General features: G+C 35.0%; 45 protein-coding genes and 1 tRNA gene. 28 read left to right on the top strand and 18 right to left on the bottom strand.

The window, feature by feature from the left end; translation table 11 throughout:
* The first annotated feature begins 283 nt into the window (after positions 1 to 283).
* From GN105_RS00270 to accC, 11 genes are all read left to right on the top strand, one after another.
* Positions 284 to 1,327, top strand: a complete 1,044-nt coding sequence (locus GN105_RS00270) for a DUF4302 domain-containing protein (protein WP_155283466.1) — start codon at positions 284 to 286, stop codon at positions 1,325 to 1,327.
* Between the two features lie 453 nt (positions 1,328 to 1,780).
* Positions 1,781 to 2,077, top strand: a complete 297-nt coding sequence (locus tag GN105_RS00265; RefSeq protein WP_155283465.1) for a GIY-YIG nuclease family protein — start codon at positions 1,781 to 1,783, stop codon at positions 2,075 to 2,077.
* Positions 2,078 to 2,524: 447 nt separating this feature from the next.
* Positions 2,525 to 3,118: a hypothetical protein gene (locus tag GN105_RS00260; protein WP_155283464.1), complete on the top strand. Its 594-nt coding sequence runs from the start codon at positions 2,525 to 2,527 to the stop codon at positions 3,116 to 3,118.
* A 29-nt stretch (positions 3,119 to 3,147) separates the two neighbouring features.
* The gene (locus GN105_RS00255) at positions 3,148 to 4,077 is read left to right on the top strand and encodes a hypothetical protein (RefSeq protein ID WP_155283463.1); all 930 of its coding nucleotides are present in this window, start codon (positions 3,148 to 3,150) and stop codon (positions 4,075 to 4,077) included.
* A gap of 18 nt (positions 4,078 to 4,095) precedes the next feature.
* Complete coding sequence (locus GN105_RS00250; protein WP_155283462.1) at positions 4,096 to 4,476, top strand: hypothetical protein; 381 nt, start codon at positions 4,096 to 4,098, stop codon at positions 4,474 to 4,476.
* A 50-nt stretch (positions 4,477 to 4,526) separates the two neighbouring features.
* A complete protein-coding gene (locus GN105_RS00245) occupies positions 4,527 to 5,696 on the top strand; it encodes a DUF4856 domain-containing protein (RefSeq protein ID WP_155283461.1) in 1,170 nt (389 codons plus the stop codon).
* Between the two features lie 109 nt (positions 5,697 to 5,805).
* The gene (locus GN105_RS00240; RefSeq protein ID WP_155283460.1) at positions 5,806 to 6,891 is read left to right on the top strand and encodes a fibronectin type III domain-containing protein; all 1,086 of its coding nucleotides are present in this window, start codon (positions 5,806 to 5,808) and stop codon (positions 6,889 to 6,891) included.
* Between the two features lie 24 nt (positions 6,892 to 6,915).
* A complete protein-coding gene (locus GN105_RS00235; protein ID WP_155283459.1) occupies positions 6,916 to 7,848 on the top strand; it encodes a hypothetical protein in 933 nt (310 codons plus the stop codon).
* A 432-nt stretch (positions 7,849 to 8,280) separates the two neighbouring features.
* Positions 8,281 to 9,270: a beta-ketoacyl-ACP synthase III gene (locus GN105_RS00230; protein WP_155283458.1), complete on the top strand. Its 990-nt coding sequence runs from the start codon at positions 8,281 to 8,283 to the stop codon at positions 9,268 to 9,270.
* 47 nt (positions 9,271 to 9,317) lie between these two features.
* Positions 9,318 to 9,815 carry an acetyl-CoA carboxylase biotin carboxyl carrier protein gene (accB, locus tag GN105_RS00225; protein ID WP_155283457.1) on the top strand — a complete coding sequence of 166 codons (498 nt, stop codon included), beginning with the start codon at positions 9,318 to 9,320 and terminating at the stop codon, positions 9,813 to 9,815.
* Positions 9,816 to 9,885: 70 nt separating this feature from the next.
* Positions 9,886 to 11,238, top strand: coding sequence for an acetyl-CoA carboxylase biotin carboxylase subunit (gene accC, locus GN105_RS00220; protein ID WP_155283456.1), 1,353 nt, complete (start codon positions 9,886 to 9,888; stop codon positions 11,236 to 11,238).
* Positions 11,239 to 11,281: 43 nt separating this feature from the next.
* On the opposite strand, the gene GN105_RS00215 is transcribed toward accC, so the two are convergent.
* The 6 genes from GN105_RS00215 to GN105_RS00190 all read right to left on the bottom strand — a co-directional run bounded on the left by GN105_RS00215 (position 11,282) and on the right by GN105_RS00190 (position 21,904).
* The gene (locus GN105_RS00215) at positions 11,282 to 14,194 is read right to left on the bottom strand and encodes a serine hydrolase domain-containing protein (RefSeq protein WP_155283455.1); all 2,913 of its coding nucleotides are present in this window, start codon (positions 14,192 to 14,194) and stop codon (positions 11,282 to 11,284) included.
* A 48-nt stretch (positions 14,195 to 14,242) separates the two neighbouring features.
* On the bottom strand, positions 14,243 to 16,285 hold the full coding sequence (locus GN105_RS00210; RefSeq protein WP_155283454.1) for a transporter-like protein: 2,043 nt from the start codon (positions 16,283 to 16,285) through the stop codon (positions 14,243 to 14,245).
* 243 nt (positions 16,286 to 16,528) lie between these two features.
* Positions 16,529 to 17,716 carry a PNGase F N-terminal domain-containing protein gene (locus GN105_RS00205; protein WP_155283453.1) on the bottom strand — a complete coding sequence of 396 codons (1,188 nt, stop codon included), beginning with the start codon at positions 17,714 to 17,716 and terminating at the stop codon, positions 16,529 to 16,531.
* Between the two features lie 233 nt (positions 17,717 to 17,949).
* On the bottom strand, positions 17,950 to 18,444 hold the full coding sequence (locus tag GN105_RS00200) for a DUF4112 domain-containing protein (protein WP_155283452.1): 495 nt from the start codon (positions 18,442 to 18,444) through the stop codon (positions 17,950 to 17,952).
* A 13-nt stretch (positions 18,445 to 18,457) separates the two neighbouring features.
* A complete protein-coding gene (gene lon, locus GN105_RS00195; protein WP_155283581.1) occupies positions 18,458 to 20,905 on the bottom strand; it encodes an endopeptidase La in 2,448 nt (815 codons plus the stop codon).
* A 201-nt stretch (positions 20,906 to 21,106) separates the two neighbouring features.
* Entirely contained in the window at positions 21,107 to 21,904 is a 798-nt protein-coding gene (locus GN105_RS00190; protein ID WP_155283451.1) for a Mur ligase domain-containing protein, read from the bottom strand.
* A gap of 190 nt (positions 21,905 to 22,094) precedes the next feature.
* Between GN105_RS00190 and lysA the strand changes: the two genes are divergently transcribed.
* Positions 22,095 to 23,303 carry a diaminopimelate decarboxylase gene (lysA, locus tag GN105_RS00185; protein WP_155283450.1) on the top strand — a complete coding sequence of 403 codons (1,209 nt, stop codon included), beginning with the start codon at positions 22,095 to 22,097 and terminating at the stop codon, positions 23,301 to 23,303.
* A 142-nt stretch (positions 23,304 to 23,445) separates the two neighbouring features.
* Here lysA and GN105_RS00180 read toward each other — a convergent pair whose 3' ends face one another.
* Entirely contained in the window at positions 23,446 to 24,576 is a 1,131-nt protein-coding gene (locus GN105_RS00180; protein ID WP_155283449.1) for a pentapeptide repeat-containing protein, read from the bottom strand.
* A 243-nt stretch (positions 24,577 to 24,819) separates the two neighbouring features.
* Positions 24,820 to 25,314 carry a hypothetical protein gene (locus GN105_RS00175; protein ID WP_155283448.1) on the bottom strand — a complete coding sequence of 165 codons (495 nt, stop codon included), beginning with the start codon at positions 25,312 to 25,314 and terminating at the stop codon, positions 24,820 to 24,822.
* A 656-nt stretch (positions 25,315 to 25,970) separates the two neighbouring features.
* On the opposite strand from GN105_RS00175, the gene GN105_RS00170 reads away from it, so the two are divergent.
* Positions 25,971 to 27,122 carry a cysteine desulfurase family protein gene (locus GN105_RS00170; RefSeq protein WP_155283447.1) on the top strand — a complete coding sequence of 384 codons (1,152 nt, stop codon included), beginning with the start codon at positions 25,971 to 25,973 and terminating at the stop codon, positions 27,120 to 27,122.
* 244 nt (positions 27,123 to 27,366) lie between these two features.
* Here GN105_RS00170 and GN105_RS00165 read toward each other — a convergent pair whose 3' ends face one another.
* Complete coding sequence (locus tag GN105_RS00165) at positions 27,367 to 28,605, bottom strand: MFS transporter (protein WP_155283446.1); 1,239 nt, start codon at positions 28,603 to 28,605, stop codon at positions 27,367 to 27,369.
* A gap of 340 nt (positions 28,606 to 28,945) precedes the next feature.
* Here GN105_RS00165 and pfkA point away from each other — a divergent pair, with 340 nt between their 5' ends.
* From pfkA to GN105_RS00115, 10 genes are all read left to right on the top strand, one after another.
* A complete protein-coding gene (gene pfkA, locus GN105_RS00160; RefSeq protein ID WP_155283445.1) occupies positions 28,946 to 29,935 on the top strand; it encodes a 6-phosphofructokinase in 990 nt (329 codons plus the stop codon).
* A 75-nt stretch (positions 29,936 to 30,010) separates the two neighbouring features.
* Positions 30,011 to 31,012 carry a type I glyceraldehyde-3-phosphate dehydrogenase gene (gap, locus tag GN105_RS00155; RefSeq protein WP_155283444.1) on the top strand — a complete coding sequence of 334 codons (1,002 nt, stop codon included), beginning with the start codon at positions 30,011 to 30,013 and terminating at the stop codon, positions 31,010 to 31,012.
* Between the two features lie 78 nt (positions 31,013 to 31,090).
* The gene (locus GN105_RS00150; protein WP_155283443.1) at positions 31,091 to 31,942 is read left to right on the top strand and encodes an N-acetylglucosamine kinase; all 852 of its coding nucleotides are present in this window, start codon (positions 31,091 to 31,093) and stop codon (positions 31,940 to 31,942) included.
* A 130-nt stretch (positions 31,943 to 32,072) separates the two neighbouring features.
* Positions 32,073 to 32,837: a C40 family peptidase gene (locus tag GN105_RS00145; RefSeq protein ID WP_155283442.1), complete on the top strand. Its 765-nt coding sequence runs from the start codon at positions 32,073 to 32,075 to the stop codon at positions 32,835 to 32,837.
* 12 nt (positions 32,838 to 32,849) lie between these two features.
* The gene (gene arsC, locus GN105_RS00140; protein WP_155283441.1) at positions 32,850 to 33,200 is read left to right on the top strand and encodes an arsenate reductase (glutaredoxin); all 351 of its coding nucleotides are present in this window, start codon (positions 32,850 to 32,852) and stop codon (positions 33,198 to 33,200) included.
* 63 nt (positions 33,201 to 33,263) lie between these two features.
* Complete coding sequence (locus GN105_RS00135; RefSeq protein WP_155283440.1) at positions 33,264 to 34,103, top strand: outer membrane beta-barrel protein; 840 nt, start codon at positions 33,264 to 33,266, stop codon at positions 34,101 to 34,103.
* 112 nt (positions 34,104 to 34,215) lie between these two features.
* Positions 34,216 to 34,917: a 4-hydroxy-tetrahydrodipicolinate reductase gene (gene dapB / locus GN105_RS00130; RefSeq protein ID WP_155283439.1), complete on the top strand. Its 702-nt coding sequence runs from the start codon at positions 34,216 to 34,218 to the stop codon at positions 34,915 to 34,917.
* Between the two features lie 46 nt (positions 34,918 to 34,963).
* The gene (locus GN105_RS00125; protein ID WP_155283438.1) at positions 34,964 to 35,788 is read left to right on the top strand and encodes an HAD family hydrolase; all 825 of its coding nucleotides are present in this window, start codon (positions 34,964 to 34,966) and stop codon (positions 35,786 to 35,788) included.
* Positions 35,789 to 35,835: 47 nt separating this feature from the next.
* On the top strand, positions 35,836 to 37,086 hold the full coding sequence (locus tag GN105_RS00120; protein WP_155283437.1) for an ABC transporter permease: 1,251 nt from the start codon (positions 35,836 to 35,838) through the stop codon (positions 37,084 to 37,086).
* A complete protein-coding gene (locus GN105_RS00115) occupies positions 37,079 to 37,468 on the top strand; it encodes a thiol-disulfide oxidoreductase DCC family protein (protein ID WP_155283436.1) in 390 nt (129 codons plus the stop codon). Before GN105_RS00120 ends, GN105_RS00115 begins: the two co-directional genes overlap by 8 nt.
* A gap of 98 nt (positions 37,469 to 37,566) precedes the next feature.
* Here the strand turns inward: GN105_RS00115 and GN105_RS00110 are convergent, their stop codons facing one another.
* The 3 genes from GN105_RS00110 to GN105_RS00100 all read right to left on the bottom strand — a co-directional run bounded on the left by GN105_RS00110 (position 37,567) and on the right by GN105_RS00100 (position 40,698).
* On the bottom strand, positions 37,567 to 37,920 hold the full coding sequence (locus GN105_RS00110) for a heavy-metal-associated domain-containing protein (RefSeq protein ID WP_095896771.1): 354 nt from the start codon (positions 37,918 to 37,920) through the stop codon (positions 37,567 to 37,569).
* Between the two features lie 4 nt (positions 37,921 to 37,924).
* A complete protein-coding gene (locus GN105_RS00105) occupies positions 37,925 to 40,192 on the bottom strand; it encodes a TonB-dependent receptor (RefSeq protein ID WP_155283435.1) in 2,268 nt (755 codons plus the stop codon).
* Between the two features lie 92 nt (positions 40,193 to 40,284).
* Positions 40,285 to 40,698 carry an HYC_CC_PP family protein gene (locus GN105_RS00100; RefSeq protein WP_155283434.1) on the bottom strand — a complete coding sequence of 138 codons (414 nt, stop codon included), beginning with the start codon at positions 40,696 to 40,698 and terminating at the stop codon, positions 40,285 to 40,287.
* A 165-nt stretch (positions 40,699 to 40,863) separates the two neighbouring features.
* Here GN105_RS00100 and GN105_RS00095 point away from each other — a divergent pair, with 165 nt between their 5' ends.
* The 3 genes from GN105_RS00095 to GN105_RS00085 are packed head-to-tail and all read left to right on the top strand — an operon-like array spanning position 40,864 to position 44,396.
* Positions 40,864 to 42,057, top strand: a complete 1,194-nt coding sequence (locus GN105_RS00095) for an alanine dehydrogenase (RefSeq protein ID WP_155283433.1) — start codon at positions 40,864 to 40,866, stop codon at positions 42,055 to 42,057.
* Between the two features lie 60 nt (positions 42,058 to 42,117).
* Complete coding sequence (locus GN105_RS00090) at positions 42,118 to 42,471, top strand: DUF4258 domain-containing protein (RefSeq protein ID WP_155283432.1); 354 nt, start codon at positions 42,118 to 42,120, stop codon at positions 42,469 to 42,471.
* A 26-nt stretch (positions 42,472 to 42,497) separates the two neighbouring features.
* A complete protein-coding gene (locus tag GN105_RS00085) occupies positions 42,498 to 44,396 on the top strand; it encodes a RecQ family ATP-dependent DNA helicase (RefSeq protein WP_155283431.1) in 1,899 nt (632 codons plus the stop codon).
* A 47-nt stretch (positions 44,397 to 44,443) separates the two neighbouring features.
* On the opposite strand, the gene GN105_RS00080 is transcribed toward GN105_RS00085, so the two are convergent.
* The 5 genes from GN105_RS00080 to GN105_RS00060 all read right to left on the bottom strand — a co-directional run bounded on the left by GN105_RS00080 (position 44,444) and on the right by GN105_RS00060 (position 47,942).
* Positions 44,444 to 44,516, bottom strand: a tRNA-Gly gene (locus tag GN105_RS00080).
* Positions 44,517 to 44,649: 133 nt separating this feature from the next.
* Complete coding sequence (locus GN105_RS00075) at positions 44,650 to 45,864, bottom strand: bifunctional folylpolyglutamate synthase/dihydrofolate synthase (protein WP_155283430.1); 1,215 nt, start codon at positions 45,862 to 45,864, stop codon at positions 44,650 to 44,652.
* A gap of 106 nt (positions 45,865 to 45,970) precedes the next feature.
* Positions 45,971 to 46,822 (bottom strand): energy transducer TonB, encoded by an 852-nt coding sequence (locus tag GN105_RS00070; protein ID WP_155283429.1) that lies wholly within the window; start codon positions 46,820 to 46,822, stop codon positions 45,971 to 45,973.
* 6 nt (positions 46,823 to 46,828) lie between these two features.
* Entirely contained in the window at positions 46,829 to 47,215 is a 387-nt protein-coding gene (locus GN105_RS00065; RefSeq protein WP_155283428.1) for an ExbD/TolR family protein, read from the bottom strand.
* Between the two features lie 28 nt (positions 47,216 to 47,243).
* Complete coding sequence (locus GN105_RS00060) at positions 47,244 to 47,942, bottom strand: MotA/TolQ/ExbB proton channel family protein (RefSeq protein WP_155283427.1); 699 nt, start codon at positions 47,940 to 47,942, stop codon at positions 47,244 to 47,246.
* Positions 47,943 to 48,168: 226 nt separating this feature from the next.
* On the opposite strand from GN105_RS00060, the gene GN105_RS00055 reads away from it, so the two are divergent.
* Both GN105_RS00055 and gpmA read left to right on the top strand, forming a co-directional pair.
* Positions 48,169 to 49,911 (top strand): ABC transporter ATP-binding protein, encoded by a 1,743-nt coding sequence (locus GN105_RS00055; protein WP_155283426.1) that lies wholly within the window; start codon positions 48,169 to 48,171, stop codon positions 49,909 to 49,911.
* 84 nt (positions 49,912 to 49,995) lie between these two features.
* Entirely contained in the window at positions 49,996 to 50,742 is a 747-nt protein-coding gene (gene gpmA / locus GN105_RS00050) for a 2,3-diphosphoglycerate-dependent phosphoglycerate mutase (RefSeq protein WP_155283425.1), read from the top strand.
* Between the two features lie 306 nt (positions 50,743 to 51,048).
* Here the strand turns inward: gpmA and GN105_RS00045 are convergent, their stop codons facing one another.
* Entirely contained in the window at positions 51,049 to 51,915 is an 867-nt protein-coding gene (locus GN105_RS00045) for a hypothetical protein (protein ID WP_155283424.1), read from the bottom strand.
* Positions 51,916 to 52,029: the final 114 nt, after the last annotated feature.

Below are 52,029 nucleotides of genomic sequence, written 5' to 3'. Positions count from 1 at the left end.
GTCGGTACGGAGTAAAAAGGCGACCGTATGGAATAAAAAATAAATAGTATGACGTTTTTTGAGGATTTGAAAATGGAAGGTGATGTAAAAAGTATGATGCCCTTAAAAAAAGAAGTGTTTTTGTCAGGCTGAGCGTAGTCGAAGCCTTATCATTACAGGGCTTCAATGCACATACTCAGCTCCAAGTCTTCGCTGACTTTGCTCAGCCTGACAATCAAAACCAGCATCATACTTTTTATAACACAACCTGAAAATGTTTATTGAATTTTAAAGTTAAGTTTTAATGAAAAGATATTTATTTTTGATAGTTTTGGTGGGAATGATTTCCTGTAAGAAAGAGGAGCCTTCGGAAGTATCGCCTTCTGACAGAAATTTGCAGAACATCAAGGCGTTACGTAAAGAACTGACCGAAGCTCCGTATGGTTGGAAGGTGCTTTATTTTCCGAAAACCGATTCGCTGTTGTTTGCTAACAAAGATGAAATTTTGGAAAAAGACCCCTTGTTTCGTGAGCGTTACGGCTATGGCGGATTTTATTTCCTAATGAAATTTGATGATAAAGGAACCGTGCAAATGCGTGCCGATTATGACAGTAAATCAATGGTGGAAACCAAAGAAAGTGAGTTTGAAATCAAGCAAAACACCTTTACACAGCTTAGTTTCACCACCTTTAATTACATTCATCACTTGGTAAACGACCGATTTTCAGGAAACTCTGATTTTATGTACGCAGGAAGAGATTTTGAAAATAATTTGGTTTTCAAAACAGCTTCGTACATTGAACCAGCTCGGGAGTATGTCGTTTTTGAAAAATTGAAGTCGCCAATTGATTGGGAAGATACTCGCAATACAACCGATAATGCACTTACGGAATCTTACAAAAACCGAAAGATTTTCGAACAGATGAAAAATCCGCAGGTGGTAATCCGCAAAGGAAGTCGTATTTTCTTTCAAAGCGATATGATTGTTCGTAGTACACGTGGAACGCCTCAGTATAACCAATTTCTGAGAGAAATCATCGAAAAGCGGTACTATTTGTTTCGTTTCAATAAAAAACCAGACCTTGTAAATCCGCGAATAGCCAAGGAAAGCACCGGATTGGGTTCGGGATACGTGGGAACGGAGCAGGGGCTGACCTTCCGCACGGGGCTTCGTTATACGGAGAAGTATATTTTTCGCGATTTTGAACGTCGGGGTGATAAATTTGTATGCGAATTGGTGAAAGTGTATGACGCGATTCTTAAACGGGAAATGTATGTGAGCAAACATCTTTATCCCGATGGCGAACCCACCTATTTTGTGGCGGAAATTACCGATGAAGAAATGTAAGAATTGCGAAAATTGGTAGAATAAAAGTAAAGCAGAATGTAACTCGTCAGTTCGAGTGATTTGCGAAGCGTAGCGTAGCAAATCGTATCGAGAACTTTTTAAGATATAAGAAATCGCTTCTCGATACAAATTTTATCTCTATTACATTGCGATAAAATTCACTCGAAGTGACGGAAGTAAGAGTATAGAATAATTAGTTAAATACATTGTTGATTCAAATAAAGAAATACATTTATGGAGAATGTATAAAAAAAGTAAAGCAGAATGTAGCTTGTCAGTTCGAGTGATTTGCGAAGTGTAACGTAGCAAATCGTATCGAGAACTTTTGGAAGTGTAATTACTTCTCGATACAAATTTTATCTTCATTGCATTGCTATAAAATTCACTCGAAGTGATGGAGAGTAGGTATAAATGATGTTGGTTTAAGAACTTTTAAAATTGGTAAAATAAAATATGGAGTCGTTTGTGTACATTTTATTATGTTCGGATAAAACTTTTTATACGGGAGTTACTTCCAATTTGGGTGAAAGGTTAAAAGAGCATCAATCGGGTAAGTATCCTAATTCGTACACGGCAAGCAGATTACCCGTAGAATTGGTTTACTATGCAACTTTTACGGATATAAATCAAGCTATTGAATTTGAAAAGAAAATTAAGAAATGGTCACAAAAGAAAAAACAAGCATTGATAGAAGGAAATTATGAAGATTTACCTAATTTAGCTAAGAAAAAATTTAATAAAGAAAATTAGGTTTTGTATTGACAGAGTGATAGAATTGAGCTTGTCAGTTCGAGTGATTTGCGAAGCGAAGCCGTAGCAAATCGTATCGAGAACTTTTTAGGATATAGGAAATCGCTTCTCGATACAAATTTTATCTCCATTGCATTGCGATAAAATTCACTCGAAGTGACGGAAGTAAGAGTATAGAATAATTAGTTAAATACATTGTTGATTCAAAGAAAGAAATACATTTATGGAGAATGTATAAAAAAAGTAAAGCAGAATGTAACTCGTCAGTTCGAGTGATTTGCGAAGTATAACGTAGCAAATCGTATCGAGAACTTTTTAGGATATAAGAAATCACTTCTCGATACAAATTTTATCGCAATGCAATGGAGATAAAATTCACTCGAAGTGACGGAGTTGAAATCTAAAATTAAACTGAATATCACATCAAAAAAAGAAATTTTTAGATAAATGAAAAATGTAAAATACATATTGTTTGCAGGTTTACTCGGATTTTTTTCCTGTAATGTAAAGGACAGCGACCCTGCGGAGGAAGATTACGAAAAGCTATTTCCGTTTAAACCCATCGAAAAGCCCGAAAACGTCTATGAAGATATGAGAATACGTACGTGCGACCCCGATGAGGCTTTACAGAATTATCGTTATCCGGGGGTAACGCTTGATAATCAGCGTGAATATGAAATCACTCTCAGATGCAGGTATCGAGAGGAACGAAACGCTACAAAATCCCGTTATGTGGTGCGGTTCATTACGGCGGATAAAAAGATACAAACCGTTGGAAGCGATGCTTCTGATAACTCGTTGAATTTCATTATGGAAAAGGACAAGGAATTTGTGTTCACGTATAAGGTAAAATCCGGTTTCCCGATGTATCTTTCTGTAAATGGAGTTGGCGACAGAGGTTCGGGAGTGAATGCAAGTATCACGGCGGTTTCCGATGACGGCTTGGTGGTAGTTCCTGCTCTTGGTACAAAGCAAAACCAAAATAGCGAAGGTCCTAACAAAATTCCGCAACCTTATTGCGAGTATATTATTTTGCCGTAGTTTCTTAATTTAAGTTCGACACAAGAAATATGAAAATACTTTGGGAAATGACATTTAAAAACAGCATCGTTGGCATTTTACAACCAACCGCCGATCCTTTTTCACCTGATGAGTTCTACTTGGCAGACGGCTGGACTTCGATGTATAGCTCAATGCGACTGCGTAGAGTTTCTTTTAGTTCAGGTAAAGAAACGGCGAATGTGTTGATAAGGAGTATGATACGTTGTCTGTATTTTTCATCAGATGGCAAGTTTATTTTTGCAATAACAGATAATAAAATACTGAAAATCAATCGAGAATTCCTGAAAATAGAAGAAAAATTTGATAAAGGCATACCCAAATACACCTCTTTTATGCAAGGAGATGATACAGGGAATTTGGTGATGATGAATTATGCTGGTAAAACGATTTCAGTATTTAATTTTTTGGAAAACAAAATGTTACAAAAGAAAGTTACTAAAAAAGATTGGTGCTGTAACATCATTAAAGAAAATGCGGAGAATTATTTGATTTTCAGTTCAAAAAATGGAGTTGTACAACGCTATAATTTACCGAAAAATAGCTTGGAAACTGTGTTGGAAACCCAAACTTTTCACAACGGTATAAAGGATAAAAGGGGCAATTTTTATTTTCAGTTGGGGCAATTTAAAGCAGGTGCAATGAGTACTGATACGCTCAGACCTTTGAGTCAAATTTTAATTGTTTCAGAGGAAAAACAGCAAAAAACACATCATTTTGAACATTATTTCACTGAAATAATGCTTTCACAAGATGAAAAATCATTATTTTTGATAGGAGAAAACAAAATTTGGCAGTTTTCTTTGCAAAAAGAAAAGATTGTTAATGAATTTGTTTCCCCAAAACATACATCTATCCTTCATTTTTTTGAAGAGAAGCAAATGATTTTGGCAGTTGAACATCAATCTGAGGATAAAAAACTATTGGGAGTTCTTATATGAGTTTTAAATAGAAAAAATATGGCTTATACGATAGATAAAAAAATGGTGATAAATTATCCGCCAGAAGAAATTAGAAATTTTAGAATTGAAAGTTATGAATATATTGATAATCTGCATTTTTTGGTTTCTCCATCTGAGTTTTTGGAAGATGCAGAAAGTTATGTTTCAGTAGTGAAAGAATTATTTTTGGAAGCAGGCTGGGAAGGCGATGGTGAGATAAAATTATTGTGGATTCCGCCTTTTTGCTTTGAAACGGATGTAACAATGTGGGAATATCCTCAAGGCGAAGTCGTTTGGCACACCAAACAAAAAAACGATGGCACTTCGTGGTTGGCAATGCCTCAAAAACTAATTTTGTTTATGGCAAAAGCTAAGTCGCCATTTCAAAATGAAATATAAATCAAAATATGATTCACTTAAAAAGAAGGAAAGAGTAAAAACAAAATGAAATGCAAAGATATACGTTATTTACAATGCTTTTAATGCTTGTTGCCTGTAACAAAGGCGAAACGGTGGAATCGGCATATTTGGAACCGCTTCCGCCCGAATACAAATACAGCTTCTCCCGCAATGGAAGTAGCAGTGTGGATTTATTGGAATGCAATTTGCTTAAAGAACCGTTAGATGTATTGTACAACAGCTATTTGAAAGAAGCGAGGATAATGAATCAGGCAGATTATCAGGTAGCTTTCAGGTACTATAACGATGGGGTTTACAGCCATTTAAAGCCTAATGAAGAAGTTGCCAAATCGGAATTGCATCGAGCCAATCGGGAAGCGATTCAAAAAGATTTGACCGATTTTATCAAAACTTCCGCCCGAATTGGAGGGTATGGCACAGAGAGTCCTTCCGACACTCGGCGACAGGCACTACGACAAGGGCGAACAGGTTATATAGGCAACAACATTGGTGATGTGAATTTGGCTTTTGCCGACGAAAAAGGAATCGTGGTGGCAGAGGCATTCAGATATGCAATTTTTGGAGCAATTTATTTGGACAAGGCGTTGAATTATCATCTTGACGAAAGTTTTCTTAACAATGAAACGCTTCGAAAAAAACACGAAGATGTTGTGCTTCCGCCCGGACGAAATTACACCGAATTGGAGCATCATTGGGATTTGGCGTACGGATATTATACTTTCTTACGTCCGCTGGTACGTGCCGAAGGTATTCCTTTGCTCAAAAACAGTGAAGTGCGTATTTTTAACGCATTTGTGCAAGGACGCATCGAATTGGAACGATACCGCTACGAGGATATGAAGCAACATCTTCACATCATTCGGGAGGAACTCTCACGAGCTATTGCCATACGTACGATGAACATACTAATTGGAGAAAATACCCTTGCCAACTTAGATGAAAGAGGCGGATACGCATTTCCTTTTATTTCAAGAGCTTATGGGCTTGTTTATGCTTTGCAATTTGCCCGAAATCCGCAAGGAGGACCTTATTATTCTCGGGAGCAAATACAACATCTTTTGCAACAATTTCTACTCGGAAACGGATTATGGGATAAAGACCGTCTTTTCTCCAATGCTCAAACGCAAGGCTCTTTAAAGTACATTGCCGAGCAGGTAGGAAAACCTTTTGGTATTTCGATAGAACAAATAAAAAGGTAAAAAATTAAGGATAGTTCGTCAGTTCGAGTGTTTTTCTGTAGCGATAGCGGAAGAAAAATGTATCGAGAAGTAACAAGCAACAGCAATCAGAAAATACAATAAATAAAATATGAAACGAATACTTGTAACATTGCTTTTGGGACTTTCGTGGATTGCCCAAGCACAGCAAAATTTAATCCCTAACGGTGGGTTTGAAGAATATATCTCTGATGATAAACCTAAAAATTGGAGTTTTTCGTGGGGGTCATTTTTTAGAAATGATAAATACGGTTATGAACAGGCACGTTCGGGGAAATATTGTCCTAAGTTGTATGCCAATGCAAGTCAATTTTACGTGATTGATAACAATTACAAATCGGCGGCTATTGATGTTCAAGAAGGAGCAACTTATTTGCTGACGTATTGGTATAAAGGAACAATGACTCGTGAAAATATGGAACTTGTAATAAGTTGGTATGGTAGTGCCAATGACTCAAATCCCATAAAAAGAGATTCTGAAGGGAAAGTAACTCCCAATGCTACAGAATGGAAAAAACGAGAGGTGGAACTTACTGTACCTATTGGAGTTACCAAAATGGGAGTAGCTTTTGTAATGAGTCGTTCTAGTGAGAGTGGCTACATTTTGATTGATGATGTATCATTAGTGTACAAAAACGATTCAGGCGGAGGAAATACACAGTTATCCGTTCCAACTCGTTTTCAGGTTCAGACTTTCCAACGGGAAGCCTTGCTTTCGTGGGATAAGGAAGCTAACCCCGGATTACAATGGGAAGTTGTGGTGGGTACACAAGCTCCGCAACGTACTGCAACCAATTCGTTTTTAGTGCGAGATTTGGAGCCGAAAACCAATTATACTTTCAAAGTAAGAGCCGTAAAAGGAGGAAGTACTTCCGAGTATACTAATAATATTACGGGAACAACTCAATCAATGCGGTACGATATCAATGACGTAAGACGTGTTCCGCATCTGCGTACGCTCAATGATGATGGTACTTGTCCGCAGACTATCGATTTGTTTTACAATGATTTGGCTGATACTTCTGCCCAAATTACTTATTTTGTAAACGGAAAAAAAGTACAACCCAACGGACACCAATTTAGCTTTCCGCAGAAAGGGAAGCAGAAATTAAAAATCATCATAGTTGAGGCTGCTGACCGCCAATGGGAAATAGAATATGATTTGGAAGTTAAATAATAAATGAAATAAAATCAGTTAGTTATGAAATATATAATCAAATCCATTATAAGTATTGCCATTTTGGGGCTTTTTGCTTCGTGCGAGAAAGAAAATCAAAATGCAATTCCCGAAATAAAAATCGGACAGGACGAGCAGTCGCTCAGTGAGGTTTCGGTCAATAAACAAACCACGCGATATATTTTGCTTTCGGGTGGAAATGAAAAGTTTGCCGTGAATATTGAAAATTCCAGAGTGGCACAAGCCTCGGTACATCAAGATACGCTCAAAATCAAGGGATTGTTTGAGGGAGAAACTTTTGCAACGGTAATTTCACACGACAAAAAGGCTCATTTGAAAATCAATGTGATTCCTCCTGATATAAGTATTAGTCAGGAAATAGTACAAATTTATCCTAACGAAGAAAGCAAGTTTGTGAGCATAGACGGTGGAGGCGACGAACCTACATTGGAAGTGGATGACCCTGACGGAATTTTGCTCTATAAATGGAATGGAAGCACAAAAATTTTGGAGATGTTCGCCCGTTACGAGGGAGAGGCAATTGTTCGGATTTCTGCACAAGGGGTTGAAACCAAGCAGTTAAAAGTAATTGCCAAATCCGGTGGAGATTCGCAAATTTTTGGCTACTACGACAATACAAGACGAACGATTTCCCGCCAAATTACTCCCAAAATGGTAGTCAAACGCAAAGGAGTGGGAGTTTGGATGGCAACGGGAGTTAATCCATATGGAAAAGTACAAACGCAATCCCATACCATACAACGAGCCTTGAAGATAGCTTCTGTTGGAAATTTGGTTCAGGGAGAACACGCTGAAATTCAGGCAGAAATTTATCCGGAAGGAGAGCATTTTCTCGGGATTTCAAACGGAACAAATCGCCTTTATGTTGAAGAAATTCGGGCAGAAAGTCTTGTCCTTCGCGGGAAAGGATTTAAATTGGTAATTCCGAAAGAGTAACATCACACAGAACAATTGACAAATACAAAAGTTATGGTTGAGCTAATTGGTCAATGTTGATGCATTTTATTCGATAAATAGATTTTTCTATTTTGAAATTGTTTTTAAAGAAAGAAAACCTTGCAGATATGTTTTGTGAGGTTTTCTTTTTTGAGTCGTTTAAGTTATGGATTTTGAAATTAAATTGATTATTTGTTAGCAAATGATATGTTTTTTTCATAACTTTGCGGGTCGTTTGGTGCTGAGAAATCAGTTATTATAAACAAGAATTTACTATATTTTTTTGAGCAAAATTCTTGAGAAAAGATTGTTTTTAGAAGAATACGTTTAATAAAAAGAGGTGTTTTTTAGAAAACTAAATAATAATTGCGTATTTTTGCCCGACTTTATACAGTACTTTTTGAATAAGTATCATACAATTTTTACATTATTATGACAAAAATAACTGCTGCAATAACAGCAATAGGAGGTTATGTGCCTGATTTTGTATTGACAAATGCAATGTTAGAGACAATGGTAGATACCAATGATGAATGGATTTATACACGCACTGGTATTAAAGAAAGAAGAATTCTAAAAGAAGAAGCTCAGGGAACATCATATTTGGCGATTAAGGCAGCTCAAGATCTTATCAATAAAAAAGGATTAGATCCCAAGGAAATAGATTTGGTAATTCTTGCTACGGCAACACCCGATATGCCAGTGGCATTGACAGGACCTTACGTAGCATCTGAAATTGGAGCTACAAATGCATTTTCTTTTGATTTACAGGCAGCCTGCTCAAGTTTTTTGTATGGGGTTTCCGTAGCGTCAAAATACATAGAATCAGGAAAATATAAAAAAGTTCTTCTAATAGGTGCAGATAAAATGTCATCTATTATTGATTATACCGACCGAGCTACCTGTATCATATTCGGAGATGGTGCCGGAGCTGCACTCTTTGAGCCTAATTATGAGGGCTTAGGCATTCAAGACGAACTTTTAAGAAGCGATGGGATAGGGAGAAACTATTTGCACATAAAAGCGGGTGGTTCGGTATACCCTATAACTGAACAAGATATTAAAGATAAAAAACACTTTGTATATCAAGACGGAAGAACGGTTTTTAAGTATGCCGTTTCAGGAATGTCAGGTGTTGCTGCCGAAATTTTGGAGCGTAATAAACTAACAAAAGAAGACGTTCAATGGTTAACACCACACCAAGCAAATAAACGAATCATTGATGCTACAGCAGAACGAATTGGTTTGACGGAAGATAAAGTTATGGTAAATATTCACAAATACGGAAACACAACGTCGGCTACCATTCCTTTGGCTTTAAAAGATTATGAAAATCAGCTCAAAAAAGGTGATAATATTATTTTAGCTGCTTTCGGAGGCGGATTTACTTGGGGAGCAATATATCTGAAATGGGCTTACTAATTTTTAACAATTAAATATATTACGATAACAACCTAATAACGAATATTATGGATTTAAGAGACATTCAAAATTTGATTAAATTTGTTGCAAAGTCAGGGGCAAGTGAAGTGAAGCTTGAAATGGAAGATATCAAAATCACCATAAAAACAAATCCGGAAGAAAGTGGCAGAGAGCAAGTGTTTGTTCAGCAGATGCCTATGACAACAATGCCTCAATTGCCTGTACAACAAGCAGTAACAGTGCCTCAAACGGTAGTGTCTGAAACATCAGATTCAAAACCTGCAACAACAAATGATGATAGTAAGTATGTAACTATTAAATCTCCTATGATTGGAACTTTTTACAGACGTCCTGCACCAGACAAGCCTTTATTTGTTGAGGTAGGTACCACTGTTAAAAAAGGTGATGTGATTTGTATTATCGAAGCGATGAAATTATTTAATGAGATAGAATCAGAAATCTCTGGTAAAATTGTGAAAGTTTTGGTAGATGATTCATCTCCGGTTGAGTTTGACCAGCCTCTTTTCTTAGTTGAACCAGCTTAGAAATCACATTTTTTGATTTGAATTAGTATTATATACTAGATTTATTTAGAATTTATAATTAAACAGACCTATGTTTAAAAAAATATTAATAGCCAACCGAGGTGAAATCGCTTTGCGTATCATTCGTACGTGTCGCGAAATGGGAATTAAGTCTGTGGCAGTATATTCAACAGCCGATGCGGATAGTTTGCACGTTCGTTTCGCTGATGAAGCTGTTTGTATAGGACCTCCAGCAAGTAAAGATTCATATTTGAAAATCTGTAATATAATTGCTGCAGCTGAAATAACCAATGCTGATGCAATCCATCCGGGATATGGATTTTTATCTGAAAATGCTAAATTTTCAAAAATTTGTGCCGAACACGACATAAAATTCATTGGTGCTTCTCCTGAAATGATTGAAAAAATGGGAGATAAGGCAACAGCTAAGGCTACAATGAAAGCTGCGGGAGTGCCTACGGTGCCGGGTTCGGACGGATTAATCGAGTCACTTGAGCACGCCAAAAAGGTAGCAAAAGAGATGGGATATCCTGTGATGCTTAAAGCAACCGCAGGAGGAGGCGGACGCGGAATGCGTGCAGTTTGGAAAGAGGAAGACCTTGAAAAAGCATTAGAAAGTGCAAAACAAGAATCTGCTGCCGCTTTTGGAAATGACGGTATGTATATGGAAAAGCTTATTGAAGAACCAAGACATATTGAAATTCAGATAGTTGGAGATCAGTATGGGAAAGCTTGCCATCTTTCCGAGAGAGATTGCTCAATTCAGCGTCGTCACCAAAAATTAACAGAGGAAACACCATCTCCATTTATGACAGAAGAGTTGCGTAAACGAATGGGAGAGGCGGCAGTAAAAGCAGCTGAATATATCAAATATGAAGGTGCTGGAACTGTAGAATTTTTGGTAGATAAGCACCGTAATTTCTACTTTATGGAGATGAATACACGTATTCAGGTTGAGCACCCCATTACAGAGCAAGTTATTGATTATGACTTAATTCGTGAGCAGATTTTGGTGGCTGCGGGAGTGCCTATTTCCGGAAGAAATTATACTCCGAAATTACACTCCATAGAATGTCGTATTAATGCGGAAGATCCTTATAATGATTTTCGTCCGTCGCCGGGAAAAATCACAACATTCCACGCACCGGGTGGACACGGAGTACGTTTGGATACACACGTGTACGACGGATACACAATTCCGCCTAATTATGATTCAATGATTGCAAAGCTTATTACCACGGCTCAAACTCGTGAAGAAGCAATAGCAAAAATGAAACGAGCTTTGGATGAATTTGTAGTTGAAGGTATAAAGACTACGATTCCATTCCATTTACAGTTGATGGATGACCCTGATTATTTGGCTGGTAATTACACGACTAAATTTATGGAATCTTTTAAAATGAATCCGCCACAAGAATCGTAAATAATATAAAAAATCCCTGAATATCAGGGATTTTTTTATGTCTTTAGTTAGTTATGATTGAATTATAAACAATTCGCTGAATTTTAGGGCGAATGCTTTCTTTTATTAATAAGTTATTTTCAGCAGTAGGAAAAGTTCTATTTGATAAAAAAACTATAACTATTTCATTTTCAGGGTCAGCCCAAGCATATGTTCCCGTAAATCCCGTATGACCAAAACTTGACATTGGCACACATCCACAGGTGGGACCTTCTCCATCAATTTGCGGTTTGTCAAATCCCAATCCTCTACGGTTGTTTTCATTGCAAAACATACACGTATTGAATAAGTTAACAATTTGTGGTTGTAAATACCATTGTCCGCCGTAGTATCCTTTTTGTAAAAACATTTGCATCATTTTCGCTACATCATCTGCATTACCGAAAAGCCCAGCGTGTCCGCCCACACCGCCAAGCATAGCCGCTCCCTGATCGTGGACGTAACCGCGTATTTCTTGTTTTCGAAAGTAATTATCAACCTCTGAAGGAGCAATATTTCCCAAAGGAAAATGTTGCAACGGAAAATAAGTAAGGTGATATGCTCCTATACTTCGGTAAAAATCTTTTTGAATTGCTTCTGAAAGGGAGGTGTTTGACCTTTTTTCTATATATTTCTTAAAATAATAGTAAGGCAAATCACTATATAGATATTTCTTTTTTTTAATTAGGTCACAATTGTCAATTTGTTGATAGATAAAATTAATGTATTCATTTTTTATGAAAAGATTTTTTGCTACCTGAATTGAAAAATCGTCATTTTTTATATTACTGTAAACTTCTTTCAGAGGTCTTTTTTGAGTATCAAGTGTTTTCAGATAGAAAGGAATCCACGAAGGAAATTGAGCGTAATGAGCCAAAACGTTCATCATTTTCAAGTTTCCTTTATTCGTATTTTTTAATTCAGGAAGTAAATCTGAAAATGAGGAGTTTATGTTGAATCCTTCTTGTGCGTATATTTTCATCAGTTCGGGTAGAGTAACCAAAATTTTGGTAAGAGAGGCAAGGTCATAAATGGAATTGTCCTTCACCGGATTTTTCTCATTATAGTCAAGCGTTCCGAAATTTTTTCGATATACGATTTTTCCCTGTTTTGCCACCAAAATTTGCATTCCCGGGGCCATTCGCTTATTGAGAACGATTTGGGCAATACTGTCAATAGAGTTTAATTTTTTTGAACTCAACCCCACACTTTCAGGCAATCCGTAGGATAAACGCCCAATTTTTGGCGTGCTAACAGACGTATTTACAGGAAGTTCAGGATGTGCCGAAACGGGTAAAACACCTTTCCCTTCGATGGCTCCGAAAATAAGCTGAGCGGTTTTTTCTTGAGCAACTTTGTGATTTTGATAGGAAATCACTACACTTTCAATATTTGCCAAACTTTTCACATCAAGTAGGGCATAAGGACGGGTAAAGACGGAAAGAATAACTTTCTTTTTTTTGGCAATTTCTTCTAACTGAACAATTTCTTCTTTTGTGAATTTGTATGCGTCCCACGGAGTTTTGTTTGGTTTGTGTAAACCTATGATAATCGTTTGGTATGGTTCAATGCTTTTTAGTAATTGTTCTGTGGATTTGGGTTCGATAATTGCCACATCAGCATATTTTCGCAGATTTGTGTAAAATGTCCAACCGGCATCATTGCCAAATTTAATATAAGCGATTTTTTGTTTGTCTAATTCCTTTATAGGTAGTAGCTTATCATCATTTTTAGCTACGGTCAAAGCATTCTCAAAAATTTCTTCCAAAAGTAAATCATCCTCAAGGGTATGTAATTTTTGGTAAATATTTTCTGTTTTTAATGGTTCAAATTTTTGTAAACCTACCTTGTATTTTGCCATCAATATTTTTTTCACGGAATATGCCAAACGTTCCTCCGTAATTTTGTTGTCTTGATACGCTTTTTTTATAGCTTGGAAGCCTTTAACGAGATTTTCGGGCATCAGTAAAATGTCATTTCCGGCCATAAATGCTGCCACTTCCACCTCACCCACAGGCAAATACTCCGATACGCCTTTCATACCCAAAGCATCGGTATAAACCAAACCTTCAAAACCCATTTTACTTTTTAAAATATCCGTGATTATGTGATGGGAGAGGGAAGAAGGAAGCCCTGCTTTTGATTCCAGCGAAGGAATGTTCAAATGTCCTATCATTACGCTTGCTACTCCATTGTCAATCAGTTGTTTGAATGGATACATTTCTATCTGATTCAGCCTTTCCGAAGAAAAATTAATTAATGGAAGTGTTTTGTGAGAATCTTTGGAAGTATCTCCGTGTCCCGGAAAGTGTTTTGCACTTCCCAACACACCGGCAGATTGCATTCCCTTGGCAAATGCAATTCCTTTGGCTGCCACATTTTCTTTGTCTTCTCCGAAAGAACGATTTCCAATAATGGGATTGGCAGGATTCGTATTGATGTCAATATCCGGAGCAAAATTAAACTGCATACCAAGTTGTTTGCAATGTTCACCTATGCGAAATCCGGCACGTTCAATGAGTTTGTTGTCCTTTACGGCTCCCATTGTCATATTCCAAGGATAAGCAAAAGTAGAATCCAAACGCATTGCCAAGCCCCATTCTGCATCCATAGCCATAAATAAAGGTATTTTTGACAGTGCTTGATATTCATTTGTTAGTTTTGCTTGACGTTTTGGTCCTCCTTTTGAAAAAATGATACCTCCTATATGATATTTTTTGATTAATTCTTTGATATATTCTGTGTTTTTTGTACCGATTTGGCTCGAAAAGACAGAAACCATAAATAATTGCCCTATTTTTTCATCTAAGGACATATTTTTGTAGGTGTTTTCCACCCATTTTTGTTGCTCCTTTTCGTCTTTTGCTACTAAGGGGTTTATTTTCTGAGCAGAAATATTTTGAAAGATAAGAAATAATACTAAAATTTTGTATTTCATTGCTTTATGAGTATGCTTTAATTTATTTAGATAAAAATTTTTGATTTTCTATTTTTGGTTCTCTGTTTCTCCATTTCCTATCGGAATAAAGAAAGCCATCGGATTTTGTTTGAAACGCACCCAAACGGATTTTGCCAAGTTTTTTAACTCAAAAAAAGGAACTTCACGCGAGCGTAAGGCAATGAATAGGGATAGCGAAAAACTTACGATGAAATTTCCGAATCCTATGATGAAGATGCCTAAAATTGTCCAAATGAGAATATTCAAAGTAACATTGAAGCCTACTCCAAATAGTCCTAAAGCCAAACTTCCACTTGCAAAAGTAATGTGACGAATATCCAAATCTAAGCCTAAAAACGTGCCAATGACTCCTGTACACCCCATAAAGAATCCGAACCAAATATTGGAGATGATACCAGGCCATTTTTTCTGCATCCAGCCCGAAATTCTAACCATACGCTCTTTCCCTAAAACACTTTTCAAAACAGGGTGTTCTGAAAGTCGATAGTAAAAATTGTTAAAGTTATTAACACTTGCCACATTCCCTGCGATAATTCCCGAAAGGAACAAAAATATTCCTGCAATACACGAATGAAGGAAAACGGGTGTTTGCCGTATGTCTAACTCTGCCAGTAATTTATGGCTTTTTGATTCTGCTAAATTGTACCCGCCTGTCAGATAAAAAAGTCCCCAAATAAGCAGTAAGCTCACGGGAAAAGCTGCCAAAACATTTCCGGCAAAGGCAATGAATTGAGAGCGGAAAAGTCTTGTGAACAACTCCGAAAATTCAGAATATTGTTTTTCTTTTTTCTTTTTGTCGTTGGTATTCAAGTTTTCCAATGTTTTGGCAATTGTTGAAGCCGTCATAGCAGGCTGTTTGGTCGCTAAGGTAGCTCCAGCCAAGTAAATAACAACAAAACCGATAGCATAGTTCAAGCTGTAATTCAACGCATAAATGAATTCGCTTGTATCTAATTTTGAAAGGAACAGTTTTGCCAGACACATAAAACCAACAATCACACCTCCCCAGAAAGCCGTTTTAAACATACTGAAATATTCCCTGCTTCCGGAAGTAATGTAATGTTCGCCCGTTTTTCCGGTGTAGTTTGTTATTTCGTAAGTGATGTTATAAACGCTGTCATCTATCAGTTTGCGAATGTTATTTTTCTTGGCATTTGTTTTTACCAAACTTAAATAAAACTGAATCGTTTTTGTTTTTTTTTCTTCTTCATTGCTGATAAACAAGAAATTGTAAAGTTTTCGGATTCGTCGTATTTGTTGACGAATAAGCAAAAGTGTTTGATTTACACTGAAAGAAATTCCATATTTTGAAGTGTTGTTAACAGCTTGTTCCACAAAGTTTTCACATTGTTCTGACAATATGTTTAGTTGTTTGTAGTCCAGTTTGTGTTCTTCCATATCCAAATACGCTTTGTTTGCCATTTCCATATTTCGGTGTATGGCGTTGAGTTCATCATCAATAGCAATGAAAGGACTTTCAAGTGATGAATATTCCGGAACCATACGCATTACATCGGTTTGAAGAGCAAATCCACCCATTCGTTGCGAAAGAATCATCATTGATAGTAGAATTTCTTTGGAAGTGGCTTTATCCTTTGAATCCTCATAAAAAGTTGGTAATGAAAGTATATCAAAAAGAGTGTGCCAATTTTCCATCGGGACGGATTGTAACCAAACGGAATCGGAAGATTTATAAAATATCTGATTTAGAACATATTGTATGCTGTCGTGCGAAGGCTGATCGGGAATAAGCTGATGTGAAAGCCTTCGGCGAAGTTCCTTGAAAAACGAAACACTACTGAGTAAGCCTGCATCGGTTAAAAGATTGATTTTCTTTTTATTTGAGAAAGTGGCGTATAATTTTTGCTTCAAAAAATCTCCTTTGTTTTTATCGTTGCGTATTTCGGAAAGTAATTCTTCAATTCTGACAACAGGAGTTTTCTTGGTGTATTTTGCACGATGATAGTAAACCAAGTCAAATATGAAATCAATATCCTCATATTCAGTTGTGGACATATATTTTTCAAAAATTTCACTTATTGATTTGTAATTTCGTTTTATCGTTAGCATATTCGGAATTCGTTTTTGCCGGCAAATATAACAAAAAGTACAAAGTAATGGTGCGGATACAAGTAGAAAAAATTGATAATCTTTTAATTAAGCACGATGGAAACAAACTTAGTGCCGTGAGAGAATGATGGGTTTGTTGTTTTTGAATGAAAATCAATATTTTGGCAAAAAACATAAAAAATACGAAAGACTGTGATGAAATTTTCTAAAAAATAACTTTACCACAGCCTTTCGGATAAAAAATTATTTGTCGGAAACTAAATAGCTCGAAACCAACCAATGATTTTGCTGGTCGCCTGTATTAGATGTCGCTGGAATTACAATTTCTAAAGTATGATTACCTTTTTTCAGGTTGCCAATTTTTGCAGTTTTGGGCATAACTGAAGAACCTGGACACCAATTGGAGCGGGATAAATCAGAGGAAGCCAAACGCTCTTCAACAACTTTCTTTACACGTTCCCGATTTTCATTGTAAGCCATTGCCGTATCTTGTTTTGTCCAAACTCCAGAAGACGGATTAAAACGACGGAAAGAAGCACAATCATCACGCCAAGGAATAAAATCAATCACCTTTTTTGAGTCAAAATAAACAGAATTGTTGATTTTTATGAATTCATCACCCCCTGAATGTCCTCCGTGTCCTGTAGTTATGTAGTAAAGTTCGGCATTTTTGACGTCTTTTGCTAAATTTACAGTATGTTTTAGACTTGTTTTTGCAAAAAGATCAGGAATTTTCTGTCCGTTTACGTAATAAATTGTATTAATCAAAGGAGTTACCACTTTTTTTGGACGAGGTCTGCCTGAATATGTTAAAGATACATCAGCAAGATACCCTTTATCTGTCCAAGTGTCAATCCAAATTCCGATATAGAAAGTTCCTGTGAGCAGTGATTCCAATTGAGAAACATCTTGCGTCCAAACCACTTTGTCCTCCCATTTCGGAACAGAAACAGGGCGGTAGTAACGCATATTCGGATATTTTGATTCGTCACTGTAATGTCCCACGCCAAAAGGTGTCATAAAGCGAAGAACTTCAATAGGCAAATCATATGTTGAAGTTGATTTAATTCCTTGATAGTCATTGTTATGTCCGCTTTCCGAAGGAAGTTTTTTAGTTCCTTGTGCTACATTAATGACATTTATCAAATTTTCATTTTTGAAAACGAAACACGAACCTGATTTATCCCAAGTGTCTCCGTTAGAGCGAATTGTAACAGAAACCGAAACGTCTGTACCTTTACGATATTGCGGAACAGTTACTTTCTTAACAAGTAATCGTCCTTGTTGCAGGCGGATAATTCCTGAGGAAGTTTCTCCTTTGTCAGCAAAGTTAATAAGTGCATTTTCAAAAACTTTAACAGTTGTCGCCTCTTGAGCGTAAGAAGAAAAGGCAAAACACAAAGTTAATAAGCTAAAAATAAATCTTTTCATATAAAAATATAATTAATTAATCACAAATGAGCGTCAAAATTACGAAAAAATGAATTCTTATCGAAAAAATTACTTTTTTATTTTTTAAATGAATGTTTGTATGTTATAAAAAAACTGGCAATTTCAAAGCATTACTCTTAATTCAGTAGTGAAAATTTTTTGGAAAGAGATTGTATTTTGCTCGTTGAAAAAGCATAAAAAAGCCGAATATTTTTAAATATTCGGCTTTTTTATTAATTTAAAATCCATTTGTATAGTCCTGAAAAAGTGGTTATTATAAGCCATATCAGCAAACAGATTAATATTAGTACAGCAACAACTCCGATGGTTGTCCATAACGCTCGTTTATTGACCTGTTGAATGATTTTTTTATCATCGTTTACAAAGCCAACAATCAGTTCAAAATTATTTTTATAAGAACGATGCACAAAATCAAGCACTGTCCCTGCATACGGAATCAATCCTACAAGTATGTCTATCAGTGAATTAAGCAAGATAGCCATAGTTAGTCGGTAGGATTTTATCTTGACAACTGCCACATACAGAAACGAATAGCTAAAAAACTGAGTTACAATATCTCCAACAATGGGAATTAAACCAATAATTCCGTCGAGATAATAATCATCCATCCATTTTTTTGTATTTTTGATAATTTGATAATGGACGCTTTTTTCTATTTCCAGTTTTTTTAATTCTTTTCGTGTTTTATGCTTTTCTTCTAAATTCAAATTATTATTTCTGTTATTTATCGAAATTCTTTTTGTTTTTTACGTCCTTGTCGGTAAGTGCAATTTTTATTACTTCATCCATTTCGGTAACATAGTGGAATGTAAGCCCTTTCAGATATTCTTCCTTGATTTCCAAAATATCTTTTTCATTTTCTTTACAGAGGATAATTTCCTTTATTCCGGCTCGTTTTCCTGCCAAAATTTTCTCTTTAATTCCCCCAACAGGAAGAACTTTACCCCGAAGAGTAATTTCTCCGGTCATTGCCAAATGTTTTTTGACACGTTTTTGAGTGAACAGAGACATTAGTGAGGTAAGCATTGTAATTCCCGCACTTGGTCCATCTTTTGGAGTAGCTCCTTCAGGAACGTGAATGTGAATGTTGTAATTCTCAAATAGTTTAGAATCAAGATTGTAAAAATCTGAATTTGCTTTAATATACTCCAAGGCAATGGTTGCAGATTCTTTCATTACTTGTCCTAAATTCCCTGTTATATTAAGCGTTCCTTTTCCTTTTGATAAAGTGGATTCAATGAAAAGAATATCTCCACCAACGCTCGTCCAAGCCAATCCTGTAACTACGCCGGCAACACCATTATCTTCATATTTATCCCGTTCCATTCGGGCGGGACCCAAAATTTTGGTTATATCATCAGGAGAAATTTTCACGTTATAATCCTCTTCCAAAGCGATGGATTTAGCTCTATTTCTAACTACTTTTGCTATTTGTTTTTCAAGTCCTCGAACTCCTGATTCACGTGTGTAACCTTCTACGATACGCTCTATTTCTTTTTTACCTAATTGAATATCAGATGATTTTAATCCGTGTTCTTCAATTTGTTTTGGAAGCAAGTGTCTTTTGGTTATTTCAATTTTTTCCTCGATTGTATATCCCGTTACATTGATGATTTCCATACGGTCACGAAGTGCCGGTTGGATGCTCCCTAAATCATTGGCTGTTGCAACAAACATCACTTTTGATAGGTCATAGCCCATTTCAAGGAAATTGTCGTAAAATTCCTTATTCTGTTCAGGGTCAAGAACTTCTAACATAGCTGAAGAAGGATCGCCCGAATGATGATTCCCTAATTTATCTATTTCATCTAACACAAAAACAGGATTTGACGTTTTTGCTTTTTTGAGAAGTTGCAAGATACGCCCCGGCATCGCCCCGATGTAAGTTTTTCTATGTCCGCGTATTTCTGCCTCGTCACGTAAACCACCGAGCGACATACGCACGTATTCTCGGTTTAATGCTTTGGCGATAGACTTTCCTAATGAAGTTTTCCCAACACCCGGCGGTCCGTAAAAACATAAAATAGGCGATTTCATATCGTTACGTAGCTTCAAAACGGCTAAATATTCTATGATTCGGCGTTTGACTTCTTCCAATCCGTAATGGTCTTGGTCAAGAATTCGTTGGGCTCGTTTCAGGTCGAAATTATCTTTTGAGAATTCATTCCAAGGAAGTTCCAAAATGACTTCCAGATAATTACGCTGAATTCCATAATCGGGACTTTGCGGATTTGTTCTTTGTAATTTACTTAATTCTTTTTCAAAATGTTCCCCGATTTTGGCATCCCATTTTTTTATTTTTGCTTTTGCTCTAAGTTCATCTATTTCAGCTTCGTACGAAACTCCTCCCAACTCTTCTTGAATTGTTCGCATTTGCTGTTGCAAGAAATAATCACGTTGTTGCTTATCCAAATCAAAACGTACTTTTGATTGAATATCATTGCGAAGCGTTAATCGTTGAAGTTCTACATTCAGATATTTTAGAACTGCTAAAGCTCTGTCTTTTAGATTGTTTATTTGTAATATTTCTTGTTTTTCTTCAACAGAAGCATTCATATTTGACGAAACAAAGTTTATCAAAAACGAATTACTTTCGATATTTTTGATGGCAAAAGTAGCTTCTGACGGCAAATTAGGATTTTCACGGATGATTTGAATAGCCAAATCTTTTATGGAATCAATAATTGCGTTAAATTCCTTATCTTCCTGCAAAGGTTTTGCTTCAGTTACTTCTTTGATCGTAGCTGTTATGTAAGGTTTTTCTTCTAAAATGGTATCTATTTCGAAGCGTTTTTTTCCTTGTATGATGATAGTTACGTTTCCGTCAGGCATTTTCAGAACTCGTAAAATACGAGCCACCGTACCCAAGTGGTAAATATCGTTACCTTTCGGAAATTCTATATTTTCGTTGATTTGGGCAACTACCCCGATAGTTTTTGAACCTTCGTTGGCTTCATTAATTAGCCGAACGGAAGCATCTCGCCCTGCGGTGATTGGAATTACAACTCCGGGAAATAAAACCATATTTCGCAAAGGCAAAATAGGCAAGGATTGAGGCAAAGATTCATTTTGTATTTCTTCCTCATCTTCGGGCGTCATTAGTGGGATGAATTCTGCATCACTATCTAAGGATTCTGGCGAAAAACTGTCAAAATTTCCTATAATCATTTCTATACTATTTATACGTGCCATTATGTCAGAAGTAATTAAAAATTTCTGACAAATGAAAATTATTTTATATTAATACATATCTGTATATCAGTATATTATTTATTTTTATACACTGATATGCACATATCTCTTGCAATTGTTATGCCAATGATGAAAACAAAAAATGTAACTTTTTTAGTTTGGTTGGGGAAAAAGAAATCAGTTGAAGGAAACCATAGCTTCATAGAAATCAACTTCGTCTATGCCCATATTTTGGCAGACCCATTTTGCTCCTTCTACGTTTATAACTTCTTGTGATTGAATATTTTTTAATAGAAGTTGACCCTCATCGGTTAGTAAGAATATTGATTTCCCGTCTGTTTCATAACAAGGAGTTTTGTATTCCAGCTTACGAATCGGGTTTTCGCAAGTTTCAACTATGTTTTTCAGTAAAGAATCTTCCTCATTGTAGATTAAAATTCCGCCTTTGGTGAGGCTGTCAATGAAACTGCTGTATTTTTCAGAATTTTCTTCTGAAGAAATTCCTGTAATCAGAGCTACCGTAGGCTGATAGGAAAGAAATTTTGCCTGAAAATTATTATTTGATATGGAATTTTCATCGCCTTCAATCAATACGAATTCAGTATTGTCAATAACTTGAAATTGTTTTCCATTTATCGGATTTTCAATGAAATAACTAACAGGAATATCGTGAAAATTCATCGTATGTAGCACCATTGCAAGAACGTTTTCCTTTCCTTTGCTTCCTGTTATTACTACGCGGGTTTTATTTTTGAAATATTCGTGAATAAATTCAGGATAGAAGATGGTTTTTAATCCTAAATTGCTGGCTTTTAGTACATCTGGGTGAGTTTCTGAAATTTCTGTGCTTACAACTACAAGGTCAATTTCAGTTGTTATTTCTTCATTTTTTGATGTAACTATCTCTGTTTTTGAAAGTTCAGACATTAAGTTCTGTAATACAATATCTTCACTGAATATAAAATGTACTCGCATTTCCAATGGTTATAAAGAATAAAAAAATATCCGCAAAAGTAATCTTTTATAATCTATTTTACAAAACAGAAAGTTGTTATAAAATAAACATTTTGTTTAAAAAATATGTTATTTCTAATTTTCTATTTGTTTTTCAAAAAGATAGCCTACTTTTGTGTTTCAATATTCTTCAAATAAAAAGGAAAAAGATATGAAAGCGAAAGATTTACTTGCAATAGCCGATGAATTTGGTTGCCCTGTGTATGTTTATGATGCAAATAAAATTGTATCGCAATATGAGCGATTGTCTTCGGCTTTTAAAAATGTACCGAAATTACAAATAAACTATGCTGTAAAGGCATTATCTAACATTTCTGTTCTGAAATTGTTAAAAAACTTGGGCAGTGGGCTGGATACAGTGTCCATTCAGGAGGTAAAATTAGGATTATTGGCGGGTTTTGCTCCCGAACAGATTATTTTTACGCCTAATGGAGTGTCATTGGAGGAAATTGAGGAGGCTTCGGCATTGGGAGTTCAGGTAAACATAGATAATCTTTCCTTTTTGGAACAATTTGGAAGCAAATACCCACATATTCCTATCTGCGTGCGAATTAATCCGCACGTAATGGCAGGCGGAAATGCCAATATTTCGGTCGGACATATTGATAGCAAATTCGGAATTAGCATACACCAAATTCCGCATATTTTGCGAATCGTTGAAAATACCAAAATGAAAATAAACGGAATCCATATCCACACGGGAAGCGATATTTTGGATATTGACGTATTCCTTTATGCTGCCGAAATTCTGTTTGAAACTGCAATGCACTTCAAGGATTTGGATTTTATTGACTTCGGGAGCGGATTTAAAGTACCTTATAAAGAGGGAGATATACAAACGAACATCGAAGAATTTGGCGAAAGGCTCTCTGCACGATTTTTGAAGTTCTGCAAAGAATATGGCAAGGACTTAACTTTGGCTTTTGAACCTGGAAAATTCTTGGTAAGCGAGGCAGGATTTTTCTTAGCGAAAGTAAATGTTGTAAAACAAACCACATCAACCGTTTTTGCGGGAGTGGATACAGGCTTCAACCATTTAATACGCCCGATGCTTTACGGAGCAACTCACCAAATTGAAAATATTTCAAACCCTGAGGGAAGAAAACGTTTTTATTCGGTGGTGGGATACATCTGTGAGACAGATACTTTTGCTTCAAACCGACAAATTGCCGAAATTTCAGAAGGAGATATTCTCTGCTTTAAAAATGCGGGGGCTTATTGCCACACTATGGCAAGCAATTACAATTCAAGATTGCGTCCGGCAGAAGTACTTTGGTACAATGACAAAGCACATCTTATCCGAAAAGCAGAAACTTTTGATGATTTGGTAAAAAATCAAATCTTGTTAGATGTTTTATAAACCTCATACCCGAAAGAAATTACCTTTTTGCCAAATATAATCGGTTAAAATTGAAAATAAGCTAATCACAAACTACATCAAACAAAAAATCTCTGTAATTAATACAGAGATTTTTTTATTAATACTACCTAAAAGCTATTTTTTAGGAAGATTTACCATATTTGCGGAAGGCTTGAATAGTTTGATAATAACCATACCCTATAAAAATACGACCTATAAATAAAGAGAGATAGGCAAAACCATTTAATTCTACACCAAAAGGTTCTATATCTTTCCAACGAGTTACATTTATTACCTCTAAAAAATGTTTTAGGAAGTTATCCCAAGCATCAAGATTACAAATATCCCATTCAAGAGAATTGTGGAGAGAAATTAAAATAAAAATATAGAATATAAATGCTACTATAACCGTAAAAAGCAACCCTCTTGACCAACTTGTACCGTAATTATTAGATTTTTTGTTAAGGAGCAACATAATTCTATCTTTATGCCAAAAAGATTTTTCTTTTAATTCTTTCTCATAAACTGCCATCTCTCTTTTATAAAATTCAAGTCCCTCTATACGATTATCTTCTTTATAAAAAGAATTTTTAATGATACGATAGGTCTCTCGTATTTTAGCATATACTGATGGTTCTACTTTTTCATTACTAAAATCATTAATATAATTAGTATATTGACTAATGTTTTCATCTCCTTCTATCTTAATATTCCAAAAATGGAGATTGCAATGAAAATTACTACGTGATATATCTAAACTTTTTTCAAATTTTGCACTTTCAAAACTGATAAATGTATCTTTCGCGACCTTATTATACTTAAATTGTGTTTCTCCTTTAAAAGATACATTTGAAAAAATAGCTCTGTCCATAAAATCAACTTGAAGAAATTGAACATCATTATGAAAAGTTGATTTATAAAAATCTACCAAATTTTCAAATCTTGTATTTTCAAATGATACATTTTCAAACTCACAATTATGAAATGTGATTTTAGCCTTAAATACAGCATTTTTTAGATTTAATTTTTTAAATTTCGTACCAGAAAAATCAATTTCTCCTTCACAAATGCAATCAGAAAAATCTAATTCTTCTTCAACAATAAATCCAGATAAATCAACAATTGTATTGGGAGTATATGGAATAGAATATTTACCTTTAATATATAAAGTTTTTTCACGATATGTATCTTTAAAGATATTTAATTCTCTTATATCTTTTATTTTTCTTGTAGCATTTGCTATTTTACTAGATTCTGTATATACTTCTAACATATTAATTATTATTTGTATTTCTCAAAAATTATCTTTTATCTACTTAAAACTATCTTTTAGTTACTTTTAATCCCCTAAAACCTACTTTTAATCTAAAAAAAGGTACTTTTAATTAGCTTTTTCATAATTAAAAGTACCTTTAACCTCCTAAAAACTACCTGATAGCGAGTTATAAACTGCTTTAACCTTATTAAAACTATCCTTTAGCTCATTATAACTCCCTTTAGGCTGGTTTTTACTCCTTTATTGCGGGGCAGATTCATCTTTATCTTTCTTTCTCATTGATGGTCGCCCGGCGAATCGTGTTTTTAGGTCATCATAAATGGTTTGAGCGTTAGGAGCATTGATCTGTGCCATTGCTTTTACGCCTTTGTAAAATGTAATTCCGTTGTAATGAAGATCACTACCCAACAAAAGCGTAGTATCATCTACTCTGTTGGTTATGGCTTGCAATCGGCGAAGTAGCGGAAGCAAGGCTTGTCGTGCTTTGTAATCACGATTGAATTCCTCAACGTTAATATGTTGCAGTACCAAATCAGGATATTGCCCCATAAAAATTTTTACCCGCGAAATCCAATCTTCTGTTTTGTTCCCCACGCGAGCGTGTTCCATACGCTCTTCAGGTGTGAGACTGATAAACTTATCTTTTACAATCTCTTCCAATTGTGAAAGCAGATTATCCATCTTGTCAAGCTCTTCTTGACTAAATTCAATGCTAATATAGTTATCTTTTGCCATATCGTTATAAATTTAAAAATTAAACACTATTTATTAAGGATAGTTTTATATGCCCCGAAGATACAAAAAATAGTTTTAAATTAAAAATAATTAAGAAAATAATTTTCAGAATTAAGTATTTTTTTTAAAATAATCGCCCTGCAGATAGAAAAAAGTAGCTGTTAAATGAATTTTATTAGGATAAATATGTAACCAACTTAAAATAGTTTGTTATTATGATTCCTCCTTTAAAAGGGGGTAGGGGGATGTTTTTTTTAATATAACATCCTCCGTCCTTCGGACACCTCCTTCAAAGGAGGATTTTAAAACTCGATAATTCAAAGTAAATGGAATATAATTGAAGTTATTTCGATTGTCTTTTTTGTCAAGCTGAATATATAACCAACTTGAAATAGTTTGTTATTATGATTCCCCCTTTTGAAGGGGGTAGGGGGATGTTTCTTTTAATATAACATCCTCCGTCCTTCGGACACCTCCTTCAAAGGAGGATTTTAAAACTCGACAATTCAAAGTAAATTGAATATAATTGAAGCCTAAATTTATAATGATAATATAGACTTCGACTACGATCAGTCTGACAAAAAGACTGGTTTTTAGTACTTTCCTATTTTTTAATAAATCAAATTACTATCTTTGCAGTAAAATAAAGCTCTTAAATGAACCTCAAGGATAGAATATATTTCGATAATGCTTCAACAACTCAGCCATTTGCTGAGGTTTTGGAAGTTTTAAGCCAAACACTTTCAGATATTTACGGAAATCCGTCATCAACACATAGTTTTGGGCGTTCTGCAAAGTCATTGATTGAAAGTGCGAGAAAGAATATTGCCAAAGAATTGCAAGTTCAAGCATCGGAAATTATATTTACATCAGGCGGAACGGAGGCTAATAATCTCATTTTGCGAGGTTGCGTTCGTGATTTGGGAGTACAAACCATTATTACATCGCCCATTGAGCATCACGCGGTGCTGCATACCACAGAATTATTAAAAACAGAATACCATATTGATATTCATTATGTTCGTTTAACGGAAGAAGGTGATGTTGATTTAAAACATTTGGAAGAGCTTTTGCAAAAAACAAGCCGACAGAAGGTTTTAGTCAGCTTAATGCACGTTAATAATGAAATAGGGAATATTCTTCCGCTGAAAAAGGTTTCTGAACTTTGCAAATTGTACGGAGCTTATTTTCATTCGGATATGGTACAGTCTGTCGGGCATTTTCGATTGAATTTAAACGAACTTTCGGTAGATTTTATGGCGGCTTCGGCTCATAAATTTCACGGAATTAAAGGCGTTGGGTTTGCTTATATCCAAAAGGGAATTGACCTAAATGGATTCATATTCGGAGGAGAGCAGGAGCGGGGAATGCGAGGAGGTACGGAACCTTTACATAACATCGTAGCAATGGAAAAGGCTTTTGTTCAGTCGTATAAAAACTTGGAAGAAAATACGTTATATCTATCCGAATTGAAGCAATATTTTATTAAAAGGATAAAAGAAGTATTTCCCGACGCATTGTTTAACGGAAAATCTGCTGATTTAAGACAAAGCACGCATACAATTATAAACGTGGGATTTCCTTCTTTAAAACAGAAGAATGATACATTGTTGTTTTACCTTGATTTAAAGGGCATAGCCTGTTCCAAAGGGAGTGCCTGTCAAAGCGGAAGTACGCAAAATTCGCACGTTCTGACGGCTTTTCTCCCTGAAGACCGACTAAAGATACCTTCACTTAGATTTTCATTCTCTCAATTCAATACAAAACAAGAAATAGATACCCTTGTAGATGTATTAAGCACGTTATAGCTAACTTAAAATAATTTGTTGCTACAATTCCCCCTTTTGAAGGGGGTAGGGGGATGTTACGTTTAACATAACATCTTCCGCCTTCCCCAATATCCCTCTTTCGTGGGCTTTTTTCTTCAAAGGAGGATTTTAAAACTTAACAATCTGAAGTGAATTAGGTATATAAGCTAGTTATATGTAGGGGAAAATAAAAAACCGATAACCTTAAGTTATCGGTTTTTCGTTTGCAGATATAAAAATCGAACTATTTTTTACCAACTTTGTGTCCTGCCATACCATAATATAATATAAACACGAAACAAGGAAGACAAAGCCAGTAAGCGTTTTGCATTCCGTAACTATCTTTCAGCCACCCGAAAATAAGCGGAAGCACAGCTCCACCGGCAATCGCCATAGTTAAAAGAGAAGCTCCCGTTTTGGTGAATTTACCCAATCCGTCCATTGCCAAAGGCCAGATGGCAGGCCACATTAGCGAGCAACCCAAAGCCATAAATGAAATAAAGTAGATTGAATATTCAGCAGGAGCAAGCCCAACGGCTATTGTGCCGAAAATAGCCAGCAAAGAGCAGATTTTAAGTGCCGCTGATTGTGAAATATATTTCGGGATGAATAAAGCACCGCAGATGTACCCGATAATCATTCCGATAGAAGGAATAAATGCAGCTACTTTCCCGATTTCAAGCCCGAATAACGAAGCTATTTTTACTCCGTGTTCTTCAATATCTTTTGCATAATCCACCATTGTTGCCAATGAGATGGTTTCGACTCCCACATAGAAGAATAAAGCCAAAACACCTAAAAGTAAATACGGAAAATCAGTGATTGAATTCTTTCCGTTGCTGTCGGTAAGTGTACTTTCAGCAGAATCTTCGTCTTCCCCGGCTGCTTTTACCTCAGGAAGCGGAGCCATAAGCGAAACAACCCCCAACGCAAGGAACACCCCCACGATGATATAGAAAGGCAATTGAAGGTCAGCAGGAGTTACATCCTCAATACTTTTTCCAATAACGAAGGCTAAAAACAAAGGAGCGATAGGCCAAGCTAATTTGTTGCAGATACCCATTATACTGATGCGTTTTGCGGCACTTTCAATAGGACCTAAAATGGTTGTGTAAGGATTCACCGATGCTTGCAGATAGGCGTTGGCAGCTCCACTTACAAAAGAAGCAACCAAAAAGATGTAAAAATTAGTTGCCGTAGCAAAAATCCCGAAAGCAATAGCAAAAAGCAAGAATGAAAAAGCCATTGTTTTTTTATACCCGATTTTTTTTATCAGCATCGAAGCCGGATACCCGAAAATCAAAAACGGAATGAAAGTTGCAGCCAAAAGCATATAACTTCCTGCAGATGAAATATCTAAAGTTCCTTTTAAAACAGGAATTAGATACGAATTAATCCCCAAAGCAAATCCAATGGAGAAGAACATCAGCCCGATGAACGCCAACGGAACTATAAAACTTTTTGAAGAATTGTTTGTTTGCATATTAAATTATTTTAATCGGTTATGAACAATATTTAAAATTCAGCTGCCTAAATTAATACTTTTTTGTCAATAGGAAAAGTAATTCCGTATAAAAATATGTTTTAAACCAAATGCATAAATATAAGTTATTGATAATAAAAAAGTTTCTGATTTTTGCAATTTGTATTTTTCATTTTAGAAAGAAAGAAATCAAAATACAATTTAATAAGACTCTTAACTCCTTAATTGTGTTGTGATTACTGAGATGTCATATTCATTCGGATTAAAAAAGTAAAAAAAGTGGAGCTATTTCAAAAAAAAATTGTAATTTTACCTCGCAAAAAAAATAATGTGTATATAAATGTCAGAAAAAAAGATTAAGAAAATAGCTGTTTTAACCTCCGGAGGAGATGCTCCCGGGATGAATGCTGCTATTCGTGCGGTGGTTCGTACGTGTGCTTATCATAACATAGCAGTTTTAGGAGTGTATCGTGGTTATCAAGGAATGATTGAAGCCGATTTTGTGGAACTCAACGCTCGAAGTGTACGCGATACTATCAATAAAGGAGGAACTTTCTTAAAATCGGCACGTTCTAAGGATTTCAGAAGTAAAGAAGGTCGCCAAAAAGCCTACGAAAATCTTAAAAAAAATGATGTAGATGCCCTTGTGGTTATCGGTGGAGATGGTTCATTTACAGGAGCGTTGCTCTTCAATGAGGAACACAATTTCCCCGTAATGGGAATTCCGGGAACTATCGACAACGACATATACGGAACCAGCCATACGTTGGGCTACGACACGGCTCTGAATACAGCCGTTGAGGCTATCGACAAAATTCGTGATACAGCAAGCTCACACAACCGTATGTTTTTCATTGAGGTAATGGGACGCGATGCAGGCTTTATCGCTTTAAATACAGGAATTGGCGGAGGAGCCGAGCGTATTTTAATTCCAGAGGAAGACACTCCCATTGAGGAATTGTTACAAGATATTGAAGAAGGGCACGCCAAAGGAAAAACTTCCAACATTATTGTGGTTGCCGAAGGTGATAAAACAGGAAAAAACATTTTTGAACTAAAAGACTACGTAGAGAAAAAACATCCTGAATATGATATTCGGGTGGCAATTTTGGGGCATATGCAACGTGGGGGAGCTCCGTCGTGCTATGACCGCGTACTTGCCAGCCGTATGGGCGTGAAAGCCGTTGAAACACTTTTGGAAGGAAAATCAAATTATATGGTGGGCATTAACAACGATAAAATTGATTTGACTCCTCTTGAAAAAGCTATCAAAGGCGAAAGCAAATTGGATATGGAACTGGTTCGCGTAGCAGAAATTATGAGCGTGTAGCTTTTGTTTCTGTTTTAATTCTGTATAATAAAACTTGAATAAAAAATAATTTAATAACAAATAAAAAAATAGTTTATGTCAACATTAAAAATTGGAATCAACGGATTCGGACGTATCGGACGTCTTGTTTTTAGAGCGGTTTATGAAAGACCAAACGTAGAAATCGTAGGAATCAATGACCTTCAGGATGTAGAATACATCGCTTATCTTTTGAAATATGACTCAGTTCACGGAACTTTCAAAGGAAATGTAGAGGTAAAAGACGGCAACTTGGTTGTTGATGGAAAAGTAGTTCGTATTACGGCTGAAAAAGACCCAGCTAACCTTAAATGGAACGAAATCGGAGCGACCGTAGTGGCTGAGTGTACAGGTATTTTCACTACATTGGAAAAAGCTCAAGCTCACATCAATGCAGGTGCTAAAAAAGTAGTTATTTCTGCTCCGTCAGCTGATGCTCCAATGTTCGTAATGGGAGTTAACCACAAATCAGTAAAACCAACTGACAACATCGTATCGAACGCTTCTTGTACTACAAACTGTTTGGCACCAATTGCAAAAGTTATCAACGATGCTTTCGGAATTGAAGAGGCTTTGATGACAACAGTTCACGCTACAACTGCAACGCAATTAACGGTTGATGGTCCTTCTAAAAAAGACTGGAGAGGTGGTCGTTCAGCACTTATTAACATTATCCCTTCATCAACAGGTGCTGCTAAAGCGGTAGGAAAAGTTATCCCTGAATTGAACGGAAAATTAACAGGTATGGCATTCCGTGTACCTACAGCTGACGTTTCAGTAGTGGATTTGACAGTTCGTACTAAAAAACCAACTTCATTGGCTGAAATCAACGCTGCTATGAAAAAAGCATCAGAAGGCGAACTAAAAGGAATTTTAGGATATACTAACGAACTGGTTGTATCTCAAGACTTTGTAGGTTGTAAAAATACCTCAATCTATGATGAAAAAGCAGGTATTGCATTGAGCGACACTTTCTTCAAAGTAGTTTCTTGGTACGATAACGAAGCTGGATATTCTAACAAATTGGTTGATTTGGCAGAACACGTTGCTTCTTTGTAATAATAAATGCTAAGGCTGACCGAAAGAATCGGGACAGCCTTAATTTTTTAGTTGTCTGATAATATAAAATTGTAAAATATGATTTTAATTGTTGATAGTGGAGCAACAAAGGCAGACTGGACAGCCTTAAACTCACAAGGAGAAAAACTATTCCTTACGCAAACATTGGGGCTTAATCCGGAAGTGATTGATCAGGAGGTTTTTGTGGAACGTGTAACAACCAATAAAGAACTTTCTGACCATAAGAATGACGTTTCGGAAATCTATTTCTACGGTGCCGGTTGCGGGACTGAGCGTATGTGGAATTTTGTGGAACGTATGCTCAAATCTATCTTTAAAAATGCAAAAGTAGACGTTAAGGAAGATACTTTTGCTGCGGTTTACGCTACCACAAATCCTGTCGATAAAGCCATTGTTTGTATTCTGGGTACGGGAGCTAACTGCTCTTATTGGAACGGAGAAAAACTGGTTCAGGCGGTGGATTCATTAGGTTATATTTTGATGGACGAATCCAGTGGAAATTTCTATGGAAAGCGTTTAATAACCGACTATTTCTTTAACAAAATGCCGAAAGATTTGGCTCAAACTTTTGAAAAACAGTATGATTTGAATTCCGATGTGATAAAAAATCATTTGTATAAATTGCCAAATCCTAACAGCTATTTAGCGACATTCGCAAAATTTATCGTTGAAAATAAAAACCACGAATATTGCAGAAATATCATCAAAAACGGAATGCAATTATTCGTAGATCACTGGATTTCACAATACGAAGCCAGATATGAAGTTCCGATTAACTTCGTGGGAAGTATTGCTTTCTACCTGCAAGATATTCTCAAAGAAGTACTTACGGAAAATAATTTGAAATTAGGAACTGTTCTGCGAAAACCAATCGATGGACTGGTGGCTTTTCACGTTAAAAACAGATAATTTTCTAAGAATTCAGAAAATAGGTAATTGTTTCCAAAAAATGTACAAATTGCCTGATTTTTAAAAATTTCAAACGAAAAATAAGGAATTATATTGATTTATGTTCCTTATTTTTTATTTTTGCAACATAATGAATATGAAAATATTATACACACCTTACGGAATATGTCATTTGAGTGTTGTTCCCATTCGAGTGGAACCTTCTGATGTTGCACAGATGACAACTCAATTATTGTTTGGAGATTTATTACAAGTGATTGAAAAACAGGAGGAATGGAGTTTTATTCGAATGATTTTTGATGGAACGGAAGGATGGGTTTTGAATAGCCAATTTATGGAAATATCTGATAAAGAGTACAGAAAAGCTCTTAAAAAAAAGATACGTTATGCCCACAATTTTGTAACAAAATTATCAATAAAAAATAGCGAAAATTCTTTTCTGCAAATTCCAAAGGGGGCTGATTTCACTCATAATTTTCTTCTAAAAGTAGGCATAAGGAACCAAAAACCAAAACATTCGGGCGTTGTGGCAACAGCTTTGGAATATTTGAACGTGCCTTATTTGTGGGGAGGAAAAACTCCTTTCGGAATAGATGCTTCGGGTCTTGTACAGATGGTTTATAAACTTAACGGAATTTCACTTTTGAGAGAAGTTTCGCGACAAGCGACACAGGGAGAGTTAGTTAGCTTTATTGAAGAGACCATTCCGGGCGATTTGGCATTTTTTGATGATGATGAAGGAAATATCATACACGTGGGGATTTTGTTGGGAAATAATCAAATTATTCATTCTTATGGAAAAGTTCGCATTGATAAATTAGATCATATAGGAATATTTAATTCTGAAATTAGAAATTATACACATAAACTGCGTTTAATGCGTAGAATATTTTAAAATACTATAAAAATGATAAAAATATATCACAATCCAAGATGTTCAAAGTCTCGTTGCGGTTTGGATTTACTTAACGAATCAAAAAGAGAATATGAAGTTGTAGATTATATGAAAAATCCTCCAAAAAAAGAAGAAATAATTGATATTTTATCAAAATTGAATATTTCTCCATTAGATTTGGTTCGAAAAAATGAAACTATTTGGAAAGAGAACTTTAAGCATAAAAATTTAACTGATGAGGAAATTATTCAAGCGATGGTTGATTTTCCTCAACTTATTGAAAGACCAATAGTTATTGTGGGAGATAAAGCTGTTATTGGCAGACCTGCCGAAAAAATTAGTGAGCTTTTAAGTATTTTTTAAGAAATCTGTTTGGAGATTTTGTTTTTTTTTATACGTTTGCAAAAACGTATAAACATTTAAATAATGAAGAGAAATTTTTTATTGGCTGTAGCCGCGATTTTTGGAGCAACAGTTTATGGGCAAACTTATGTTTCGGTAAGTGGAGGCTACGGATTTGAAGCCCACAAAAAGAAAGTTGGAGAAGAGGTAGCGTTGACTGGAGTTTCATCGGATTTGGAAGGAAGTTTTGGAGCAGGTTTCCAAACACAGTTGAGAGGAGGATACTTTTTTAACAAGAGATGGGGAGCAGAATTAGCAGTAGGTTATTTACACGGAAAAGAGGTTAAAACTTCAAAAACTCCTGTTTCTGAGTCAATTTCTAAATCAAGTGTATTTGGAGCGTCATTATCGGCAGTGTTCAATGTAACTGAAAATATTTATTTGCGTGCTGGAGGTGTTACGAAAGTGGGTGGTTCTTCAGAAATTAATACAAATATAAATTTAACGCCATTTTCAATGCCAGCCAAAGCAACCGTAACTTCAAAAACAAGCGGAAAAATGCCTTTTGGATTTATTGGAGGATTGGGGTATCGATTCAAACTTACCGAAAAACTTTCTTTCTTTGTTGAGGGTGAGTACATAAATATAAGCGTTGCTCCTGATAAGTTGAAATTAGATAATTTCAATGGAACATTCGGAGGTAAAAATGTTTCATCAAAGGAATTTTTAGGAAATGTAAATACTACATTGGAAAGATTATCAGCCTCTCCATCTCCACAACATAAAGCACTTGTAGAAAAAGCCAAACCTTTAGTAACTAAGCTTTCCACTTTGTTGCAAGAAGATGAAGTATCTGTGGCAAATCAAGATAAATCGCCTTATTCATCAATAGGATTCAATTTTGGTTTCACTTTCCATTTTTAGGATTTAAAATATATTTTTCAAAAAGAGGTTTTTCTTAAAAAGAACCTCTTTTTTTGATTTTTATAGCTAAGTAATGTATATTTGTAGCTCAATTTCAAAAAATAATTCACAGATGAAAATAGCCTTACTCGGATATGGAAAAATGGGGAAAACCATTGAAAAAATAGCAACGAAACGAGGTCACGAAATAGTTTTAAAGGTAGATAATTCACAAACATCTTATGATATTTCTGTTGCAGATGTCGCGATTGAATTTAGTACGCCTGATAGTGCTTTTAGCAATATTGTAAGTTGTATTAAAAGTCAAGTTCCTGTAATTTCGGGAACTACGGGTTGGCTAAAAGATTATGATAAAGCAGTAGAAATTTGTAAGGAACATCAAAGTGCATTTTTGTATGCTTCTAATTTTAGTGTGGGGGTAAATGTATTTTTTGCTTTGAATAAGACGTTAGCTAAGCTGATGGCTCCACTAAAAAATTATGAAGTTTCGATAGAAGAAATCCATCATACCCAGAAGTTAGATGCTCCAAGTGGCACGGCAATTACCTTAGCAGAAGGAATTATTGCAAATTCAGACAAAACAGCTTGGAAACTGGGACAAGCAGGGACAACTGAAATACCTATTGAGTCAAAACGTATTGAAAATGTGCCTGGTACTCATATCATAACCTATGAAAGTCAAGTAGATACCATTGAAATTAAACACACAGCTCACAGCCGTGAAGGCTTTGCTTTGGGAGCTGTTTTGGCAGCCGAGTGGATTTTGAACAAAAAAGGTGTATTTTCAATGACAGATGTTTTGGGAATAGATTGATTTTTAGATAATTATTTTGTTATTATAAAGAGATTTAAGATTAATAATGGATTGTAAAATTATTTTTTCAGATGTAGATGGAACGCTTTTGAATGGTGAGAGAACTCTTTCAGAGATGACAATTTCAGAAGTAAAAAAAGTAAAGGAAAAAATTCCTTTTGTGTTGGTTTCTTCACGTATGCCCAAGCAAATGAGTTACTTACAAAAAATGTTGGACACTCTTCATTTGCCGGTTGTAGCATATAACGGAGCTTTAGTTTTGGACGAGGGAAAAGTTTTGCACTCAACAGAGATAAATCTTGAATTAATTGAAAAAATAGTATCGTATAACGAACAGAAATTCAATAATAAAATTCATATAAGCTTGTATCACAATGATTTGTGGTATGCTCCAGAATATGATTTTTGGGCAATGCGTGAGGAAAACAATACGAAAGCAAAACCTGAAATTCTGCCAAATAGAGAAGTTCTTGCTGAGTGGAAAAAACAAAATATTGGGGCTCATAAATTGATGCTAATGGGCGACCAAGCTTTAATTGAACAAATGTTTGCTTATTTGAATCAAAATTTCTCTGAAAAATTGCATATTTACCGAGCTAAAGATACATATATTGAAGTCGCAGACGTAAAAGTATCAAAATTGACCGGAATTAACGTACTTTTGAATCAAAAATACAATTATAGTTTGAAAGAAGCGATGGCTTTTGGCGATAATTATAATGATATGGAAATGATTCAAGGGGTTGGTTATGGAATTGCTGTCGCAAATGCTCGTGAAGAAGTGAAACGAATAGCTTATGGACTTACATTTCACCATAAAGAAGACGGTGTGGCAAAGTACTTATTTTCTTTCTTCAAAGGAATTTTGTAATTATATTTTAGATTTTTATTCTATTTTTGAAAAATAAAACTCACGCAATGTCAATCCGATTTGTTGTAATCCGAGAGAATATAAAAATTGCAATTGAATCTATCAAGGGTCAGTTGCTACGTACTATATTGACTGTGTTGATTATAGCTATCGGAATTACAGCTTTGGTTGGAATTTTAAGTGTGATTACCGCTTTACGCAATACGCTTGAAGGCAATTTTTCGCAAATGGGAGCTAACACGTTCTCAATTTCTCGTTACGAATACACTCAACGAGCACAAGGTAGCGGTGTTAAAGAGAAGGTTAATCCCCTGATAACTTACCAAGAGGCATCAACATTTAAAAAAGAACTGAACAATCCTTTTGCCAAAACAAGCATTTCTGTTTTTTCTGCCTCAGGTGTTGAAGTTAAGTATGAAAATCAAAAAACCGACCCGCAAGTAAATGTACTTGGTATTGATGAAAATTACGTAACCAATTCAGGATTAGAACTTGAAGCTGGTCGAGATTTCAATATTTTAGACATTCAAAACAATATCAATGTTTGCATTATAGGGGCAGATTTTCAAAAAACTCTCTTGAAAGATATTAACCCTATCGGGAAGGTAATTTCAGTTCGTGGGCATAAATTCACAATCGTTGGTGTTTTGAAATCAAAAGGTTCTACTTTTGGAAATTATGAAGATTTACAAGTGTTTCTTCCGCTGGGAATTGCACGTTCTACTTTTCTTACCCAAACACCTAATTATCAGATAAAAGTACGAGTGAGTGACCAAGGAAAGATAGACGCGGTTATGGATGATGCAATCCTGATAATGCGTAACATCCGAAGTTTGAGACCTTTAGATAAAAATAATTTTGGAATAGAGCGTAGTGATGATTTGTTGCATCGCATTGCAAATATTACGGGAGGAATTGCCATTGCAGGTTTTGTAATTGGGTTAATAACTATTTTGGGCTCTTCGATTGCACTTTTAAATATTATGTTAGTTTCTGTAACTGAGCGAACTAAAGAAATCGGAATACGAAAAGCTTTAGGAGCTCACAGAAAGGCGATTACGATGCAATTTTTTACCGAAACGATAATTATCGCCCAATTGGGAGCTATTTCCGGAATTATTTTAGGAATAAGTTTGGGTTATTTTATATCAAAAATGGCTGAATTTGAGTTTACAATTCCTTGGATGGTAATTTTTGTAGCAATTTTAATCGCACTTGTGGTTTCAATAATTTCAGGATTATATCCGGCTGTAAAAGCCTCAAAATTAGACCCGGTTGAAGCTTTACGTTATGAATAATCCGATTCTTATTTTTGATGGAGATTGTATTTTTTGCAATCGGGTGGCTTATTTTTTAGCAAAAACGGACAAAAAAGATTTCTTCAGATTTGTATCAAGCACTTCCGAGAAAGGAAAACAAATCATAAAAGAGAATAACTTACAAGAAATGATTGATAAAACCGTGATAGTCAGGGTGGGAGAGAGGTTCTTTTTTAAATCACAAGCTATGTATTATTTCCTGAAAATAAGTAAAACTTTTCCCTTTTTTCGTTTTTTAATTTGGATATTTCCCACATTTCTTGCCGATTTCTTTTATGATATTATTGCCAGAAATCGTAAAAAAATAATAAAAAACGAGTGTCCAATTCCAAAGCCTGAAATCAGAAAGAAGTTTCTATGAATATTTTTAACGTAGAAAAACTCAAAAGATTCAGAATGAGATTCTTGTCTTTTGAGTTTTTTCTTTATTTTTTGCTTTTTTCTGTTATAAGTAAAACATTATTTTTGTTCCGGTAATCGATCATATAGGCAACAGTGGTGTAAATTCTCGTACGTTTTATTTTCTGCACGTTCCTCACCTGCATCGTGACCTATTTTAGCAATGGCTTTTTGAACATCTTTTACAGAACATTTACGCTCATCAATAGTGATTTGCATATTTCCGCTTTGTACATTCCAAACGGCACTTTTTACGCCTTTTACGGAATAAGCTGCTTTTTCGATACGTTTTTTGCACATTTCGCAGTTTCCTCCAACAGCAAATTCAGCTTTTTTATTCTTGTTAGGTTTTTCCTGAGCGGCAATAAGTCCCACAGAACAAAATATTGCCATAAAAATTAAAAGTTTTTTCATTTTATTAGTGTTTATGTGAATTATTTTTCCAATTTCTTATTTTAAAACGCAATCCTGCATAGTACATTTGCCCGAAAGTAGGTGCATACAGCATCGTGCTGTCAAAATATGTGCCAAATGGGTCATTAGCAGATAGAATTCCGTTTTCTTGCTTGTAATTTCCGATATTTTCTCCTCCAACGTATATTTCAAATTGATGAGAAAAAGCTCTCGTAATTTGAAAATTCATCGTAGCAAATGAAGGAGTATAATCACTTAAACGATACTGCTCCGGATTGCTTTTAGTTGACGGAAGTCGCTGTTTTCCAAGCCAATTGAATGTGAAATCAAATTTCCAATGAGTATGATTTTTTTCAAAAGTTTCGTACGCTACGTTCGCAAAAAAACGATGTTTGGGCGTCAATGTTTTTTCTAATTTTCCGGTTGTATATTGTGTTTGAACGTCATAATATTTATAGGCAGTTTTTAAATCCAAACCTTTTAGAGGTGAAATGCTAAATTCTGCCTGAAAAGAATTTGCAAAACTTTCTCCTTGCAAATCATAAAACAAAACTTGTTGTGGAGAATTATCTAAATCTATAACTGATTGATTTTCAAAATGAGTTCTGTATGCATCAATGCTAAATTCTGCATTTTTGTTGAATATTTTGAATGACTGCAAAAAACTTCCACCGTAATTCCAAGCTATTTCAGGGTTCAAACCATATAATTTCCCGCCATTTCCGAGTATTGAAATCTTTCTATTTGAAGCAAAAAACTGTTGATTTTCAGCAAAAATATTAGCTGCTCGTTTTCCTCTTCCTGCAGAAGCCCTGATTACGGCATCTTTCCAAGGATTGTAACGTAAGTGCAAACGTGGAGTTATGAAATTCCCCAAGTTATTATGGCTATCAGCACGAATTCCTGCCACCAAACTGAAATTATCCAAATTATCATACGTGTATTCAAAAAAAGCACCTATGGATTTATCTACACGTGAAAAATCATCTTTTAAATTGCTGGTTACTAATTCATTAAAATCATCATACACGAAATTAATACCAGTGGCAAATTTGTTTTTCATATTGCTGATAATCGAATTGTAAATTAAATTCGAATAGAAGCTTTTTTGGTGTATATCATATTGATTCATACCGAAATATGAATTTTGTTTGTGCCAATGAAAAGCATTTTGCAACCCGATGCTTTTGTGTGGTTCATCAGGAAAAGCGTAACCTACTTTATTAGCAATTCCAATTCTTTCGGAATTTATTTCACTTCCCCAAGCATTTTTAGAAAATTTATCTGTTGCAGGATTAAATTTTATTTCTCCTGCTTGTCGGTTGTCTTTCATATAGTTCAGATTCAAGAATCCAACCCAACCTTTCTCACTATCAATGAATTGCCATCGATTTAATAAGTTTATTTGATTACCTTTCGGATGATCAATGAATCCGTCTTTATTATGGTCATTTTTTGTATTCAAAATATTTCCGTGGGCGAAAAGTGTAGAACTTAACTTATCGGAAAACTTTTGATTCAAATGTGCATTAATTTCCATACGACTATCCTGCGAGCCGAATATATTAAGGAAAAAAGGAATGTCATTGGCGGGTTTTAAAATTTCATAATTGATTTGTCCTGAGATACTTTCATACCCGTTTATTACACTTCCCGTACCTTTGGTAATTTGGATACTTTCAATCCACGTACCGGGAACAAACATCATTCCGTAGGCTTGTGAAGCTCCTCGAATGGTAGGAATATTTTCTTCAGCCATCAAAATATATGGACTTGTAAGACCTAACATTTTGATTTGCTTATTTCCTGTAACAGCATCAGAAAAATTTACGTCAATTGACGGATTTGTAGAAAAACTTTCCGAAAGGTTACAACAAGCCGCTTTTAATAATTCCTTACTGCTCATTATCTGCAAATTAGCTACTTGGTATTTTGAACGAACCGTAGCCGCCCGATTATGTGCAACAACTACTTCTTCCAGATTGTTTTCTGGTTGTAGTTGAATAGTTAAATTCGACTCTGAGTTTATATTGATAGTTTGGGATTTATATCCTATGTAGCTGAAAACAAGAGCGTTTGTTTGTTCTGTGTTTTTTATGGTAAAGTTACCATTTTCATCTGTGGAAACTCCAATAGTGGTTCCTTTCCAGTAAACATTCGCACCCAAAAGGGGATCTTTGTTTTCATCAACAACTTTTCCGGTTGTATATTTTTGGGAGAAAAGTAAAAGAGGGAATAATAATATTCCGATTATAAAAATATGCTTATTCATTTATTATCAGTGTTTTATGTTATTAATTTTTAACAAACGTATTTGCAGACATTCTAAATCAGAATGCCTGAGATTAGCTATCAAAAAATTAATTAGGCATAAAATACAAGCTGACAGAATAATTCGTACAGAGGAGGAGCATTTAAATCAACATAAAAAGCAGGAATGCTTCTATTTGATTTTAAGATGCTTATATTGTTGAAGTTATATAAATTTTCGGACAAGACAAACGAAAACAAATTGAGTTCAAAAACCTTTGAAACCAATGTGTTATCTGACTTGGAGGATTCAAATGTTTGGTTATCACAGCAATCAGAATGGTCGTCTTTTGTTTCACAGCATCCTCCATCTAAGCTACAGGAATCACTGTCTTGTTCCGAAATCTCTGTATAAGAGATTGAAATTGAGGCTAATTCGTCTTTACAATAATGGAACGACAATGCCCATCCTGAATTTGAAAACAGGATTAGTATCGCCAGCAATATGTTTGTAAATTTCCGAATCATCGGGGCAAAAGTAATAATTTATTTGTTATAAAATCGTTAAAATGATAAATATAACTCAATTTTAATTATAAGTGACTGTTAATTAGATATTCTTAATTATTTTTTTAAAACTTTATTGTATCTTTGTGCTTTGCTTTTTATCTTTGTGTTTTTTAATATAAATTTATGTCAAAATTATCCACAATCTCAAAGTTTTTGCCACAAGAAGAGCGATTGGCAGTGTCTAACAGACAAATATCTTTGAAAATAGGCTTACCGAAAGAAAGTACATTTCAGGAAAGGCGTATTTGTTTGGCTCCTGATGATGTTGCGGTTTTGGTGGCAAACGGACATAAAATTCTTATCGAATCAGGGGCGGGAGAAAATGCCAATTTTTCCGACAAGGATTACAGCGAGGTAGGAGCAGAAATTGTGTATGATACGGAACAAGTTTTTTCTTGCCCTATCGTATTGAAAGTTGAACCACCAACAAAAACAGAAATAGGTTACCTCCGTCCGAAATCGGTTTTAATTTCTGCCTTGCAGATAAAAACTCAAACGAAGGAATATTTTGAAGCTTTGTCAAAGAAGCAAATTACGGCTTTAGCTTTTGAGTATATTCAAGATGAAGAGGGGAATTATCCTGTTCTTCAGTCTGTTAGTGAAATTGTAGGAGCTGCTTCGGTGTTAATCGCTTCGGAGTTGATTGCCAATACTTCAAACGGAGGCGGTGGTTTTCTCTTCGGAAATATCACAGGGGTTCCGCCTATTGAAGTTGTTTTTCTTGGAGCGAATGACGTAACCAAATCGGCTGTGAAATCGGCAATCGGTTTGGGAGTGAATGTAAAAGTGTTTGATAATTCTTTGGCAAATTTGCGAGAATTGAAACAGTCTTTGGGTTGTTCGGTCTTCACATCTACCTTACAGCCAAAGATTTTGAAAAAAGCTCTGATGCGTTGTAACGTATTAATTGGAGCAATGCGTGGCGAGAATCGTTCTCCCATTGTAGTTAGTGAAGATATGGTTCAGCTGATGAAAAAAGGTTCTGTGATAATTGATGCCAGCATAGATACGGGAGGTTGTATTGAAACAAGCCGAATAACTACTTTGGCAAATCCTACCTTTGTGAAACACAATGTGGTACATTATTGCGTTCCGAATATTGCTTCACGATATGCCCGAACTTCATCATTTACTCTTAGCAATATTTTAATGCCTTTCATATTGAAAATAGGAGAGGAGGGAGGAATCGAGAATATTTTGCACGCAGATAAAGGCTTAAGAAACGGATTGTATTTCTATCACGGAATTCTCACAGATAGTACTGTCTATCAATGGTTTGGACTGCCTTACAAACCCATTAATTTATTGTTCATTTAAAAATTTAACAGTTAGGAGAAATTATTTTTTCCTTTGTTGAAAATATGAAAGAAATCTAAAATGTCAATATTAAAAAGAATTGGATATTATTCCATTGGGCTTTCCATTGGAATTGTGATTGTGGCTTTTTTCTTTAAAAAGAAGGAAACCGAAGCGTTTTGTTATTTTCCTAATTGTAGAGTTTTGAAGGATTTACGTTCCAAAACTATGGAGATTTCTCCTGAAATTATTGCTACTAAAGAGGAAATTACAAAAGTTTTAACAGAAGGTAATGTTCTTTTTGCTAAAAGTGATGTAAAAGCCGTTCCTTGCAAAATTTATGTTATTGAAGGCGATTTGCAAGGAAAAAAAGTAGAAATAACTGTTGAAAATTGCAAAGAAAAAGTTATCGTTAAAAAGGTAACGACTCAATAAATTTTTCTTCTTTCGACTACAAAAATATGAAAAATTCTCTCGGAATACTCAAGAAATATTGGGGATACGATTCGTTTCGTTATCCGCAAGATGCTATAATACAGTCTGTTTTAGAAGGAAAGGATGTTTTGGCTTTAATGCCAACTGGAGGAGGAAAATCCGTTGCATTTCAGGTTCCGGCTTTGGTAAGGGAAGGAATTTGCATTGTGGTTTCTCCTTTGATAGCCTTGATGACAGACCAAGTGGAAAACCTAAAAAGTAAAGGAATCAAAGCCTTGTCCATTGCCGGAGGAATTGCGTATGAGGATTTGGAACGATTGCTCAATAATGCAATTTGTGGGAATTATAAGTTTCTGTATTTATCGCCCGAGCGTTTGCAACAAGAAGTAGTTCAGAATTTTATTAAATCGATGAATGTCAATCTTATAGCTATTGATGAAGCACATTGTGTTTCTCATTGGGGGAAAGATTTTCGTCCAGCCTACTTGAAGTGTAAATGGTTGAAGGAACAGTTCCCTGAAGTCCCGCTGTTGGCTTTGACTGCTTCGGCAACAGTAAGGGTTCAGGAAGATATTCTTCAGCAATTAACCATCGAAAAAGCAACGGTTATTTCTACTTCTTTAAAGCGTCCTAATATTGCCTATATGACTTTCAAAACCGACAGTAAGTGGCAGCGATTAGAGCAAATTCTGAAGAAAAATAAAGGAACTTCTATCGTTTATGTTCGAAGCAGAAATGGAACTGTGCGAATGGCGGAATACTTGCAAGAACAGGGTATTTCGGCAACTTTTTTTCACGGAGGGCTTTCGTCCGAAGAAAAGAATAAAAAATTGAGTACGTGGTTACTGAATGACGTTCAGGTAATGGTTGCCACAAACGCTTTCGGGATGGGGATTGATAAACCTGATGTAAGGACAGTGATTCACTGGGAAATTCCCGCCACAATTGAAGATTATTTTCAGGAAGCAGGAAGGGCGGGGCGTGATGGTGAAAAATCCTACGCTGTGCTACTTTATGATGAATCGGATTTACAAAATGCTAAAAATCAGCTTAAAGAACAAATTATAGACGTTCCGTATTTGAAATTTTTATATGCAAAATTAAATGCTTACTTTCAGGTTGCTTACGGAGAAGGACAAGAAATTTCTTTCCGATTTCAATTTTCTGATTTTTGCAAGCGTTATAATTTGCAGTTTCAAAAAACATACAATGCACTTTCTTTACTTGACAGATTATCAGTTATTTCCTTAAGTCAGAATTTTCACCATAAAATTACGTTACGTTTTCTTCCCACAAGTACGGAAGTGATTAATTACTTGAAAAATCAGCCAGAATTAAAAGATATTGTTTTTTATTTACTGAGAAATTTTTCAGGGATTTACGAGCAAACCACACCTATAAAAATTGAAAGAATAGCTCAAAAAACGGGAATGGAAGTAGCAAAAATGATAGCTCATTTTGAAAAACTCCAAAAAGATGAAATTATAGAATATACGAATGAAAATACGGATGCCGAGATAGTTTTTAAAGTTCCACGTGATGATGACCGTACCATCAATGCGATTGCTAAAAACTTGAAGGAATACAATAAAAATAAGATTGATTTGCAGGAAGCGATGTTTCGTTATATTGAAAATTCGGAGGAATGCAAAAGTGTTCAGTTATTGCGGTATTTTGGCGAAACGGAAAAAACTCCTTGTGGCATTTGCTCTGTTTGTATTTCAAAAAAACGAAAAGTGGAAATAGATGTTAAGGAATTGAGACAACAAATTTTGAGTTTACTGAAAGAACAAAATATGTCTTCCAATGAGTTGCTGTTACGTTTAAATTTTGAGGAGAAAGATATTTTGGAAGAGTTGTATAATTTATTGGAGATGAATAAAGTATATATTAATGAATACAATCAATATGTTATGTTAAAATAATAAATTGAATAAAATAAAAAAAGCAACCTATTTTAGGTTGCTTTTTGAGCGGGAGACGAGGTTCGAACTCGCGACATTCAGCTTGGAAGGCTGACGCTCTACCAACTGAGCTACTCCCGCCTATCCTTTGTTTTACGGGTGCAAATATAATACAACTTTTAGTAAAGTTCCAAATATTTTTTGAACTTTTTTTGATAAAATTTTATGTTAAAATGTAAGTGGTTTGTTTTTAGTGTTTTATGTTGATAAAAAATTAAACAATTTCTGCCACAACAAATGTACTTCCCCCTACAAAGATAAAATCTTCTGAATTTGCATTTTCTTTTGCAGCTTCTAAAGCCTGTTTTACGGAATTGTAAGCCTTTCCGTTTATTCCTTTTTTAATTGCAATTTCAGTTAAAATATGAGTATCTAATCCACGTGGAATATTGGGTTTACAGAAATAGTATTTTGCATCTTTAGGAAACATAGCAAGTGCTGCTTCTACATCTTTATCTTTTGCAAAACCCAACACAATGTGAAGTTTATCAAATGATTGCTGCGAAATTTGTTTTATAACATACGACAATCCAGCCTCGTTGTGTCCTGTATCACAAACTATTTTAGGTTTTTCGCAGAGAGTTTGCCAACGTCCTTTCAAGCCTGTATTTTTCACTACATTTAACAACCCGATTTTAATATCATCATCGGAAATTTCCCAAAAGTCATTTCGTAAAAAATCCAACACAGCAAGAACTCCCTTTATGTTTTTTTCTTGATAAATTCCCTGTAAATCAGTTTTTAAATCCGTTGAAATAGAAGAGGCAAAAACTATGGGAGCATTTTCTTCTTTGGCTTTTTTTGTAAATATAGGAGCTGTTTCTTCATTGTATTCACTAATTACCACAGGTGTATTTTGCTTTATAATTCCTGCTTTTTCAATGGCTATTTCAGGCAAAGTATTTCCTAAAATATCTATATGGTCTTTCGAAATATTTGTGATTAATGATACTTCTGGATTTATAATATTTGTAGAATCAAATCTGCCACCCAATCCTACTTCAATCACGGCAATGTCCACTTGTTCTTTTGCAAAGTAATCAAAAGCCAAACCAACAGTCATTTCAAAGAAAGACAGCTGATTCTCTTCAAAGAAAGATTTGTATTTTTTTATAAATGTAATTACGTTATTTTCAGGAATTTCAGTGCCATTTATTTTTATGCGTTCTCGAAAATCTTTAAGGTGTGGTGAGGTGTATAGTCCCACTTTATATCCCGCTTGTTGTAAAACTGAAGCCAGCATATGACTTGATGAGCCTTTTCCGTTGGTGCCGGCTATATGTAGCGATTTAAATTTTTTTTCAGGATGATTTAAAACGGATGTAAGTGCTTGAATATTATCTAATTTGTGATTCAATGCTTTCCTGCCTTGATTTTGGAACATAGGTAAGCGATTAAACATCCACGAAAGTGTTTCTTGATAGTTCAATTTTGTTAAATTAAAAAGGTTGATATAACAAAAAGATAATTTAAGAAATCATTTTTTAGAATTCTTAAATTATCTTGATTTTAAAATTAGTTCACTTTATAAGAAATTATTCTCCTAATTTGAAGTTAATTACGATAAATCCTATTTGTTGTGCAGGAGCTTTTGAATCAGCATTCCATTTGTGTTTGAAAGCTGTTTTTCGGGCAGCTTCTAACAGACAGGGTTCACGACTGGTAGAGCCTCTCACGCCCGGAGTTGCTTTTACCACATTTCCATTTCGATCAACTTCAATTTGTACAACTATTGTACCTGATTCGTTACAATCTTGCAGAACTTTGCCTTCTGCCTCAATGCTACGTCCTTTAAGTCCCCAGCCTTTGCCTCCGGTTCCCGAACCTCCGGAACCGTAATAACTGCTTGCGTAAGGGTCACCATCGGGACTTCCTTTGTAACCAGTAACATTGTCATCACCTTGTCCTCCGGAAGAATTTCCGTTTGCATTGGCAGCTCCTAAAATGCTTGATAAGGCATCAGTAGCTTCTTTTGACGGTTTTGGTTCTTCTTTTGGTTTTTCGGTTGTTTGTTTATTAGGAGTTTTTTCCGATTTTTCTTTTTTAGGAGTTTCCTTCTTTTTTTCTTTCTTTTTTGGCTCATTCGGGACAGCAATTTCTTCATCATTATCCTGAGCTAAAAGATTTTCTTTAGCACTTTCAGAAGTACTTTCCTCCGGTTTTGACATTTCTTCAGAACGAGATGGTTGTGGTTTTGAAGCACTTGGCGGAGGAGTTCTTTCTCCCATTCCTTGTACATCAACACCAAAAATAACATCCACGCCACTTTCAGGAGGAGGGTCAAGGTATCTCATCCCCGCAAAAAATAGCAGAATCACAACAAGCCCCATAATAACAGAGGTGAGAGCCAGTGATTTACGTTTATGTTCTGTGTCAATTAAACTCATATCATTTTATTTTGGACGAACAGCCAAAATTACTTTATACTGATTTTGATTTGCAATATCCATCACAGTGACAGCTTTCTCAATAGGAACGCTTTCCTCTACTCTCAAAATGATAGTAGGTTTTTCAACTCCCTGCAATGCTATTTTAAGTTCTTGTTCCAAACTTTCAATAGTGATGGGTTTTTTATCTATAAAGTAATTTAAGTCTTTATTTATGCTGACAGAAACATTCTGTGTATTAGTCGATTTACCCTTAGCCTTTGGTAAAAGTAAGTCCAACGCATTTGGGCTATTTGCAGTAATCATAAAGAATACAAGCAACAAGAACACTATGTCAGTCATAGATGACATACTGAACTCAGGACTAACTTTATTTCTACCTCTTATTTTCATCTTAATATTTGGTTTTTAGGAGGTTGTATTATGCAGGTTCGTTCAATAAATCCAAAAATTCAACAGCGTTAGCCTCCATTTGATGAACGATTTTATCGGTACGAACTACCAAGTGGTTGTAGCCAATGTAAGCAATAATCCCCACAATTAAACCAGCCACAGTCGTTGCCATTGCGGTGTAAATACCGTTTGCTAAAGCTCCCATTTCGGCTTGCCCGCCAGCAGTAGCCATTTCGTGGAATGACATAATCATACCAACAACCGTGCCTAAAAATCCTATCATAGGTCCAGCCCCGGCGATAGTAGCTAAAATTGCTGTGTTTTTTTCCAGTTTGTAAACTTCTAACGTTCCGGCATTTTCAATCGCTTTGTTGATGTCTTCCAAAGGTTTACCAATTCGAGAGATTCCTTTTTCAATTAAGCGAGCCACAGGAGTATTTGATTGAACGCAGAACATTCTTGCTGCGTCCAACTTACCAGCCGAAATGCCATCACGAATTTTCATCATAAAGTTTTTATCAACTTTAGAAGCTGATTTTATGGCAAATAGTCTTTCAAAATAGATAAACAAAGCCACAGCCAGCATAATGAATAATACAGCTATGATAACAGTACTCGCAGCTCCTCCATTGAGAATCATATCCATAACTGAAAGCGTTTTTTCTTCAACAAGAGCCGTTTCACTTACAACACTTGCTACTTCACCAGATGTTTGTAATACCAACATAATAATTTTTCGTTTTTTCTTTAAATCTCGCAAAATTAATAATTAATTCTTATTCTGCATAGTTTTTATTGTTTTTTTGCATTTTGATAGATTGATTTTAAGATATATTTTTGAATTAATTTGCTGATAAGTATTCAAATAAGACGACTTTTTATCTTCCGGTAAATAATTTATTTTTTCTGTTTTTTGTAAAAAATAGTTATCTTTGTCCCCTTAAAATTTAAGTATGCCCAATTTACGACATATTCGAAAATATTTTTATAAATATCGTTATCATCTGATATTAGGGATTTTTATAACAATTATTGCCAGAATATTTTCGTTATTTATGCCGGAATATGTACAAAATTCAATAATTGCTATTGAAGAATATGCAAAATCACCGCAAGAGAACCAAAATATAACTCAACTTCTGCTGAAATATTCATTTATCATTATCGGAACGACCATTACTTCTGCTGTTCTGACCTTTTTTATGCGACAATTGATAATTAATGTTTCAAGATATATAGAATATGACCTAAAAAATGAAATTTTTCTAAAATACGAGCAACTTTCACTTTCTTTTTATAAGAGAAATCGTACAGGTGATTTGATGAACCGAATTAGTGAAGATGTTAGTAAAGTGCGGATGTACGCCGGTCCTGCGATTATGTACAGCGTTCAAACGATAACACTTTTTATATGTGTAATTCCGTTAATGTTTTACACATCTGTGGAGTTAACGCTTTACACTCTGATTCCGCTTCCGATTTTATCGGTATTAATTTACGTGATGAGTAGGAAGATTAATAAAGAAACTTTGGTGGTACAACAATTTTTATCGAATTTATCCACTTTCTCTCAAGAAACATTTTCTGGGATAGGAGTTATTAAAGCTCATAATGATGAATTGTTGATTAATAGTCAGTTATCTGATTTAGCGGAAGAAGGAAGACAAAAGAATATTAAACTAGCAAGGATACAAGCAATTTTTTTTCCTACAATGATTTTGATGATAGGATTGAGCTTGATTTTTGTCATTTTTATGGGCGGAAGACTCTATTATTTAGGAGAAATTACCTCAATTGGTGTGATTGTTAAATTTAGTATTTACGTGATGATGCTCACTTGGCCTGTTGCAATGGTGGGATGGGTGAGTTCCATTGTGCAGCAAGCAGAAGCTTCACAAAAGCGAATTAATGAATTTCTGGCAGAAGTTCCTGATATTCAGAATGTAAATCCTAATCCGGAAATAATTGAAGGGAATATTCGCTTTGAAAATGTGAGTTTTACGTATCAAGATACAGGTATTGAGGCTCTTAAGAATATTTCTTTCAACATCAAAAAAGGTGAAACGATAGCTATTATCGGTAAAACTGGAAGTGGAAAAACTACAATTATTGATTTGATTTCCAGAATGTATGATGCTTCCAAGGGACAAATTTTTATTGATGAAAAACCGATTCAAGATTTGAATTTGGAAAGCCTTCGCAAAGCCATTTCAGTGGTTCCGCAAGAATCATTTTTGTTTTCAGATACAATAAAAAACAATCTTTTGTTTGGGAATGCAAAAGCGACTGACAAACAAATAGTTGAAGCAACAGAAAAAGCGGTTGTACATCATAATATAATGGACTTTACACATCAGTATGAATCTGTTTTGGGAGAGCGTGGCGTGTCATTAAGTGGAGGACAGAAGCAACGAATTTCCATTGCTCGAGCTTTGCTCAAAGAAGCTGAAATTTATTTGCTGGATGATAGTCTTTCGGCTGTGGATACAGATACGGAAGAAAAAATACTTCATAATCTGAATGAAATTTTTAAACAAAAAACAGTAATTATTGTAAGTCATCGAGTATCAATTACTAAAAATGCTGACCGTATTTTGATGCTGAATCAGGGCGAATTGGTAGAAGAAGGAACGCACGAAGAACTTTTTAACAAAAATGGTTATTACAGAGCGTTTTACGATTCGCAAGTAGAGTAATGAAAATTTGATGTAAGAATGAAATAATTGTTGTATATTTGTCCTGAATTAGAGTATAATTAATAATTAAAAAAATATAAAAATATGTACAAAATTGTATTATTGCGTCACGGATTAAGCGAGTGGAATAAACTCAATTTGTTTACAGGTTGGGAAGATGTAGATTTAACTGAGCAAGGAATTGAAGAAGCTCGTGAAGCAGGAAGAATCCTTAAAAAAGAAGGATTTAAGTTTGATGTAGCTTTTACTTCTGTTTTGAAAAGAGCTATTAAAACATTGAACTATGCTTTAGATGAAATGGGAGATTTGTGGGTGCCTACCAATAAAAGCTGGCGTTTGAATGAAAAAAGTTACGGAGCTTTACAAGGATTGAATAAAGCCGAAACAGCTGAGAAATACGGTGAGGATCAGGTGCTTTTGTGGAGACGTTCGTACGATGTGAAACCTCCACTTATTGAAGAAACTGATAAAAGACATCCTTCTCACGATCGTCGTTACAGTAGCTTGGCTGCAGAAGAAAAAACAGGAGGGGAGAGCTTGAAGGATACTTACGACAGAATGTTACCTTTCTGGTTCAGTGATATAGCTCCTGCTATCAAGCAAGGAAAAAGCGTAATTATCGCTGCCCACGGAAACAGCTTGCGTTCATTAGTTCAGTACTTGGACGGGCTTAGTGAGGCTGAAATCTTGAAATTGAATATTCCAACAGGGGTTCCTTTGGTTTATGAGTTAGATGCTGATTTAAAACCTATTAAGAGCTATTATTTGGGAGATCAAGAAGCAATTGCAGCTGCAATTAACAGTGTAGCTAATCAAGGGAAATCAAAATAATTTAAATAGGATAGTTTTTTAATCCCGCCAAAAATTTTTAAAATTTGGTGGGATTTTTTATTTTAAAAAGTGAATGATATAAAGTGGTCGCAGGTTACGGTAATGATTAAAACGAAGACCTCCACACCCTTAAAGTCAAAGGCAAAAATAAAGGCTAATTAAAAGAGGCACTATTGGTCACGTGCCTAAAATAGCAGTTAATTGGGTGCAGAGCGAAAAACCTAAAGGTGACCAAATAATGAAAAATCCACTTTATATCACTCCAAATCAAGCAGAAAAAGTCTGTTATAGGTCAACTATCTTTTTTTACTTGAACCTTAATTCTGTTTTTATTAATTCCTGAATTTCAGTCTGATATAAATTTGGAACAACAATTCTGAAACTTGCAATTTCTTCTTTTATTTTGGTTAGTTCGGCAGTTTGTTTTACTACAAGTTCATTGATTTTTTCTTGTCGTTCTTGTGAAAGTCGTAAAAATTCCTTTTCATAATTCAATTTTGACTGATTTTCAAAATCACGAAATTTAGCTTTGTAGAAATTGACTTCACTTTCAAACTCACGATGTTGTGCCAATAATTTTTCTTGCAAAACTTGTAATTCTTCCATTTCGTACAATGGAGTATTAACAATTTTGAATACTTTTTCACCCACTTGTTTGAGTGAAATCAGTTCTTTTTTGATGATTTCATCACGTAAAGTGTCAAAATTGTGGATAAATTTACCAATATGTGCAGCTTTTGCTTCACAAGATTTGTATTTTACAACTTCTTCCAGTGATAAAGTTTTTAAAAAATCATCAATTGTAACATTTTTTAATTTATTAAGAGCTTCAAAGTCTATTTCTTCTACTTTTTCTTCGATTTTTTGACGGACTTGTAATATTTTCTGTGAAATTTCATTTAAACGATTGTCTTTTTCTTTGATGGCAGTTCTTAAATAAGCAGAAATCGCGTATAAAGTTCCTATTTTTTCTAATTTTCCATCAATATTATCTATTTTTTTGAAATTATCCAATTTCTCTCCTTCCAAAGAAGAGGTATGCGTTGCTATGTTTGTAATCAAATTTTGAATTGGTTTCAAGCGTTCTTTGATACGTTCACAAACATAATTGGCTTCGGAAGAGGTCAGTCCAGAAGTGTTAAAATATGGATTTTTTGTAAGTAATGAGTTCATAATTCGAATTTTAGAAAGCAAAAATATGAATTTTTATCAAATCGGATGTTAAAAAAACACTAAAAACCTGTCTAAACTTTTTAATAGGAAAATTAAAAGTTCCAAGAATTTTTA

This window comes from Capnocytophaga felis (genome assembly GCF_009684755.1).
In the GTDB taxonomy this organism is placed as follows: Bacteria; Bacteroidota; Bacteroidia; order Flavobacteriales; family Flavobacteriaceae; genus Capnocytophaga; species Capnocytophaga felis.
Note: the sequence above shows the minus strand (reverse complement) of the source record. Positions and strands in the feature narration are given on the sequence as shown.

Bases quoted from the DNA above. Each gene is read 5' to 3' on its own strand.
- GN105_RS00180 (WP_155283449.1), bottom strand. From the start codon at position 24,576: ATGTTAGAAGTATATACAGAATCTAGTAAAATAGCAAATGCTACAAGA.
- GN105_RS00205 (WP_155283453.1), bottom strand. From the start codon at position 17,716: ATGAAAAGATTTATTTTTAGCTTATTAACTTTGTGTTTTGCCTTTTCT.
- pfkA (WP_155283445.1), top strand. From the start codon at position 28,946: ATGTCAGAAAAAAAGATTAAGAAAATAGCTGTTTTAACCTCCGGAGGA.
- GN105_RS00215 (WP_155283455.1), bottom strand. From the start codon at position 14,194: ATGAAATACAAAATTTTAGTATTATTTCTTATCTTTCAAAATATTTCT.
- GN105_RS00250 (WP_155283462.1), top strand. From the start codon at position 4,096: ATGGCTTATACGATAGATAAAAAAATGGTGATAAATTATCCGCCAGAA.
- accB (WP_155283457.1), top strand. From the start codon at position 9,318: ATGGATTTAAGAGACATTCAAAATTTGATTAAATTTGTTGCAAAGTCA.
- GN105_RS00230 (WP_155283458.1), top strand. From the start codon at position 8,281: ATGACAAAAATAACTGCTGCAATAACAGCAATAGGAGGTTATGTGCCT.
- lysA (WP_155283450.1), top strand. From the start codon at position 22,095: ATGAAAGCGAAAGATTTACTTGCAATAGCCGATGAATTTGGTTGCCCT.
- GN105_RS00210 (WP_155283454.1), bottom strand. From the start codon at position 16,285: ATGCTAACGATAAAACGAAATTACAAATCAATAAGTGAAATTTTTGAA.
- GN105_RS00145 (WP_155283442.1), top strand. From the start codon at position 32,073: ATGAATATGAAAATATTATACACACCTTACGGAATATGTCATTTGAGT.
- GN105_RS00150 (WP_155283443.1), top strand. From the start codon at position 31,091: ATGATTTTAATTGTTGATAGTGGAGCAACAAAGGCAGACTGGACAGCC.
- GN105_RS00260 (WP_155283464.1), top strand. From the start codon at position 2,525: ATGAAAAATGTAAAATACATATTGTTTGCAGGTTTACTCGGATTTTTT.
- GN105_RS00190 (WP_155283451.1), bottom strand. From the start codon at position 21,904: ATGCGAGTACATTTTATATTCAGTGAAGATATTGTATTACAGAACTTA.
- GN105_RS00065 (WP_155283428.1), bottom strand. From the start codon at position 47,215: ATGAAAATAAGAGGTAGAAATAAAGTTAGTCCTGAGTTCAGTATGTCA.
- GN105_RS00175 (WP_155283448.1), bottom strand. From the start codon at position 25,314: ATGGCAAAAGATAACTATATTAGCATTGAATTTAGTCAAGAAGAGCTT.
- GN105_RS00095 (WP_155283433.1), top strand. From the start codon at position 40,864: ATGTCAAAATTATCCACAATCTCAAAGTTTTTGCCACAAGAAGAGCGA.
- accC (WP_155283456.1), top strand. From the start codon at position 9,886: ATGTTTAAAAAAATATTAATAGCCAACCGAGGTGAAATCGCTTTGCGT.
- lon (WP_155283581.1), bottom strand. From the start codon at position 20,905: ATGATTATAGGAAATTTTGACAGTTTTTCGCCAGAATCCTTAGATAGT.
- GN105_RS00060 (WP_155283427.1), bottom strand. From the start codon at position 47,942: ATGTTGGTATTACAAACATCTGGTGAAGTAGCAAGTGTTGTAAGTGAA.
- GN105_RS00265 (WP_155283465.1), top strand. From the start codon at position 1,781: ATGGAGTCGTTTGTGTACATTTTATTATGTTCGGATAAAACTTTTTAT.
- GN105_RS00270 (WP_155283466.1), top strand. From the start codon at position 284: ATGAAAAGATATTTATTTTTGATAGTTTTGGTGGGAATGATTTCCTGT.
- GN105_RS00105 (WP_155283435.1), bottom strand. From the start codon at position 40,192: ATGAATAAGCATATTTTTATAATCGGAATATTATTATTCCCTCTTTTA.
- GN105_RS00110 (WP_095896771.1), bottom strand. From the start codon at position 37,920: ATGAAAAAACTTTTAATTTTTATGGCAATATTTTGTTCTGTGGGACTT.
- GN105_RS00115 (WP_155283436.1), top strand. From the start codon at position 37,079: ATGAATAATCCGATTCTTATTTTTGATGGAGATTGTATTTTTTGCAAT.
- GN105_RS00245 (WP_155283461.1), top strand. From the start codon at position 4,527: ATGCAAAGATATACGTTATTTACAATGCTTTTAATGCTTGTTGCCTGT.
- gpmA (WP_155283425.1), top strand. From the start codon at position 49,996: ATGTACAAAATTGTATTATTGCGTCACGGATTAAGCGAGTGGAATAAA.
- GN105_RS00240 (WP_155283460.1), top strand. From the start codon at position 5,806: ATGAAACGAATACTTGTAACATTGCTTTTGGGACTTTCGTGGATTGCC.
- dapB (WP_155283439.1), top strand. From the start codon at position 34,216: ATGAAAATAGCCTTACTCGGATATGGAAAAATGGGGAAAACCATTGAA.
- GN105_RS00170 (WP_155283447.1), top strand. From the start codon at position 25,971: ATGAACCTCAAGGATAGAATATATTTCGATAATGCTTCAACAACTCAG.
- gap (WP_155283444.1), top strand. From the start codon at position 30,011: ATGTCAACATTAAAAATTGGAATCAACGGATTCGGACGTATCGGACGT.
- GN105_RS00055 (WP_155283426.1), top strand. From the start codon at position 48,169: ATGCCCAATTTACGACATATTCGAAAATATTTTTATAAATATCGTTAT.
- GN105_RS00120 (WP_155283437.1), top strand. From the start codon at position 35,836: ATGTCAATCCGATTTGTTGTAATCCGAGAGAATATAAAAATTGCAATT.
- GN105_RS00100 (WP_155283434.1), bottom strand. From the start codon at position 40,698: ATGATTCGGAAATTTACAAACATATTGCTGGCGATACTAATCCTGTTT.
- GN105_RS00255 (WP_155283463.1), top strand. From the start codon at position 3,148: ATGAAAATACTTTGGGAAATGACATTTAAAAACAGCATCGTTGGCATT.
- arsC (WP_155283441.1), top strand. From the start codon at position 32,850: ATGATAAAAATATATCACAATCCAAGATGTTCAAAGTCTCGTTGCGGT.
- GN105_RS00165 (WP_155283446.1), bottom strand. From the start codon at position 28,605: ATGCAAACAAACAATTCTTCAAAAAGTTTTATAGTTCCGTTGGCGTTC.
- GN105_RS00135 (WP_155283440.1), top strand. From the start codon at position 33,264: ATGAAGAGAAATTTTTTATTGGCTGTAGCCGCGATTTTTGGAGCAACA.
- GN105_RS00090 (WP_155283432.1), top strand. From the start codon at position 42,118: ATGTCAATATTAAAAAGAATTGGATATTATTCCATTGGGCTTTCCATT.
- GN105_RS00045 (WP_155283424.1), bottom strand. From the start codon at position 51,915: ATGAACTCATTACTTACAAAAAATCCATATTTTAACACTTCTGGACTG.
- GN105_RS00125 (WP_155283438.1), top strand. From the start codon at position 34,964: ATGGATTGTAAAATTATTTTTTCAGATGTAGATGGAACGCTTTTGAAT.
- GN105_RS00085 (WP_155283431.1), top strand. From the start codon at position 42,498: ATGAAAAATTCTCTCGGAATACTCAAGAAATATTGGGGATACGATTCG.
- GN105_RS00235 (WP_155283459.1), top strand. From the start codon at position 6,916: ATGAAATATATAATCAAATCCATTATAAGTATTGCCATTTTGGGGCTT.
- GN105_RS00070 (WP_155283429.1), bottom strand. From the start codon at position 46,822: ATGAGTTTAATTGACACAGAACATAAACGTAAATCACTGGCTCTCACC.